Source organism: Burkholderia anthina (assembly GCF_902498995.1).
Lineage (GTDB): Bacteria > Pseudomonadota > Gammaproteobacteria > Burkholderiales > Burkholderiaceae > Burkholderia > Burkholderia anthina.
The window spans coordinates 1-57,671 of record NZ_CABVLY010000025.1 but is presented as its reverse complement, the minus strand read 5'-3'; the positions used below and the strand labels follow the sequence as shown (position 1 = coordinate 57,671).

Sequence of the window (57,671 nt, the reverse complement as noted above, 5' to 3'; positions counted from 1 at the left end):
CAGCACCGGCCAGTCGGGCATGCGCAGCCACAGCACGCCTGCCGGCCAGTCGGCGAGATGCCCGAGCAGCGCCATCAGCGGTTCGAGCGCCGCATGCGCGAGCCGGAACGCATACGCGTCGAGCGGTGCGGGCAATCCGATACCGGCCAGCACGATCGGCGTCACGACCGAGCTGACCCACGGAATCGCAAACGCATTGCCGACGGGGCCCGAGACCGACATCTGCGCGAACCACGCGGCCGTCAGCGGCGCGAGGCCGATCGTCACCGCGTACTGCACGCGCGCTGCCTCGCCGATACGGCGCATGACGCGCGCGCGCCATGCGCGCAGCCGGCCCCGGCGACCGGTCATTGCGGCGCCATCGATCGTGCCATCATCGCCATCACCATCGCCGCCGCCGTCGAATTCGCGCACCGCCCGCCAGCCCGCCACGGCCATCAGGATCACCGCGACCGCACCGAACGACAGCCAGAACCCAGCCGACAGCACGGCCCACGGATCGGCCAGCAGCACGCCGCCAAGGGCCGCGCACAGCACCGCGGAAGTCGGCACGCTGCGTCCGGCGAGAAATGCGGCCGCACCGGCCGCGATCATCCACCACGCGCGCTGCGCCGGCACGTTGAAACCGGCGAGCGCCGCATAGCCGGCGGCAGCCGTCAGCGCCGCGACAGACGCCACATAGGGTGCCGGCATCATGAGCGCCGCGGTTCGTCCGCGCCAGCGCAAGCGACGCCAGACCATCGATACGATCCCACCCGCGATCGCGCCGACGAGCCCGACATGCAGGCCCGAAATCGCGACCAGATGGCTCGTGCCCGTATTGCGCAGCACGCGCCAGTCGTCGTCGCCGATGCCCGATTGATCGCCGACCGCGAGCGCGGTGACGATGCCGCGATGACGCGCATCGCTGCCCAGCACTTCGCCGATACGCGTACGCAGCGCGTCGCGCAACCGGTCGATCGACGCATGCCACCCCGATGCGCGCGCATCGAGCAGCGCCGAGCGCGGCGGCGCCGCGACGTAGCCGATCGCACGAATGCCGGCGGCCAGCCATGCCGCCTCGCTGTCGCGCACGCCGGGGTTGGCCTCGGCATGCGGACGCTTCAGACGCACGACCAGGCGCCAGCGCTGCGCGGCGCGCAACGCGGGAATCGCATCGCGTGCCGCCTGCGAGCCGTACGTGCCCCACGACAACCGGATCAGCGGCGGGAAACGGGCCAACCCCGCCTCGTTCGATTCGACCGCGAGCAGCAGCCGCGCGCCCGTGTCGTCGATCACCGGCAACCCGCGGATGACGCCCGTCACGACGATGTCGCGCCCTTCCCGCTCGACCGGAAGACTATCGCGCAGCCGCCACTCGGCGCGTGCGGCTGCATAGCCGAAGCCGATCGCACATGCCGCGCTCGCGCAGAGCATCCAGCGCAGCGCGCGGGTCGCGCGGGTCCGGCGGCGTCGCGCGCACCATGCGAACGACGCGCCGCCCACCACGAGCACGATCGCGCCGGCCATCCAGGCGCCCGCGCCCGGCAACGCCGCCTGCCGCTGCAGCACGACGACGCCGAGCGCGAACGCGATCCACCACACGCGCATCGCGCCTCCTCGTCCATTCGGCGCCGCCGTTGCCAATCCGGCGCCTGCCGGCAACGATTATGCGGACGAAAGCGCGAGGCGCGGCAGCGCGGCGAGCGCGTTAGCCGTTGTGGATAGGGACAGGGCGTGCGCGTCGGTCCCGCGCAGTTCGGCGAGCACTTCGCCGATGCGCGGCACCTGGTCGGGCGCGTTGCGGGACTTGTACGCCCATTCGGGCGCGATGTCGGGTGCGTCCGTCTCGACGACGATCGATTCGGCCGGCAATTGCGTCGCGAGCCGGCGAATCTGCAACGCGCGCGCGAAGGTCACGTTGCCGCCGAAGCCGAGATGCAGCCCTTGCGCGAGATACGCATCGGCCTGCTGGAAACTGCCGTTGAACGCATGCGCGATGCCGCGCCGCACGCCGAAGCGGCGCAGCCCGGCGAGCACGCGGTCCTGCGACTTGCGCACGTGGCACAGCACCGGCAAGTCGAATTCGCGCGCGAGCTTGAGCTGCCCCTGATAGAAGAATTGCTGCCGGCCTTCGTCGAGGCCCGGCACGAAGTAGTCGAGACCGATTTCGCCGATCGCGACGAAGCGCGGATCGTCGATGCTCGCCTCGATCTCCATGCGCAGCCGGTCGAGATCCGCGTCGCGCGCATGCGGCGTGAACATCGGATGGATGCCGAGCGCATAAACCGCGCCCGGCGTGCGCTGCGCCAGCTCGCGCACCGTCGTGAAATTGTCGCGCCCGACGCTCGGGATCACGATGCGCGACACGCCGGCCGCGCGCGCCGCCTGCGCGACCGCGTCGCGGTCGGCGTCGAATTCGGCGGCATCGAGATGGCAATGCGTATCGATCCACATGTCGGCTTTCCTGCGCCCGGGTTGCCGCGCCGGAACCAACCGGCAGCCCGGCGCGGACGTTCGTTTACACCGGCAGCGCCGGCTCCTCGTACAGCACGCCGTCGCGCAGGCGCATGATGCGGTCGCAGCGCGCGGCGAGCTCGGGATCGTGCGTGACGATCACGAAACTCGTTTCGAGCGTCTCGGACAATTCGAGCATCAGGTTGAACACCGTATCGGCCGTCCCGCCGTCGAGGTTCCCGGTCGGTTCGTCGGCGAGTACGCACGCCGGCTTCGTCACCAGTGCGCGCGCGATCGCGACACGCTGGCGTTCGCCGCCTGACAGTTCGCCCGGCCGGTGTTTCGCACGCGGGCCGAGACCGACACGCTCGAGCATCGCCTGTGCCTGCTCGCGCGCGTCCTCGGTGGTCATCCGGCGGATGCGCAGCGGCATCGCGACGTTGTCGAGCGCGGTGAATTCCGGCAACAGGTGATGGAACTGGTAGACGAAGCCGAGCGCGTGATTGCGCAGCTCGTTGCGCTCGCGCTCGGCGAGCTGCGTAAACGGCTTGCCGAGCAGCGACACCTCGCCCGCGCTCGGTTCGTCGAGGCCACCCAGCACGTGCAGCAGCGTGCTCTTGCCCGAGCCGGACGCGCCCACCACCGCGAGCTTCTCGCCGCGCCGCACCGTCAGCTCGGTGTTGTTGAGCACCTGCACGTTGAAGCCGCCCTGCACGAACGCCTTCGTGATCCCGCGCGCCTGAAGCACGTATTCCTGCATACCTGCCGAATCCTGTCTGATGGGTTGTCGTGAGTCCGCGAACGCGGTCGCGCGGTCATTCATAGCGGAGCGCCTCCGCCGGCTTCACCTTCGCGCCGCGCCAGCTCGGATAGAGCGTCGCGACGGCCGACAGCGCGAACGCGATGAGGCCGATCCTGATCACGTCGCTCGCGACGAGCTCGGACGGCAGCTCGCTGATGAAGTACACCGACGGCGGCAGGAACTGCACGCCGAACAGATGCTCGATCATCGGGATCAGCCACGGAATGCTCCACGCGATCAGGCAGCCGAGCGCGACGCCCGTCGCGGTGCCGACGAAGCCGATCGTCACGCCCTGCACGACGAAGATCTTCATGATCGAGCCCGGCTGCGCGCCGAGCGTGCGCAGGATCGCGATGTCGGCCTGCTTGTTGGTCACGGTCATCACGAGCGACGACACGAGGTTGAATGCGGCCACCGCGATGATCAGCGTGAGGATGATGAACATCATCCGCTTCTCGATCTGCACGGCCGAGAACCACGTCTTGTTCTGTTGGGTCCAGTCGCGGATGTACAGGCTGCCCGACAGCGTATGCGACAGTTCGACCGCGACCTGCGGCGCCTTCTGCATGTCGGTAAGCCGCAGCCGCACGCCGGTCGGCGCCGTCATCCGGAACAGCGCCTCCGCGTCGCGGATGTTGATCATCGCGAGCGTGCTGTCGTATTCGTAGTGGCCCGACTCGAACACGCCGACGACCGTGAACTGCTTGAGCCGCGGCATCATGCCGGCCGGCGTGATCGTGCCTTCGGGCGCGACGAGCGTGACCTTGTCGCCGACCGTCACGCCGAGGTTGCCGGCGAGCGCGTCGCCGAGCACGATGCCGAACTGGCCGGGTACGAGCGCGCTCAACTGGCCCGCCTTCATGTCCTTGCCGATGTCCGACACCTGCGGCTCGAGCGACGGCTCGACGCCGCGCAGCATCACGCCGCTCACCGCGTCCTGGCGCGTGAGCAGCGCCTGCGCGTCGACGTACGGCGCCGCGCCGATCACCTCGTGATTGCGGCGCGCTTCCTGCGCGGTCAGTTGCCAGTCGGGCATCGAGCCGGTCGGCGAGAACACCTCGACGTGCGCGAGCACCGACAGCATGCGGTCGCGCACCTCCTTCTGGAAGCCGTTCATCACCGACAGCACGACGATCAGCGCCGCGACGCCGAGCGCGATCCCGAGCATCGAAACGAGGGCGATGAAGGAAATGAAGCCGTTGCCGGTCGTGCGTTTGCCGGCGCGCGTGTAGCGCCAGCCGATCTGCCATTCGTACGGAAGTTTCAAGCGAATCCTTTCTGCTGGTTACGGCGGGGAAGCGGCCCGCGGCCGGACCGCCGTCCGGCGGCGCCCCGCCGGCCGGGCGCGGTCGAAAAAACGGTCGCCGGACGCAATCGGGCCGTCAGCCGGCCCGATCACGCGCGCAGTTTGCCATACAATGCGCACCATCATGCACGACCGACGCCTCCATTTTCTCGTTCCGTTCGCGCTGCCGTCGGCGGCCGATGCGGCCTCGTCCCTGCACACCCTGGACAGTCCCGCGCTCGAAAAGTTGCTCGCCCGCGCGAGCCTCGTCGAGCGCGTGACCGGCGAAGACTTCCAGCGCACGCTGCCGCACGAGCGCTGGCTGGCCCGCCAGTTCGGCGCGACCCAGGGCAACGCCGCCGACGAAGCGCCGCTCGCGCCCTACATGCTGCTGGCGGACGGCGGCGACCCGGGCACGCAGGCCTGGGCCTGCGTGGAACCCGTGCACGTCGAAATCGCGCACGATCACCTCGTGCTCGTCGATCCGTCGAGCCTCGCGCTCGACGACGGCGACGCGGCCGCGTTGCTGGCCGTCGCGCGGCCGCTGATCGAGGAGCTCGGCGTGCGGCTCGAAGCGCCGCAGCCGTCGCGCTGGTATCTGTCGAGCGAACAGCTCGCCCGCCTCGCCGGCGCCGCGCCGCTGCGCGCCAGCGGCCGCAACATCGAGATCTGGCTGCCGCACGAGGCACACACCGGCGAACGCTCGCGGATGTGGATGAAGCTGCAGAACGAGGTGCAGATGGCCTGGTTCCAGCATCCGGTCAACGAAGCCCGCGAGGCGCGCGGCCTGCCCGCCGTCAATACGATCTGGTTCCACGCGCAAGGCACGCTGAAGCCGGTCGGCAAACCGTTCGGGCGCGTGCTGTCCGCGTCGCCCGCGGCGCTCGGCCTCGCGCGCGCGGCGCAAGCCGACACGGGTGCGCCGCCGGCCGCGTTCGGCGCGCTGCCCGCCGCCGCCGGTGCGACGCTCGTCGAGTTGCCGGCGCTGACCACCCCGTTCATCGAACAGGACTGGGCGCGCTGGCACGACACGCTCGCCGCGCTCGAGCGCGACTGGTTCGCGCCGGCGCTGGCCGCGCTGCAGCACGGCGAGCTGGCGAGCGTCGATTTCACGCTGTGCGGCGACACGAGCTCCGTGACGCTGCACGCGACGCGCGGCGACCTGCGCAAGTTCTGGCGCCGCCGCGCGCTGGCGTCCCTGTTCGAATAACCAGACCTGTATGACCCGGATCGTTACCCGCCCCGTCGCCCCCGCCGACGCAGAAGCGCTCGCGCGCCACGGCCTGCACCCCGTCCTCGCACGCCTGTACGCGTCGCGCGGCGTGCAGTCGCCGGCCGACATCGAAACGGCGCTCGCGCGCCTCGTCCCGCCCACCGAACTGAAGGGCTGCGCGGACGCCGCTTCGCTGCTCGCCGACGCGATCGCCGACAAGCGGCGCCTGCTCGTCGTCGCCGACTACGACTGCGACGGCGCGACGGCCTGCGCGGTCGCGGTGCGCGGCCTGCGGATGTTCGGCGCGCAGATCGACTATCTCGTGCCGAACCGCTTCGAATACGGCTACGGGCTCACGCCCGAGATCGTCGAACTCGCGGCCGCACGCAAGCCCGACCTGCTGATTACCGTCGACAACGGGATCGCGAGCGTCACGGGCGTCGAAGCCGCGAATGCGCGCGGCATCGACGTGCTCGTGACCGACCACCACCTGCCCGGCGATGCACTGCCCGCCGCGCGCGCGATCGTCAACCCGAACCAGCCCGGCTGCGCGTTCCCGAGCAAGCACCTCGCCGGGGTCGGCGTGATGTTCTACGTGCTGCTCGCGCTGCGCGCCGAACTGCGCCGTCGCGGCGCGTTCGCGAGCAAGGAGGCCGAGCCGCGTCTGGACGGGCTGCTCGACCTCGTCGCGCTCGGCACCGTCGCCGACGTCGTGCGGCTCGACGGCAACAACCGGGTGCTCGTCGCGCAGGGGCTGCAGCGTATCCGCAACGGCCGCATGCAGCCGGGCATCGCCGCGCTGTTCCGCGCCGCCGCCCGCGAGGCGCGCACCGCATCGGGCTTCGATCTCGGCTTCGGCCTCGGCCCGCGCCTGAACGCCGCCGGACGGCTCTCCGACATGTCGCTCGGCATCGAGTGCCTGATCACCGACGACATCGGCCGTGCGTGGGACCTCGCGCAGCAGCTCGACGTGATGAACCGCGAGCGCCGCGAGATCGAGGCCGGCATGCAGCAGCAGGCGCTCGCCGATCTCGCCGACGTCGACCCGGCCGACGCGTGCACCATCACGCTGTTCAATCCCGAATGGCACCAGGGCGTGATCGGGATCGTCGCCGGCCGGCTCAAGGAGAAATTCCACCGCCCGTCGTTCACGTTCGCGCACGCGGACGAAGCCGGCACGCGGGTCAAGGGCTCGGGCCGGTCGATTCCCGGGTTCCACCTGCGCGATGCGCTCGATCTCGTGTCGAAGCGCGAGCCCGACCTGATCGTCGCATTCGGCGGCCACGCGATGGCGGCCGGCCTCACGCTCGACACCGACAACGTGCCGCGCTTCGCGGCCGCGTTCGAGGCGGTCGCGCGCGAGTGGCTGTCCGACGATGCGCTCGCGCGCGTGATCGAGACCGACGGCGAACTCGAGGAAGCGTATTTCACGCCGCAGTTCGTCGGGCTGCTCGACGAGGCCGTGTGGGGCCAGGGCTTTCCGGCCCCGCTTTTCTCCGGCGAATTCGACGTCGTGTCGCAGTCGCTCGTGAAGGAAAAGCACCTGAAGCTGCAACTGGCGCGCGGGCGCCAGCGCTTCAACGCGATCTGGTTCAACCACACCGAGCCGCTGCCGGCGAGCGCCCTGATCGCGTACCGCCTCGTGGCCGACACGTGGAACGGCGTGACGCGCGTCCAGCTGATCGTCGAGCACGCGGCCGGCTGAACGCCGGCGCGGCGGCCCAAGGCCCGCGCAAAGCGCATGCGCGCCGCGCCGGACGGGGCTGCGGCATGCATGCCGGCACAGTCCGCGTCACCGGGAAACCCCGCCGATCGGCTATAATTCCGCTTTTTTACGAAGCAAGAAAAGCGAACGATCATGGAAGCGGAACGTCTCAACGCGATCGAAAGCTCCCTGCTCGACCTGCGCAATCGCGCGGGCGAGCTTCGGGGGTATCTTTGACTACGACGCCAAAGCTGCGCGTCTGACCGAAGTCAACAAGGAACTCGAAGACCCGAACGTCTGGAACGATTCGAAGAACGCCCAGGCGCTCGGCCGCGAGAAGAAGCTGCTCGAAGGCGTCGTCTCGACGCTGACGGTGCTCGATAGCGACCTGCGCGATGCGCTCGACCTGTTCGAGCTGGCACGCGAGGAAGGCGACGAAGACACCCTCGTCGCGTCCGAAGACGACGCGAAGAAGCTCGAAGCGCGCGTCGGCGACATCGAATTCCGCCGGATGTTCTCGAACCCGGCCGATCCGAACAACTGCTTCATCGACATCCAGGCCGGCGCCGGCGGCACCGAGGCGTGCGACTGGGCGTCGATGCTGCTGCGCCAGTACCTGCGCTACTGCGAACGCAAGGGCTTCAAGGCCGAAGTGCTCGAAGAGTCCGACGGCGACGTCGCCGGCATCAAGAACGCGACGGTCAAGGTCACGGGCGAATACGCTTACGGCTTCCTGCGCACCGAAACGGGCATCCACCGCCTCGTGCGCAAGTCGCCGTTCGACTCGTCGGGCGGCCGCCACACGTCGTTCTCGTCGGTGTTCGTGTATCCGGAAATCGACGACTCGATCGAGGTCGAGGTCAACCCGGCCGACCTGCGCATCGACACGTACCGCGCATCGGGCGCGGGCGGCCAGCACATCAACAAGACCGACTCGGCCGTGCGGATCACGCACATGCCGACCGGCATCGTCGTGCAGTGCCAGAACGACCGCTCGCAGCACCGCAACCGCGCCGAAGCGATGGCGATGCTGAAATCGCGCCTGTACGAAGCCGAAATGCGCAAGCGCCAGGCCGAGCAGGACAAGCTCGAATCGAGCAAGACCGATGTGGGCTGGGGCCATCAGATCCGCTCGTACGTGCTCGACCAGAGCCGCGTGAAGGACCTGCGCACGAACGTCGAAATGAGCAATACACGAGCCGTGCTCGACGGCGATCTCGACGACTTCATCAGCGCGAGCCTCAAACAGGGCGTGTAAGCGCCGCAGTGCGGCCCGTCCAGGCCGCGCCGTCCTTGCCCTTCCCGTTGGCGTTGCCGCACCCACTCCGAATTCCGACCATCATGACCGAACCGACTCAAACGCAGCCCGCCGTCGCGGCGGACGAAAACCAGATCATCGCCGAGCGCCGCGAGAAGCTGCGCGCGTTGCGCGAGCAAGGCGTCGCCTATCCGAACGATTTCCGGCCGACGCATCACGCCGCCGATCTCCAGGTGAAATTCGCCGACTCGGACAAGGCCGCGCTCGAAGCCGAGCAGGTCGAGGTATCGGTCGCCGGCCGCATGATGCTCAAGCGCGTGATGGGCAAGGCGAGCTTCGCGACGGTGCAGGACGGCTCGGGCCAGATCCAGTTCTTCGTGACGCCGAACGACGTCGGCGCGGAAACCTACGACGCATTCAAGAAGTGGGATCTCGGCGACATCGTCGCCGCGCGCGGCGTGCTGTTCCGCACCAACAAGGGCGAGCTGTCGGTCCAGTGCAAGGAACTGCGTCTGCTGTCGAAGGCGCTGCGGCCGCTGCCGGACAAGTTCCACGGCCTCGCCGACCAGGAAATGCGTTATCGCCAGCGCTACGTCGACCTGATCGTCACGCCGGAAACGCGCGACACGTTCCGCGCGCGTACCCGCACGATCGCGTCGATCCGCAAATTCATGGACAACGCCGAGTTCATGGAAGTCGAAACGCCGATGCTGCACCCGATCCCGGGCGGCGCGGCGGCCAAGCCGTTCGTCACGCATCACAACGCGCTCGACATGCAGATGTTCCTGCGCATCGCGCCGGAGCTGTACCTGAAGCGCCTGATCGTCGGCGGCTTCGAACGCGTGTTCGAGATCAACCGCAACTTCCGGAACGAAGGCGTGTCGCCGCGCCACAACCCGGAATTCACGATGATGGAGTTCTATGCCGCGTACACCGATTACCGCTGGCTGATGGACTTCACCGAGCAACTGATCCGCCAGGCGGCGATCGATGCGCTCGGCACCGCGACGATCCAGTACCAGGGCCGCGAGCTCGACCTCGCGAAGCCGTTCCACCGCCTGACGATCACGCAGGCGATCCAGAAATACGCGCCGCAGTACACCGACGGCCAGCTGTCGGACGACGCGTTCCTGCGCACCGAACTGAAGCGCCTGGGCGTCGACGTGTCGCAACCGGCCTTCCTGAACGCCGGCATCGGCGCACTGCAGCTCGCGCTGTTCGAGGAAACGGCCGAAGCGCAGCTGTGGGAGCCGACCTACATCATCGACTACCCGGTCGAGGTGTCGCCGCTCGCGCGCGCATCGGACACGGTGCCGGGCATCACCGAGCGTTTCGAGCTGTTCATGACCGGCCGCGAGATCGCGAACGGCTTCTCGGAGCTGAACGATCCGGAAGACCAGGCTGCGCGCTTCAAGAAGCAGGTCGAGCAGAAGGATGCGGGCGACGAGGAAGCGATGTTCTTCGACGCCGACTACATCCGCGCGCTCGAACACGGGATGCCTCCGACGGGCGGCTGCGGGATCGGCATCGACCGTCTCGTGATGCTGCTGACCGACAGCCCGACGATCCGCGACGTGCTGCTGTTCCCGCACCTGCGCCGCGAAGACTGACGGCCTGACCCGCGTGTGCGCCGCGCCTCGTGGCGCGCACGCGTCGGCTTTGTAACCGCGCGTAAATCCCGCCTGCCGGCGCCCGCCGGCTTTCGATCCTTCCCCGTTTTATTCTCACGCCGCAACGACCTTCCCCGGGTTTTCCCGGCCGCGATCGCCTGCGCGCCACTGCAATTCGTTACACCTTGATACGGTACCCTCCTCCCCGGTGGATGACACTCCCGTTGCGTCACCACGCATGACCACGGGACCAGAACGAAGCGCCGGAACGCCGAGTCTGCTCGATCCCGACGCGTGGGATCCGCCCCGACGCCAACGTGCAGGGGCCGGGTCGACACCGGAGAAAAAAATGGACAACCAGAATCAAGCCACACCGCAAAAGCAACGCCTCCACCCGCTCGTCGCCACCGCCGCCGGTGCCGTCATCGTCGCCAGCCTCGCCGCGACAGCCGCGATCACGGGCATCTTTCCGAAGGCCAGCAGCAACGAACAGAACACCACCCAGACCCAGGCCGCGCTGATCGCATCGCAGCCGGCCGTCGACACGGCCGCGGCAGCCAGCACTGCCCTCGCCGCTCAGGCACAGCAGCAGGCAGCCGAGCTGGCCGCGCAGCAAAAGGCAGCCGCGCAGGCCGCACCGAAGCCCGCGCCGCGCCCGGTGGCAACGCATCATCGCCACACGCCGGCGCCGCAGCCGCCGCAATATGCGCAGCAACCGTACGCGCCCGCGCAGCCGACGTATTGCCAGTCTTGCGGCACGATCGTCGCGATCACGGAGAGCCGTACGCCGGGCCAGAGCTCGGGGATCGGCGCGGTCGGCGGCGCAGCGGCCGGCGGCCTGCTCGGCAACCAGTTCGGTCACGGCAACGGCCGCACCGCGATGACGATCATCGGCGCACTGGGCGGCGGTCTGGCCGGCAACCAGGTCGAAAAGCAGGTGCGCGCGGAAACCGACTATCAGGTGCAGGTACAGATGGAGAGCGGCGCGACGCGCACGTTCACGTACCACAACGCACCGCCGTTCGGCCAGGGCCAGCGCGTGCGGATCGAGAACGGTACGCTGGTCGGCGCATGACGCACCGCGCGGCAACGAAAAAGGCTCGTGAAGATCACGAGCCTTTTCTTTTTGCGGGAGCCGCACGAGCGCCGATGCCGGCGCGAATCTCAGTCTTCGTCGTCGAAGTCGGATTCGTCGATCCAGTGGGCCTGGATCGCCTCGAGAATCTTCTCGCCCGAGTGGGAAGGATCGTCGTCGAAGCCGTCGAGTTCGATCACCCATTGGCGCAGGTCGACGAAATTGATCCGCTGCGGATCGATGTCCGGATGCTTGTCTGCAAGCGCGATGGCGACCTCGCGCGAATCGGTCCATTTCATGGCCTGCTCTCCCGTGTAGGTGGCGGGTCCGCCGGGCGCGGCAACCATGCCGTGCGCCGCCCGGCCCGCCGATCCGTCAGTGATTTTCCTTCGCGTGGTTGATCGAGTACTTCGGAATCTCGACCACCAGGTCCGACTCTTCCGTCACGATCGCCTGGCACGACAGGCGCGACGTCGGCTCGAGGCCCCACGCCTTGTCGAGCAGGTCGTCTTCGTCCTCGTCGGACGGCTCGAGATCGTTGAAGCCCTCGCGAATCACCACGTGGCAGGTCGTGCACGCGCACGACTTTTCGCACGCATGCTCGATCTCGATCCCGTTGTCGAGCAGGTTGTCGCAAATACTCTTGCCGGGCGTCGCGTCGATCACTGCGCCGTCCGGGCACAGTTCGACGTGAGGCAGCACCACCAGTTGAGGCATGTCCGTTCCGTCAGTCAGGGTGCGGCGGCGGGCGCCGCACGGTTCAATATCGCGCGGGCCGTCGCCGGCCCGCATGCAGGTCGTTCGTTCAGATCTCGTCGAGCCGTCGGCCCGACAGTGCGCGCTTGATGCTCTTGTCCATCCGGCGCGCCGCGAATTCGTCGGTGCCGTCGGCCAGCGCCTTGGTCGCGGTTTCGATCGCGCCTGCATCGTCGCCCTGCGCGATCGCGCTCAGCGCCGCGACGAGCGCATCGACCTGCGTCCGTTCGGCCGCGTCGAGCAGTTCGCCGTCGGCCGCGAGCGCTGCCTGCGTCGCCTCGATCATCCGCTGGGCTTCGACCTGCGCTTCGCGCAGCGCGCGGGCGCGCATGTCGATCTCGGCGGTCTTGAAGCTGTCCTCGAGCATCTTCGCGATGTCGTCGTCGGCCAGGCCGTACGACGGCTTCACGACGACCGATGCCTCGACGCCCGAATGCTGCTCGCGTGCGAACACCGACAGCAGCCCGTCCGCATCGACCTGATAGGTCACGCGGATACGCGCCGCACCGGCCGTCATCGGCGGGATGCCGCGCAGCTCGAAGCGCGCGAGCGACCGGCAGTCGGCGACGAGCTCGCGCTCGCCCTGCACGACGTGGATCGCCATCGCGGTCTGGCCGTCCTTGAAGGTCGTGAATTCCTGCGCGCGCGCGATCGGAATCGTCGAGTTGCGCGGAATGATCTTCTCGACGAGGCCGCCCATCGTCTCGACGCCGAGCGACAGCGGGATCACGTCGAGCAGCAGCCAGTCGTCGCCGCTGCCGCGATTGCCGGCAAGCAGGTCAGCCTGGATCGCCGCGCCGAGCGCGACGACCTGGTCCGGATCGAGATTGACGAGCGGCGGCTGGCCGAAATGTTTCGCGACCGCATCGCGGATCACCGGCATGCGCGTCGCGCCGCCGACGAGCACGACACCCTTGATGTCGGCCGGGCTCACCTGCGCGTCGCGCAGGGCCTTGCGGGTCGGCGTCAGCGTACGCTGGACGAGCGGCTCGACGAGCGCGGCAAACGTGTCGTGCGAGATCGTCTGCACGAGATGCGCACCGCTCGACAGCGTCACGTCGAGCGACGCCTGCGGCGCGGACGACAGCGCTTCCTTCAGCACGCGCACGCGGTCGAGCAGCAGGCGTACGTCCTCCGGCGCGAGCGTCTGTGCGTCGATGCCAGCCTGCGCGAGCACGTGGCCGAACAGCGCATGGTCGAAATCGTCGCCGCCGAGCGCGGAATCGCCGCCCGCGGCCAGCACTTCGAACACGCCCTTCGTCAGCTTCAGGATCGACAGGTCGAACGTGCCGCCGCCGAGGTCGTATACCGCGTACAGGCCTTCGGCCGCGTTATCCAGGCCGTAGGCGATCGCCGCCGCGGTCGGTTCGTTCAGCAGGCGCAGCACGTTCAGGCCTGCGAGACGCGCGGCGTCCTTGGTCGCCTGGCGCTGCGCGTCGTCGAAGTACGCCGGCACCGTGATGACCGCGCCGACCAGCTCGTCGCCGAGCGTATCTTCCGCGCGGTAGCGCAGCGTCGCGAGAATCTCGGCCGACACTTCGACCGGGCTCTTCACGCCGTCGATCGTGCGGATCTGCACCATGCCCGGCGCATCGACAAATTCGTACGGCGCGTTCGCCGCGCCTTCGACCTCGGCCTTGCCACGGCCCATGAAGCGCTTGACCGACACGATCGTGTTGCGCGGATCGGTCGCGGCCTGTTCCTTCGCTTCGTGGCCGATGCGGCGGCCGCCCTTCTCCAGATAACGGACCACCGACGGCAGCAGCGCGCGGCCCGCTTCGTCCGGCAGGACTTCGGGCACGCTGCTGCGCACCGCGGCGACGAGCGAGTTCGTCGTGCCGAGATCGATCCCGACAGCGAGTCGCCGCTGATGCGGCGCCGGCGCCATGCCCGGTTCGGAAATTTGCAGTAAAGCCATCTTGGTTCGTTCGGGCGCTCGGCCCGTTTGCTGCGCGTGCCGCAAGGCACGCGGTTAAGTTTCGAGACGCTCGATCTGCGCGCCCACTTCCGACGCGACCCGCTCGATGAACATCAACTGGCGCACGGCCTCCGCGGCGGCCTGATCGGCACCGCTGTCGAGCAGCGTGCCGAGGCGTTCGAGACGCACGCGCTTTTCGCCGCGCAGTTCGGCGAGCAGCGCATCGAGCGCGTCGACGTTGCGAGCAGCCGCGGCATCCTCGATGCCTTCGCGCCACTCCATCTGCTGCATCAGGAACGCGGGCTCCATCGCGGTGTTGTTCTCGGCACCGATGTCGACGCCGCGCAGCGACAGCAGATAGGTCGCGCGCTTCAGCGGATCGCGCAGCGTGCGGTACGCCTCGTTCGCACGGGTCGCCCATTGCATCGCGATACGCTTTTGCGCGTCGCCGGCCGCCGCGAAGCGGTCCGGGTGCACCTGCGTCTGCACCGTGCGATATGCGCTGTCGAGCGCCGCCTCGTCGAGCGCGAATTGCGCCGGCAGGTGAAACAGATCGAAGTGGCTGTCTTTCAGCGAAACCATCGTCGCGTTCAATTCCGGTTCGTCGCGCGGCAAACGCCGCACATTAAAAAGGCGGCCCGTGCCGCCTCTTGCCCGCATCGCGCGGAAACCCGCGTCACACGCGGAACGATTCGCCGCAGCCGCACTCGTCCTTCACGTTCGGGTTGTTGAACTTGAACCCTTCGTTCAGGCCTTCGCGCGCGAAGTCCAGCTCGGTGCCGTCGATATACGCGAGGCTTTTCGGGTCGACGACGACCTTCACGCCATGGCTCTCGAACACCTGATCCTCGGGAGCCAGCTCGTCGACATACTCGAGCTTGTACGCGAGCCCCGAGCACCCGGTCGTGCGAACGCCAAGCCGCAGGCCCACACCCTTGCCGCGACGGACGAGGTATTTCTGGACGTGCTGTGCTGCTTTTTCGGTCAGTGTAATTGCCATGATGTCCTTGCCGCGGCGCGCCCCAAAGGGCTGCCGCGTTCCGTCTAAGCGCCCCAAACCTGTCGCTGCGCGCCAGGCCCCCCGAGGGGGTCATCCCCCAAGGGGACTTCCTGCGGGGCGAAAAACTTGGGGCGGCCCGGCGTTTTCCTGCGAAGCCGCTCGATGCCGCTCAGGCTGCTGCCTGATCGCCTTCCGTGGTGTCGTGACGCTTCTTGTAGTCGGCCACGGCTGCCTTGATCGCGTCTTCCGCGAGAATCGAGCAGTGAATCTTCACCGGCGGCAGGGCCAGCTCTTCGGCGATCTGCGTGTTCTTGATCGACAGCGCTTCGTCGAGCGTCTTGCCCTTCACCCACTCGGTCACGAGCGAGCTCGACGCGATGGCCGAACCGCAGCCGTACGTCTTGAACTTCGCGTCTTCGATCACGCCGTCCGCGCCGACGCGGATCTGCAGCTTCATCACGTCGCCGCAGGCCGGCGCGCCGACCATGCCCGTGCCGACCGCGTCGTCGTCTTTCGCGAACGAACCGACGTTACGCGGGTTTTCGTAGTGATCCAGAACCTTGTTGCTGTAAGACATGACTCAGACTCCTTGACTCGTTACGTCTGCGCGCGCGAATCCGCCCGCGAATGTATTGGATGCGGCGTTCAGTGTGCGGCCCATTCGATCGTCGACAGATCGATGCCTTCCTGGTGCATTTCCCAGAGCGGCGACAGCTCGCGCAGCTTCGCGATCTTGCTGTTCAGCAGATCGATCACGAAGTCGACTTCCTGCTCCGTCGTGAAGCGGCCGACCGTGAAGCGGATCGAGCTGTGCGCCAGTTCGTCGTTGCGGCCGAGCGCACGCAGCACGTACGACGGCTCCAGCGACGCCGACGTGCACGCCGAACCCGACGACACCGCGACGTCCTTGATCGCCATGATCAGCGACTCGCCTTCGACGAAGTTGAAACTGATGTTGAGGTTGTGCGGGATACGGTGCTCGAGGTCGCCGTTCACGTACGTTTCCTCGATTTGCGACAGGCCGCGCAGCAGCTTGTCGCGCAGCATGCGGATGCGCTCGTTCTCGGTCGCCATTTCTTCGCGCGCGATGCGGAACGCTTCGCCCATGCCGACGATCTGGTGCGTCGGCAGCGTGCCCGAACGCATCCCGCGCTCGTGACCGCCGCCGTGCATCTGCGCTTCGATGCGCACGCGCGGCTTGCGACGCACGTACAGCGCGCCGATGCCCTTCGGGCCATACGTCTTGTGCGCCGAGAACGACATCAGGTCGACCTTCAGCTTCGCGAGGTCGATCTCGACCTTGCCGGTCGCCTGTGCGGCGTCGACGTGGAACACGATGCCCTTCTCGCGGCAGAGTTCACCGATCGTCTCGATGTCCTGGATCACGCCGATCTCGTTGTTCACGTGCATCACCGACACGAGGATCGTGTCCGGGCGCAGCGCGGCCTTGAGCACGTCGAGGTCGAGGAGGCCGTTGTCCTTCACGTCGAGATAGGTGACTTCGAAGCCGTCGCGCTCGAGCTCGCGGCAGGTGTCGAGCACGGCCTTGTGCTCGGTCTTCACCGTGATGATGTGCTTGCCCTTGCCCTTGTAGAAGTTCGCGGCACCCTTGATCGCCAGGTTGTCCGATTCGGTTGCGCCGGACGTCCAGATGATCTCGCGCGGATCCGCGTTCACGAGCGCAGCCACCTGCTCGCGCGCTTCCTCGACCGCGCGTTCCGCATCCCAGCCGTACGCATGGCTGCGCGACGCCGGGTTGCCGAACTGCTCGCGCAGGTACGGCACCATCTTGTCGACCACGCGCGGGTCGACCGGCGTCGTCGCGCTGTAATCCATGTAGATGGGCAGGTGGAGAGTCTCTTGGGTCATCTGTCGCTCCGGATATTCTGTGCAGGGACTGTGTGCGTTATGGGGTGTGCGGCGGGGTGTGCGGCGCGTTCGCGCTCACGAACTCGCGATGTTGAACACCGAATTGGGGCCGAGGGGCATCGTGCGCACCGGTTCGGCCGGTGCCGCGGCGGGCTCCGACGCGCGCCGGTCGCGCAACACCGTGGGGGCGCCTTCTCGCGCGCGCTGCTGATCAACGAGATCCTGCAGCGACACCGAATCGAGGTATTCGACCATCTTCTGATTCAGGGTCGACCACAGCTCGTGCGTCATGCAATGGCCGTCGGGCTGCTTCGAGCCGTCGCACGTGCCTTTGCCGCCGCACTGCGTGGCGTCGAGCGGTTCATCGACCGCGATGATGATGTCGGCGACGGTGACGTCCTGCGCGCGGCGCGCGAGGTTGTAGCCGCCGCCCGGGCCGCGCACGGATTCGACGATTTCATGCCTGCGCAGCTTGCCGAACAGCTGTTCGAGATACGAGAGCGAAATCCGCTGGCGCTGGCTGATGCCTGCAAGCGTCACCGGGCCCTGCTCCTGGCGCAGTGCCAAGTCAATCATCGCCGTGACGGCGAAACGGCCTTTGGTGGTGAGTCTCATGGTGTCTAGGGGACTGCAATCTTGACGATTTTGGTCAAGTATAAATATTTGACGTTTTTAGTCAAGTATCCATGTCTTTGACAGGGTATTCGCAGACCGCTGAATTTCCTGCCGCAATCAGCGCGCGGTGCGCGCCTGGAGGGTGTCCAGCAGGCCCGCGCATGCGCGCTCGACCTGATCGAGCACCTGCTCGAAACCCTGCGCGCCGCCGAAATAGGGATCGGCGACTTCGGTCTCGGCCGCGCCCGGTGCGAATTCCATCAGCAGGCGCACCTTGTCGCGATGCTGCGGCGGGCAGCGCCGATGCAGTTCCGCGAGATTGGCCTCGTCCATCGCGAGCAGCAGGTCGAAACGCTCGAAATCCGCCGCACTCACCTGCCGCGCCCGCAGCGCCGACAGGTCGTAGCCGCGCGTGTGCGCGGCAGCCTGCGCGCGCGTATCGGGCGGCTCGCCGACGTGCCAGTCGCCGGTGCCGGCCGAATCGATCGCGATCCGGGCGGTCAGCCCGGCCGCGTCCACCTGGTGGCGCATCACGCCTTCTGCCGTAGGCGAACGGCAGATATTGCCGAGACAGACGAAACAGATCGCAACGCGGTTCATCGCACTATCGGAAAGCCGCGGCGAACCGCGTGGGAGAAGAGCACGCCATTATACAAAGGCGCCCGGAATCGCGCCGTCGCGCAAAGCGACGGCGGCATGCGTCACAGCGCCTTCGGTGCGGCGAGCACGACGTCGCCGGATGCGGGCGGCAGCGACTTCGTCGCGTCGTCGACCAGACCGAACGACACCGCGCGCGCCAGCTCGGCCGATGCCTGATGAACGGCGAGCGGGCCACGCGACGGCGCGCCGGCCATCGCGTGCAGATAAGCGGCCGCCGCGAGCGGAACGACGATTGCCAGCGGCCAGTACATCGATATTGTCTTTTTCATGATGCGGCTCCTTGACCTCATTCCCCGAAACCCAATTTCGGGGACTACAGGCAAGATTCTATAGACCGCATCTATCGAGATAAATACTCGAATAGCGAACGCACTGTTGCTGCCCGATGAACAGTCGTCAGCCGAGATGACTCTTCGATGCCGCATACAACTCGCGGAACGTGCGCCCGGTCGGCGTCGGCATGTCGCGCGTGTCCATCCAGCCGCCCATCATCGGCAGGCGCCGCAGCGTGCCGCCGCTGCTGCCCAGCCGCTCGAGGATGCGCACCGCGAGCTTGGTCGTCAGCGCGTAGAGCACCGGCCGGCGCGCGAAAAAGCCCCACGCGGCGAGCCCGGCGCGCTCGCGCCACGGCCGCAGGTGCCGCTCGACCTGCTTCTCGCGCAGCGCGCGCAGCAGATGCGACAGCGGAATCCCGGCCGGGCACACGCTGTCGCACTCGCCGCACAGCGTCGCGGCCTGCGGCAGGTCCAGCGCCTGCTCGACGCCGACGTAGCTCGGCGTCAGCACCGAGCCCATCGGCCCCGGATAGACCCAGCCGTACGCGTGGCCGCCGACCTTCTGGTAGACCGGGCAATGGTTCATGCACGCGCCGCAGCGGATGCAGCGCAGCATCTCCTGGAACTCGCCGCCGATCAGGCCGGTGCGGCCGCCATCGACGAGCACCACGTAATTGTGTTCCGGGCCGTCCTCGTCGCCGGGGCCGCGCGGGCCGGTGAGCAGCGAGAAGTAGTTCGACGTCTTCTGCCCGGTCGCCGAGCGCGGCAGCAGGCGCATCGCGGTCGCGAGATCCTCGAGCGTGGGCAGCACCTTCTCGATGCCCGTCACCGCGACGTGCACGCGCGGCATCACCGTGCACATCCCTTCATTGCCTTCGTTCGTGACGACCGCAACCGAACCCGTCTCGGCGATCACGAAGTTGCCGCCCGTCACGCCCATGTCGGCCGACATGAAATGCGGGCGCAGCACTTCGCGCGCCTCGCGCGTCATGTCGGGAATCTCGGTCAGCCGCTCTCGATGGTGCGTGCGGGCGAACAGGTCGGCGATCTCGTCCTTGTCCTTGTGCACGACGGGCGCAATGATGTGGCTCGGCGGCTCGTTGTCGTTGATCTGCAGGATGTATTCGCCGAGGTCCGTCTCGATCGACTGCACGCCCATCTCCGCGAGCACCGCGTTCAGGCGCATTTCCTCGGACACCATCGACTTCGTCTTGATGACCTTCTTCACGTCGTGGCGGCGCGCGATGTCGGCGACGAGCCGCGCGGCGTCGGCGGTCGTTTCCGCGAACAGCACGGTCGTGCCGCGCCGCGTCGCCTCGCGCTCGAACGCCTCGAGCCAGACGTCGAGGTTTTCCAGCGCACGGTTGCGGCGCGCCTTCAGCGCGGCGCGGGTCGCCTGGAAGTCGATCGCGGTCATCGCGTCGGCACGCGCGGACACGAACTTCGTCGACAGCTTCTTCAGGTTCTGCTGCAGGCGCTGATCGGCCAGCTTCTGGCCGGCGCGCACCTTGAAATGCATCGATTGGACTTGCATCGCGGTATCGGGGAAAAGTGAGCGGAACCGGGCGTCAGACGTCGCCCGCCAGCACCTGCGCGACATGCAGCACGCGGGTGTCGCGGTCGCCCGTGCGGCGCAACCGCCCTTCGATGTTCAGCATGCAGCCGAGATCGCCGAGCACGACGGCGCCCGTGCCGGAGGCCCGGACGTTCGCGCATTTCTCGTCCGCGATGGCCGCCGAGATATCGCCGTACTTCACCGCGAACGTGCCGCCGAAGCCGCAGCAGTGCTCGCAATCCTTCATTTCGGTCACGGCGACGCCGCGCTGCGCGAGCAGCGCGCGCGGCTGCGCCTTCACGCCGAGTTCGCGCAGCCCCGAGCACGAGTCGTGATAGGTGACGGGCCCCGTGAATTCGCCTGGAGCGAGCGTGACCTTCGCGACGTTCACAAGGAAATCGGTCAGTTCGTAGACTTTCTGCTGGAACCGCCCATAGCGCCCCATCAGTTCGGGGTCGTCGCGAAACAGGTCGCCGTAGTGCGCGCGGATCATCCCGCCGCACGAGCCCGACGGCGCGACGACGTAATCGAACTGCTCGAATTCGCGCAATGTCTTTTCCGCGAGATCGCGCGCGAGCGCGCGGTCGCCCGAGTTGTAGGCCGGCTGGCCGCAGCACGTCTGCGCGGGCGGCACGAACACCTCGTAGCCGGCGTCGCGAATCAGCTTCAGCGCCGAAAAACCGATTTCCGGACGCATCAGATCGACCAGGCAGGTCACGAACAAACCGACTCGCATACGCGCTCCTTCGAGAAAACGGCTCTCATTATCCGCCGTTTGACCGGCAAGACCAACGCCGGCGCACACGCAAGCGCACACCGCCAGATGCGAGGACTTCCTCGAACGGCGTTCGCTTTTTTCACGATACGAGATACAATCGACGCAACACCGCTTGACGCGTCAACCGATTCTCCCCCGACATGAGCCAACCCACCCCGGATTCCAAAACGTCGATCCAGGTGATCGAACGCATGATGCGGCTGCTGGACGCGCTTGCTGCGCACAGCGACCCCGTCAGCCTGAAGGAGCTTGCGCAGCGCACGGATCTGCATCCGTCGACCGCACACCGCATCCTCAACGACATGGTGACCTGCCGCCTCGTCGACCGCTCCGATCCCGGTACGTACCGGCTCGGCATGCGGCTGCTCGAGCTCGGCAATCTCGTGAAGGCGCGCCTGTCGGTACGCGACGCGGCGCTGATGCCGATGCGCGAGCTGCACCGCCTCACCGGCCAGACCGTCAACCTGTCGGTACGTCAGGGCGACGAGATCGTCTATATCGAGCGCGCGTATTCGGAGCGCTCGGGGATGCAGGTCGTCCGCGCGATCGGCGGCCGCGCGCCGCTGCACCTCACGTCGGTCGGCAAGCTGTTTCTCGCGGTCGACGAAACCTCGCGCGTGCGCGCCTACGCAACGCGCACGGGGTTGTCCGGCCACACGCAGAACAGCATCACCGACATCGCGAAGCTCGAGCGCGAGCTGACGCTCGTTCGCCAGCAATCGTGCGCACGCGACAACGAGGAGCTGGAGCTCGGCGTGCGCTGTATCGCGGCCGGCATCTACGACGATTCGGGCAAGCTCGTCGCCGGGCTGTCGCTGTCGGCCCCGGCCGACCGCCTGCAGGACGCCTGGCTCGGCCAGTTGAGCCGCACCGCGCTCACCATCTCGGAATCGCTCGGCTACCGGCCCGCGCCCGCGAAGGACACGGACGGGCTGCAGCGGCACGCATAAGCGCTGCCACCCGCTGCGCCGCAGCCGAACGAAAAAAAGCCCCGCGATTGCGGGGCTTTTTTTCGTTACGGCGATCGCGGGGATCCCGGCATACGGCGGCGAACCGCCGAAGCCCGATCAGGTACCGCCGTTCGCCGTATTGGCCGCCGTCAGGCGCTCGCCGCCGCCGGCATCGAGCCAGTTGCGCAGGCGCGCCGCATCGGCAAAGCGCGAATACTTGCCGAACGAATCGAGCAGCACCATCACCATCGGCCGGCCATGGATCGTCGCCTGCATCACGAGACATTCGCCTGCTTCATTGATGAAGCCCGTCTTCTGCAGACCGATGTCCCACGAGCCATTGCCGCGGATCAGCGCGTTCGTGCTGTTGTAGACCAGGTTGCGCTTGCCCGTGTACACGTCGTACGTACGATCGGTCGAGAACTGACGGATCATCGGGTACTGGTACGCGGCGTTGACCATCTTCACGAGGTCGCGCGCGCTCGACACGTTCGAGCTCGACAGACCGGTCGAATTCTCGAAGTGCGTGTCGGTCATCCCGAGCGCCTTGGCCTTCGCGTTCATCGCGGCGATGAACGCCGGACGGCCGCCCGGGTAGTAACGCGACAGCGCAGCCGCGGCGCGGTTTTCCGAAGCCATCAGCGCGATGTGCAGCATGTCTTCACGCGACAGGACCGAGCCGACCGACAGGCGCGAGCCCGTGTTCTTCTCGTAGTCGCGATCTTCGTCGGTGACTTCGATCTGTTCGTTCATCGGCGCCTTCGAGTCGAGAACGACCATCGACGTCATCAGCTTCGAGATCGACGCGATCGGCACGACGGCGTGCGAATTCTTGTCGAACAGCGGCTCGCCGGTGTTCTGGTCGACGACGTACGCGACGCTCGAGCGCAGCGCGAGCGCGTCCGGCGTGTCGTGCAGGCCGAACGCCTGACCCACGGTGGGCCGGCGCGGCTGGAACGCGACCTTGCGGACCGCGCCACGATGGCCGTGCACGTTCGACGCGAGCGTCACGCGCTTGCGCGACGCCTTCGCACGCGGCGCATCGGCCGATGCGACCTTGGCGGATTTTTCGGACGCGGCCTTGACCGACTTCTTCTTCGTGGACGAAGCGGAGGCAGTCTTTTTGGCGGCGTGGTGGGTGTTCGCAGTGGCAGCAAAGGCGTCAGCGGGCGCGGCGGTCGCCAGCAAGGCGACGGCGACCGACACAGCCGTGGCGAGCGTCATGCTCTGCAACAATCTGCGGGGTGAAAACGATTCGGCTTTCATTGGGGTCTGGACAAAGCGGGCGGGAGGTTTCCGCAAGTGTAGTTAAAGCTGAAAAAAAGAGCAATATTAGGCACTTACCGATCGTCGTTAAACCGGAATGTAAGGGTCGCTCGATCGTGATCGATCGCCCCTTCCGCTCCCATTGAAAAAATCGATGAGATGCGCTGCCCGACAGCACCCGTTTCCCGATTACCACACGGTTAATTGAGATAACGTCACTTCGGCGACGAATTAAAGCGGGGAAAGTACGTATCCGGCGCTCGGTGTGCCATCGGCACCGGTCTTGGCTGCGGCGGCGGCACGTCGCCACGGCACGCGCATTGAAACGACGCGCTTTTCGACAGGAACAGAAGCATAACGTTCCACACGCCTGTCAGGTTTACCTGTGCAAGATCATGGTGCGGCGCGCCTGCCCCGCCGCGGTGCGCACCATGTGGGATCGCGCCTGAAACCGATTCCGGACGACCACGATAACTTGTTGTTTTATCGATAATTTGTCGCGATTGTGCAACGCACAAAAAATACTTGACAAGACTTTTCTCTGCCCTAAAATACGACTCATTGCTGCGTTGCACAAAGCACGCGGCACCGAGATTCCCCAGCGTAGTGCCCTTTCCCCCTGCGATCGACGCGATCGCTTTTCAGGAGCTTGACATGTCCTTGCTGACCCCCGAGCAAATCGCCGCCGCCCAGAAAGCCAACCTCGAAAGCCTGTTCGGTCTGACGACCAAGGCATTCGAAGGCGTCGAAAAGCTGATCGAACTGAACCTGCAAGTCGTGAAGTCGACGCTGACGGAGAGCCAGGAAAACGCCCAGCGCCTGCTGTCGGTGAAGGACGCGCAAGAGCTGATCGCGCTGCAAGCGAGCCTGTCGCAACCGGTCGCGGAAAAGGTTCTGTCGTACAGCCGTCACCTGTATGAAATCGCGTCGTCGACGCAAGCCGAATTCGCGAAGGTTGCAGAAGCGCAATTTGAAGAGCAGAACAAGAAGGTCCAGGCCCTCGTCGACAACGTCGCGAAGAACGCCCCGGCCGGTTCGGAAACGGCTGTTGCCGCACTGAAGTCGGCACTGAACGCCGCGAACACGACGTACGAAACGGTTCAGAAGGCTGCCAAGCAAGCCGTCGAGATCGCTGAAACGAACTTCAACGCGGCTGCCGCTGTCGCGACGAAGGCTGCGAGCGCTGCTGCATCGCGCCGCACGAGCAAGCCGGCCGCGTAAGCGTCCCCTGCTCCTGAAAGAGCCGCGCACTGCGCGGCTTTTTCGTTTCCGGCGCCGGAACGCACACGCCTTGCGGGCCATCGCCGGCCGGCACGGAACGTGCCGAGCAGCCGCTGACCGCGAACAAAACAAAACGCCGCCGTCCGGATTTCCCGGGCGGCGGCGTTTTTCCTGGCCGGCGTGACGCCGGCCATGCCGGTCGCGTTACTTCTTGCGTTGCGGCGGCAGGTCCGTACAGACGCCTTCGTACAGTTCGGCGGCCATGCCGACCGATTCGCCGAGCGTCGGGTGCGGATGGATCGTCTTGCCGATGTCTTCCGCGTCCGCGCCCATTTCAACGGCGAGGCACACTTCGCTGATGAGGTCGCCCGCGTTCAGGCCGACGATGCCGCCGCCGATCACGCGATGGGTTTCCTCGTCGAAGATCAGCTTCGTGAAGCCTTCGTCGCGGCCGTTAGCGATCGCGCGGCCCGACGCGGCCCACGGGAACACGGCCTTGCCGTACTTGATGCCTTCGGCCTTGCACTGGTCTTCCGTCTTGCCGGCCCATGCCACTTCCGGATCGGTGTACGCCACCGACGGAATCTGCAGCGCGTCGAAGTATGCCTTCTCGCCGTGTGCCGCTTCCGCTGCGACGTGGCCTTCGTGCACGGCCTTGTGCGCGAGCATCGGCTGACCGACGACGTCGCCGATCGCGAAGATGTGCGGGACGTTCGTGCGCATCTGCTTGTCGACGTCGATAAAGCCGCGGTCGGTGACGGCCACGCCTGCCTTGTCCGCGCCGATCTTCTTGCCGTTCGGGCTGCGGCCCACCGCGACGAGCACGAGGTCGTAGCGCTGCGCTTCCGCCGGGGCCTTTTCGCCCTCGAACTTCACGTAGATGCCGTCTTCCTTCGCTTCCGCGCCGACCGTCTTGGTCTTCAGCATCACGTTGCCGAAGCGCTTCGCGTTGTACTTTTCCCAGACCTTCACGAGATCGCGGTCCGCGCCCATCATCAGGCCGTCCATCATTTCGACCACGTCGATCTCGGCGCCGAGCGTCGAGTACACCGTTGCCATTTCGAGGCCGATGATGCCGCCGCCGATCACCAGCATGCGCTTGGGCAGCTGGCGCAGTTCGAGTGCGCCCGTCGAATCGACGACGCGCGGGTCTTCCGGCATGAACGGCAGCTTCACCGCTTGCGAGCCGGCGGCGATGATCGCCTGCTTGAACCTGACGACCTTCTTGCCGTTCTCGCCCTGCACTTCCATGTGGAACGGATCGACGAACGCGCCGACGCCGGTCACGACTTCGACCTTGCGCGCCTTCGCCATGCCGGCGAGGCCCGTCGTCAGTTTCTTGACGACGCCGCCCTTGAAGTCGCGCAGCTTGTCGAGGTCGACCTGCGGCGCGCCGAACGTGATGCCGTGCGACGCGAGTGCCGCGGCTTCTTCGACGACGAGCGACGTGTGCAGCAGTGCCTTCGACGGGATGCAGCCGACGTTCAGGCACACGCCGCCGAGCGTCGAGTAGCGTTCGACGAGCACCGTCTTCATGCCGAGGTCGGCTGCGCGGAAGGCAGCCGAGTAGCCGCCGGGGCCGGCGCCGAGCACGAGCATGTCGCACTCGATGTCGGCTGCGCCGGCGTAGCTGCCGGCTTGCGGCGCCGGTGCCGGGGCGGCTGCCGGTGCCGCGGCCGGAGCGGCTGCGGGCTTTGCCGGCTCCGGTGCTTTCGCGGGAGCGGCTGCGCCTGCCGATGCTTCGACGAGGGCGATGACCGTGCCTTGCGAGACTTTCTCGCCGGCCTTGACCTTGACTTCCTTGACCGTGCCGGCGACGTCGCTGGGCACTTCCATGGAGGCTTTGTCCGATTCGAGCGTGATGAGCGTTTGCTCTTTTTCGATCACGTCGCCCGGCTTCACGTTGACTTCGATGACATCGACGCCGCTGAAATCGCCGATATCCGGAACCTTGACTTCGATGAGACTCATATACGTCCCCTTCTTGTTTAGCTACTGACAGAGGGAGAGGGCTCAACCGCTGAACGACGGCCAGACAAGAGAACGCGACGCTGGGCAGGACCACCTTTGCCGTCCGCCCAAGGACGCGCCTTTCTTTTGGTTACTTTTCTTTGGAAGACAAAGAAAAGTAACCGCCGCCCCGCGCAGGGGCGACGCTAGCAGACCGTTAGCAAAACAGGTTCAACGACGGGGCACGGCGAACCGACAAAAAACCACGCCCCGCGAGAGCCCTCAGCTCATCAAAGAATGATGCGACGGAAATCCCCGAGCAACGCCCCGAGATACGCATTGAACCGCGCGGCTTCCGCGCCATCGATGACGCGATGGTCATACGACAGCGACAGCGGCAGCGTCAGGCGCGGCACGAACTGCTTGCCGTCCCACACCGGCTTCATCTGGCCGCGCGACAACCCGAGGATTGCCACTTCCGGCGCGTTGATGATCGGCGTGAAGTTGGTGCCGCCGATCCCGCCGAGCGACGAGATCGAGAAGCAGCCGCCCTGCATCTGGTCCGGCTTCAGCTTGCCGTCGCGCGCCGCCTTCGACAGTTCGGCCATTTCCTTCGCGATATCGACGAGGCCCTTCTTGTCCGCATCGCGGATCACCGGCACGACGAGACCGTTCGGCGTGTCCGCGGCGAAACCGACGTGGTAGTACTGCTTGAACACCAGGTTGTCGCCGTCGAGGCTCGCGTTGAAGGTCGGGAACTTCTTCAGCGCCGCGACGACCGCCTTGATCACGAATGCGAGCATCGTGAACTTCACGCCCGCCTTCTCGTGTTCCTTGTTCAGTTGCACGCGCAGTGCTTCGAGCTCGGTGATGTCCGCTTCGTCATTGTTCGTGACGTGCGGGATCATCACCCAGTTGCGATGCAGGTTCGCGCCCGAGATCTTCTTGATGCGCGACAGCGGCTTCGCCTCGAACGGGCCGAACTTCGAGAAGTCGACCTTCGGCCACGGCAGCAGGTTCAGCTCGCCGCCGCCCGCCGGCGCAGCTGCTGCGCCCGGCGCTGCGCGCTGGCCCGTCATCACGCCCTTCACGAAGCCCGTGATGTCGTCCTTCGTGATACGGCCCTTCGGACCGCTACCCTGCACGCGTGCGACTTCGACGCCGAGTTCGCGCGCGAACTTGCGCACCGACGGCGACGCGTGGCTTGCGCGGTATTCGCCCGACGCAGCGGCGGCCGGCGCGGCAGCAGCCGGCGCCGGTGCAGCCTTTGCGGGTGCCGGTGCGGCAGCGGGCGCCGGCGCAGCAGCGGCCGGCGCCGGCGCGCTTGCCTGCAGCGCGGCGGCAGCCGGTGCGCCTGCGGCTTCGAGCAGCACGATCAGCGTGCCTTCCGATACCGAGTCGCCCACCTTGACCTTGATTTCCTTCACGACGCCGGCGGCCGGGCTCGGCACGTCCATCGTCGCCTTGTCCGACTCGAGCGTGACGAGCGACTGCTCCTTCTCGACCGTGTCGCCGACCTTCACGCCGATCTCGATCACCGGAACATCCTTGTAGTCGCCGATGTCGGGCACCTTCACTTCGAGCGTGCCGCCCGATGCGGCCGGTGCCGCAGCCGGAGCGGCGGCGGCCGGTGCGGGCGCTGCCGCCGGAGCCGCTGCCGGTGCGGCCGCGCCGTTCACCTGCGCCGCGGCGCCGCCTTCGAGCAGGATGATCAGCGAGCCTTCCGACACGGAATCGCCCACCTTGATCTTCACTTCCTTGACCGTGCCGGCCGCCGGACTCGGGACATCCATCGTCGCCTTGTCCGACTCGAGCGTGACGAGCGACTGCTCGGGCTCGACCGTGTCGCCCACCTTGACGAGCACCTCGATGACGGGCACGTCCTTGTAATCGCCGATATCCGGCACCTTCACTTCGATCGCTTGACTCATCTTTTTGTGTCTCCATGGCCGCGCGCGCCCCTCCCGGAAGCGGCGCGCGGCGTCACACGGCGCGTGTGCGTTAAACGGTCATCGGGTTGGGCTTCGACGGATCGAGGTTGTACTTGGCGATCGCTTCCGCGACCACCTTGCGCTCGATCGTGCCTTCGTCGGCCAGCGCGTTGAGCGCGGCGACGGTAACCCAGTGACGGTCGACTTCGAAGAAGTGACGCAGTTTCTCGCGGGTGTCCGAACGACCGAAGCCGTCCGTGCCCAGCACGACGAAGCGGCGGTCGATCTGGCCACGGATCTGGTCGACCAGCGCGCGCACGTAGTCGGTCGACGCGATGACCGGACCTTGCGTGTCCTTCAGGCACTTCTGGACGTGCGACAGACGACGCTCTTCGGTCGGATGGAGCAGGTTCCAGCGCTCGATTTCGTGACCTTCACGCGCGAGTTCGGTGAAGCTCGGCACGCTCCACAGATCGGCGGCAACGCCCCAGTCGTTCTTCAGCAGGTCGGCGGCGGCGATCACTTCGTTGAAGATCGTGCCCGCGCCGAGCAGTTGCACGCGCGGCGCCTTCTTGTCGGCGTCGGCCTTCTTGAACGCGTACATGCCCTTGATGATGTCGGCAGCCACGTGCTCGCCCTGCGGAATCGCCGGGTGCTCGTAGTTCTCGTTCATCACCGTGATGTAGTAGTACACGTCTTCCTGGTCCTGCACCATGCGGCGCAGACCGTCCTGGATGATCACGGCGAGTTCGTAGCCGAACGTCGGGTCGTAGCTCACGCAGTTCGGCACCGATGCCGCCCACAGGAGCGAGTGACCGTCTTCGTGCTGCAGGCCTTCGCCGTTCAGCGTCGTACGGCCTGCGGTGCCGCCGAGCAGGAAGCCGCGCGAGCGCATGTCGCCCGCGGCCCATGCCAGGTCGCCGATCCGCTGGAAGCCGAACATCGAGTAGAAGATGTAGAACGGCACCATGATCTCGCCGTGCGTCGAATACGACGTCGCCGCCGCGATCCAGTCGCACATGCCGCCCGCTTCGTTGATGCCTTCCTGCAGGATCTGGCCGGTTTCCGATTCCTTGTAGAACATCAGCTGGTCGGAATCTTCCGGCACGTACTTCTGGCCTTCCTGGTTCCAGATACCGATCTGGCGGAACAGGCCTTCCATGCCGAACGTACGCGATTCGTCCGGGACGATCGGCACGACGCGCTTGCCGAGCGTCTTGTCCTTCAGCAGGATGTTCAGGACGCGCACGAACGCCATCGTCGTCGAGATCTCGCGGCCTTCGCCCGTGCCCTTCAGCAGCGGCTCGAACGCGTCGAGCGCCGGCACCGGCAGCGACGTCGCCTTCTCGCGGCGATGCGGCAGGTAGCCGCCGAGGTCCATGCGCTTCTGGCGCATGTATTCGAGTTCCTTCGAGCCTTCCTCGAACTTCAGGTACGGCACGTCGGCGATCTGCTCGTCGGTGATCGGCAGGCGGAACTGGTCACGGAACTTCTTCAGTTGCTCGACCGGCAGCTTCTTCTGCTGGTGCGTGATGTTCATCGCCTGGCCCGACTCGCCCATCCCGTAGCCCTTGATGGTCTTCGCGAGGATGACGGTCGGCGCGCCCTTCGTGTGCGTGGCTTCGTGGAACGCCGCGTAGATCTTGTGCGGATCGTGGCCGCCGCGGTTCAGCGCCCAGATGTCGTCGTCGGACCAGTCGGCGACCAGCGCCTTCAGTTCAGGCGTGTTGAAGAAGTGTTCGCGCACGAACGCGCCCGACTCCGACTTGTACGTCTGGTATTCGCCGTCGACGGCTTCCATCATGCGGCGCATCAGCGCGCCCGACTTGTCGCGTGCGAACAGCGCATCCCAGCGGCTGCCCCAGATGACCTTGATCACGTTCCAGCCGGCGCCGCGGAATTCCGATTCGAGTTCCTGGATGATCTTGCCGTTGCCGCGCACCGGGCCGTCGAGACGCTGCAGGTTGCAGTTGATCACGAACACGAGGTTGTCGAGCTTCTCGCGGCTCGCCATCCCGATCGCGCCGAGCGATTCCGGTTCGTCCGTCTCGCCGTCGCCGAGGAACGCCCACACCTTGCGGCCTTCCGTCTTCGCGATGCCGCGCGCCTGCAGGTACTTCATGAAGCGGGCCTGGTAGATCGCCATGATCGGGCCGAGACCCATCGACACGGTCGGGAACTGCCAGAAGTCCGGCATCAGCCACGGGTGCGGGTACGACGAAATGCCGTTGCCGTCGACTTCCTGACGGAAGTTGTCGAGCTGCTCTTCCTTCAGGCGGCCGAGCAGGAACGCGCGGGAATACACGCCCGGCGACGAGTGGCCCTGCACGAACACGAGATCGCCGCCGTGCTGGTCGGACGCCGCGTGCCAGAAGTGGTTGTAGCCGACGTCGTAGAGCGTCGCGGCCGACGCGAACGACGCGATGTGGCCGCCGACGTTCGTGTCCTTGCCGGCGCGCAGCACCATCGCCAGCGCGTTCCAGCGCGTGTACGAACGGATGCGGTGCTCGACGTCCTGGTCGCCCGGGATCTTCGCCTGGGCTGCGACCGGAATCGTGTTGATGTACGGGGTATTGGCGGAAAACGGCAGGTGTTCGCCGTGCATGCGAGCGAATTCGATCTGCTTTTCGATCAGGTAGTGCGCGCGGCCGGTGCCCACGGAGGAGATCACGCCGTCGAGCGACTCGAGCCATTCAACGGTTTCTTGCGGGTCGTCGTCACGTTCGGCGGCGACATACTTCATCACTTCGTTCGGTACAGCGGACATTCTCGTCTCCTGGGTCCTGGAATGTGAGGATCGCTCTGATGCAGACGTCGCGACGCGGCCGGCTGCGGGCAAGCTCCGACGGATTGTAATGAGCGTGTACGGCCCGGGCAACAAAATTTTCGAATTATGAGATCTTTTCTCATAATGCGGAATATTGCTGCGCCGCACCCTTGTTTCGGGCGTCTCCGGCACGCGCCATCCGGACAAATCCGTTTCCGTTCAACATATCCGGTATAGGTTTTCCATGTATTGCGCTGCGCTACAATCCTGCCATGTTGACCGATCGGCTTTTCGCACGCTCGGCGCGACCGTCGGGCCCGCCGGCGGAGTCGCAGCCGTCTCGCTGGCACCACGGACCGTGGTGGTCCAATTCCTATTTGCTGACCCCGCTGCTGTCGATCCTCGTGTTCCTTGTGGTAATGAGCCTCATTCTATGGAGCCTCAATCGCCGCGAACAGCAACAGCAGGAAGACACCCTGTTCCGTAACGTCGCGTGGGCGCAGCAGCAGATCCGCCTGTCGATGACGGGCGCGCAGGAACAATTGCAGGCGCTGTCGCGCGATCTCGCGTCCGGCCGCCTCGACCAGAACGCGTTCCAGATGGCCGTCGCGGACGTGATGCAGACGCATCCGGAAATCCTCTATCTGAACTGGTATACGTCGCCCGGCGTGCAGCGCTGGCCGACCGTGCACCCGCCGCTGCTCGGCCAGCGGCTCGCGAAGCCCGGCGACGCGCAGATGCAGGACGCCGTGCGCGGCGCATACGACGAAGCGCGCAGCACGCGCCGCCAGGCCTATTCGCCGCTGATCTACGACGACTTCGGCAACGGCTACATCACGCTGCAGACGCCCGTGATGCGCGGCGACCGCGAATATCTCGGCTCGATCGCCGCGGTGTTCTCGGTCGAAGGGATCCTGAAGCACGACATCCCGCAGGAGCTGTCGTCGAAGTACAAGATCTCGATCACCGACGCGAACAACCGCGAGCTGTCGTCGACGTCGACGCGCCCGCGCCTGCCGCGCGACTCCCACTACGACCTGCCGCTCGACCCGCCGGGCCAGGGGCTGACCGTGCGCGTGTACGCGTTTCCGCAGCTCACGAACCTGACCAACAACACGCTCGTGTGGCTCGTTGCCGGCCTGTCGTGCTTCGTGCTGTGGAGCCTCTGGAGCCTGTGGAAGCACACGCGCCAGCGCTTCGAGGCGCAGCAGGCGCTGTACGCCGAAGCCTTCTTCCGTCGCGCGATGGAAAACTCGGTGCTGATCGGCATGCGCGTGCTCGACATGCACGGCCGCATCACGCACGTGAACCCGGCGTTCTGCCGGATGACGGGCTGGGACGAAACCGACCTCGTCGGCAAGGTCGCGCCGTTCCCGTACTGGCCGCGCGACGCGTACCCGGAAATGCAGCGCCAGCTCGACATGACGCTGCGCGGCAAGGCGCCGAGCTCGGGCTTCGAGCTGCGCGTGCGGCGCAAGAACGGCACGCTGTTCCATGCACGTCTCTACGTGTCGCCGCTGATCGACAGCTCGGGCCGCCAGACGGGCTGGATGTCGTCGATGACCGACATCACCGAGCCGAAGCGCGCGCGCGAGGAACTCGCGGCCGCGCACGAGCGCTTCACGACGGTGCTCGAAAGCCTCGACGCCGCCGTGTCGGTGCTCGCCGCCGACGAAGCCGAGCTGCTGTTCGCGAACCGCTACTACCGCCACCTGTTCGGCATCCGCCCGGACGGTCACCTCGAGCTGTCGGGCGGCGGTTTCGATCGTGCGCAGGCGTCGTCGGACTCGATCGACATGGTCGACGCGTTCGCGGGCCTGCCGGCGGCCGCGCTGACGAGCAGCACGGCGGACGCGCAGGAGGTGTACGTCGAGAGCATCCAGAAGTGGTTCGAGGTGCGCCGCCAGTACATCCAGTGGGTGGACGGCCACCTCGCGCAGATGCAGATCGCGACCGACATCACCACCCGCAAGAAGGCGCAGGAACTCGCGCACCAGCAGGAAGAGAAGCTGCAGTTCACGAGCCGATTGATGACGATGGGCGAAATGGCGTCGTCGATCGCGCACGAACTGAATCAGCCGCTCGCCGCGATCAACAACTACTGCTCGGGCACGCTCGCGCTCGTGAAGAGCGGCCGCGGCACGCCCGAAACCTTGCAGCCCGCGCTGGAGAAGACCGCGCAGCAGGCGCTGCGCGCGGGGATGATCGTCAAGCGCATCCGCGAATTCGTGAAGCGCAGCGAGCCCAAGCGCCAGCCGGCGCGCGTCGCGGACATCGTCGCCGACGCGGTCGGGCTCGCCGAGATCGAGGCCAGAAAGCGCAGGATCCGGATCGTCACGGAAATCCTCGCAAGAATGCCTATTATTTATGTCGACCCCGTGCTGATCGAGCAGGTGCTCATGAACCTGATGAAGAACGCGGCCGAAGCGATGGCCGACGTGAAGCCGGCGTCGGCGGACGGCATGATCCGCGTCGTCGCCGACATCGATGCGGGATTCGTCGACATCCGCGTGATCGACCAGGGCCCGGGCGTCGACGAAGCGACCGCCGAGCGCCTGTTCGAACCGTTTTACAGCACCAAGTCCGATGGCATGGGCATGGGGCTGAACATCTGCCGTTCGATCATCGAATCGCATCGGGGGCGTCTGTGGGTGGTCAACAATGTCGAACCGGACGGCCGCATTTCCGGCGCGACATTCCACTGCAGCCTGCCCATTGGGGAACCCGCTGATCTCGGCCAAGGGGGGCGCGAGGCATCGGCATCACATACCGTTACGGGAGAACTATGAATAGCCCTGTCACCACCACTCAGGAAACTGTCTTCGTCGTCGACGACGACGAGGCCGTACGGGACTCGCTGCGCTGGCTGCTGGAGGCGAACGGCTATCGCGTGCAATGCTTCTCGAGCGCCGAGCAGTTCCTCGATGCCTATCAGCCGGCGCAGCAGGCCGGCCAGATCGCATGCCTGATCCTCGACGTACGGATGTCGGGCATGAGCGGCCTCGAACTGCAGGAGCGCCTGATCGCCGACAACGCCGCGCTGCCGATCATCTTCGTCACGGGCCACGGCGACGTGCCGATGGCGGTGTCCACGATGAAAAAGGGTGCGATGGACTTTATCGAGAAACCGTTCGACGAGGCCGAGCTGCGCAAGCTCGTCGAGCGGATGCTCGACAAGGCCCGAAGCGAAAGCAAGAGCGTCCAGGAGCAGCGCGCCGCCAGCGAACGCCTGTCGAAGCTGACCGCGCGCGAACAGCAGGTGCTCGAGCGCATCATCGCGGGCCGCCTGAACAAGCAGATCGCCGACGATCTCGGGATCAGCATCAAGACGGTCGAAGCGCACCGCGCGAACATCATGGAAAAGCTCAACGTCAACACCGTGGCCGATCTGCTGCGCCTCGCGCTGTCCAAGAAGCAGGCCTGAGCGTTGCTCGCGGCCGCGGGGCGCCTGCCCGGCCGGCCGCGCCACCGCGCCGCGCGATGCGGCCCACTCGCGCGGTGCTTTCCCGCTTTCGTCGCGGGACGTCTCGCACCGCCGCCATGACGCTTCCCGTGTATTCGCTGTCGGACGACGACAAGCGAACGGTATAATTGCGTGCTTTGCTGCGGCGTTTCGCGCGCCGCACGCCCGCATTCCAACTTCCCGGCAGGACCACCACCATGACAGCCCTCCTCATCGACGGCAACGCCCTATCGAAGACCTTGCGCGCGCAGGCCGCCGAACGCGCCGCCGCCCTGACCGCACGCGGCCACCAGCCCGGCCTCGCGGTGATCCTCGTCGGCGCCAACCCGGCGAGCGAAGTCTACGTGCGCAACAAGATCAAGGCGTGCGAGGACAACGGCTTCTTCTCGCAAAAGGACGCGTACCCGGAAACGCTGTCGGAAGCCGATCTGCTCGCGCGCATCGACGCGCTGAACCGCGATCCGAAGATCCACGGCATCCTGGTCCAGCTGCCGCTGCCCGCGCACATCGACAGCCACAAGGTGATCGAGGCGATCGCACCGGAGAAGGACGTCGACGGTTTCCACGTCGCGAATGCCGGCGCGCTGATGACCGGCAAGCCGCTGTTCCGCCCGTGCACGCCGTACGGCGTGATGAAGATGTTCGAAGCGCACGGCATCCCGCTGCAGGGCGCGAACGCCGTCGTGATCGGCCGCTCGAACATCGTCGGCAAGCCGATGGCGATGCTGCTGCTCGAAGCCGGCGCGACCGTGACGATCTGCCACAGCAAGACGCGCGACCTCGCCGCACACACGCGCCAGGCCGACATCGTGGTTGCCGCGGTCGGCAAGCGCAACATCCTGACGGCCGACATGGTGAAGCCGGGCGCGACGGTGATCGACGTCGGCATGAACCGCGACGACGCGGGCAAGCTGTGCGGCGACGTCGACTTCGCCGGCGTGAAGGAAGTCGCCGGCCACATCACGCCGGTGCCGGGCGGCGTCGGGCCGATGACCATCACGATGCTGCTGATCAACACGATCGAAGCCGCCGAGCGCGCCGCCGCGGCCGCCTGATCGTCCTGCCCCGCCCAGCCGGCGCGCATTCGTGCGCCGGCATCTTGCCGGCCGCCGTCGCGGCCGCGTCATGACGCCGCGTTCGCGGCCCGTATCCGACCCTCCCCTTCCCGCCATCGGCCGTATCCCAATCGCGTCGTTAGAAACTAACGATTGGAAAGCGCGCGATGCGCCCCAATAATGTCGGTATCGGGCGCCGCCGTATCGCGCCTCACCCTTTTCACCCCGGTTCATCCGGCAACAGACAGGGAGTCTTAATGTCCGCCAGCGCCAACACCAATCCGCTCCTCGATTTCTCCGGCCTGCCCCGCTTCGGCGAGATTCGCCCGGAACACGTGACGCCCGCGCTCGACACGCTGCTCGACGCCGCCAACCGCGCGGTCGACACCGCGAGCGCGCCCGCGACGCCGGCGACCTGGGCCGATATCGTCGAGACGGTCGAGCAGGCGACGGAGCCGCTCGGACGTGCATGGGGCGTCATCGGCCACCTGAACGCAGTCGCCGATACGCCGGAGCTGCGCGCCGCCTACGGCGAGAACCTGCCGCGCGTGACCGAATTCTGGTCGAGCGTCGGCCAGAATCTCGCGCTGTACGAGAAGTACAAGGCGATCGCCGCGAGCGCCGAATATGCGACGCTGTCCGTCGAGCGCAAGAAGATCCTCGACAACGCACTGCGCGATTTCCGCCTGTCGGGCGCCGAGCTGCCCGAAGACCAGAAGCCGCGCTTCGCCGAACTGCAGGAACAGCAGGCCGCGCTGTCGAAGGCGTTCTCCGATCACGTGCTCGACGCGACCAACGCGTACGCGTATTTCGCGCAGGACGAGGCCGATCTGGCCGGTCTGCCGGGCGACGCGATCGAAGCCGCGCGTGAAGCCGCGCAGAAGGAGGGCAAGGAAGGCTGGAAATTCACGCTGCACTTCCCGTCCTACTTCCCGGTGCTGCAGTACGCCGAGAACCGCGCGATGCGCGAGACGCTGTACCGCGCCTATGCGACCCGCGCGTCGGAACTCGGGCCGCAGTACGGCGGCGGCAAGGCCGAGTGGGACAACACGGCGATCGTCGCCGATGAACTGAAGCTGCGCCGCGAAGAAGCGCAGATGCTCGGCTACCGCAACTTCGCCGAAGTGTCGCTCGCGCCGAAAATGGCCGAATCGCCGCAGCAGGTGATTTCGTTCCTCGAGGATCTGGCAACGCGCGCGCGCCCGCATGCGGACAAGGACTGGGACGAACTGCGCGCGTTCGCGGCGAAGGAACTCGGCCTGACCGAACTCGCGCCGTGGGACGTCGCGTTCGCGGCCGAACGGCTGCGCCAGCAGCGCTACGCGTTCTCGGAAAACGAGGTCAAGCAGTACTTCCCGGAACCGGCCGTGCTGAAGGGCCTGTTCAACGTCACCGAAACGCTGTTCGGCGTGCGGATCAAGCCGGACGACGCGCCGGTATGGCACAAGGACGTACGCTTTTTCCGCGTCGAGAACCGCGACGGCTCGCTCGTCGCGCAGTTCTATCTCGACCTGTACGCACGCGAAGGCAAGCGCGGCGGTGCGTGGATGGACGACGCACGCGCGCGCGCGAAACGCGGCAGCGCCGTGCAAACGCCGGTCGCGTACCTGACCTGCAACTTCTCGGCGCCGGTCGGCGGCAAGCCCGCGTGCTTCACGCACGACGAAGTCATCACGCTGTTCCATGAATTCGGCCACGGGCTGCATCACATGCTCACGCGCGTCGACGAGCTCGGCGTGTCGGGCATCAACGGCGTCGAATGGGACGCGGTCGAGCTGCCGTCGCAGTTCATGGAAAACTTCTGCTGGGAATGGGACGTGCTGTCGTCGATGTCGTCGCACGTCGACACGGGCGCCTCGCTGCCGCGCGCGCTGTTCGACAAGATGATCGCCGCGAAGAACTTCCAGAGCGGGCTCGGCACGCTGCGCCAGATCGTGTTCTCGATGTTCGACATGCTGCTGCACGTCGACTTCGATCCGGCGGGCGCGACCGGCGTGAACGCGTTCGCGCGCGAGATCAACGAGCGCTACCACGTGATCCCGCAGGCGGCGTTCTCGCGCTGGCCGAACACGTTCAGCCACATCTTCGCGGGCGGCTATGCGGCCGGCTACTACAGCTACAAGTGGGCCGAAGTGCTGTCGGCGGACGCGTACGCGGCGTTCGAGGAAGCGGCCGCCGCAAGCGGCAGCGTGCTCGACGCGGAAACCGGCACGCGCTATCGCCGCGAAATCCTGGAAGTCGGCGGCAGCCGCCCGGCGATGGATTCGTTCAAGGCCTTCCGCGGCCGCGAGCCGGAAATCGACGCGCTGCTGCGTCACAACGGGATGGCCGCGCCCGCGCACTGAGCGCGCTTGCCTGCCCGGTTCGCCGGCGGATCGAAACAAGGCACCGCTTCGGCGGTGCCTTTTTCATGGTGCCGGCGTGTCGTCGCCGGCTTCGCTCGCCGCGTCGGCTTCGTCCGCCTCGTCGGCTTCGTCATCGAACAGCGAGAACTGCCCGTGACGCTCGGCCGTATCTTCGTCGATACGCACGCCGACGCCCAGCAGCCGCACGGCCTGCGCACGTCGCTGCAATCCCTTCGCGAGCAGCGTGACGGCCGTTTGCGCACTCGTCGCGTCGGCCACGCATTCGACCGTCGTGCGCTGGAAATCGGCGAAGCGGATCTTCACGTACAGCTTGCGGATCGAGCGTGCCGCACCTGCGCGCGCGATCCGCGCATCGAGCTGCACGACGAGACGGCGAATCTCGTCCGCGCATTGCTCGAGCGTCGTCAGGTCGGTCACGTAGGTCGTCTCGACGCTGACCGACTTGCGCTCCTGGTCGGCCTGCACCGGCCGCTCGTCGATCCCCCGCGCCAGCTGGTACAAACGCCGGCCGAACGCACCGAACTCGCGGTGCAGATCGATCAGCGACCAGTCGCGCAACTGCGCGCAGGTCTGGATGCCGAGCCGGTCGAGCCGCGTGGCCGTCACCTTGCCCACGCCGTGCAGCTTGCGCACCGGCAGCGCCGCGACGAACGCATCGACTTCATGCGGGCGCACGACGAACAGGCCGTCGGGCTTGTTCCAGTCGGACGCGATCTTCGCAATGAACTTGTTCGGCGCGACACCGGCCGACACCGTCACGCCGACCGTGTCGTACACGCGCTGGCGAATCTCGCGCGCAATCAGCGTCGCGCTGCCCTGGCACAGTTCGGAACCGCTGACGTCGAGGTATGCCTCGTCGAGCGACAACGGCTCGACGTCATACGTGTAGTCGCGATAGATCGCCATGATCTGCCGCGACGCCGCGCGGTACTTGTCCATCGCGGACGGCAGGATCAGCAGGTCCGGACACTTGCGCATCGCGAGCGCCGACGACATCGCCGAATGCACGCCGTAACGCCGCGCCTCGTAGTTGCAGGTCGCGATCACGCCGCGCTGATCGGGCCGGCCGCCGACCGCGAGCGGCCGGTTGCGCAGCGACGGGTCGTCGCGCATCTCCACCGACGCGTAAAAGCAGTCGCAATCGCAGTGGATGATCTTGCGCACGCGCGGCGGCGCGTCGCCGGGTGGCGACGCGCCCGGATCGGCAGGCGGGAGGATGGTCGGGTTCACGGTGCCGATACTGTACAAAAACACAGTGGCCGTTTCAACTGCCACGTGCTGCCTCGATCGGCCGTCGCCCTTTCCGGTCCGTTCGGGCCATCCACGTGCGGCGACCCTGGCCGGGCGCACCGTACCGGTCCGCTTCGCGCGGATCGTACCGCCGCGCGGACGGGCCGCCCCCTATACTCGTCTGTCACGACATACGAAACGCACAGGTGACGGATGAAGACGATCGGACTGATCGGCGGAATGAGCTGGGAATCGTCGGCCGAGTATTACCGGATGATCAATCGCCACTCGAAGGCGCTGCACGGCGGCCATCACAACGCGAAGAGCGTGCTGGTCACGGTCGATTTCGCGGAGATCGAAGCGCTGCAGCGCACGCAGGACTGGGCCGCGCTCGGCGACCGGATGGCCGATGCCGCGCGTCAGCTCGAAGCGGCGGGCGCCGGTCTCGTCGTGCTGACGACCAATACGATGCACCGCGTGCACGAAGCGATCGAAGCGGCGGTGACGCTGCCGTTCCTGCACATCGCCGATCCGACCGGCGCCGCGCTGCGCGCCGCGGGCGTCGAGCGCGTCGCGCTGCTCGGCACGCGCTACACGATGGAGCTGCCGTTCTATGCGGAACGGCTGCGCGACAAGTTCGGCCTCGACGTGCTGGTACCGGACGAAGCCGCGCGCGGCGACGTGCACCGGATCATCTACGACGAGCTGTGTCATGGCGTGATAGAAGCCGGATCGCGCGCGACCTACGTGGCGATCATCGACGCACTGGCGAAACGCGGCGCGCAGGCCGTGATTCTCGGTTGCACGGAAATCACGCTGCTGATCGGCGCGGACGACTCGCCGCTACCGGTGTTCGATACGACCGCACTGCATGCGAAGGCGGCGGTCGAGTGGGCGGCGGGCTGAACGACGCGCATTATCGTGCGCCGCGTAACGGTCGCGCACCGGATGCACGCGCCGGCAACCGCCGCGCGATGCAGCGGCCGCATTATTCCGCGGAACGCAAATAGCTATCCCGAGCTGCCCCCTCCCGCTGTTCCCGCTTCCCCGCTCTCGCCTGCCGCACGGGGCCGCGGCGGACAGCACCCCGCGCATCGCGCGCGCATCATCCGGCCCGCCGACACCACGGGTTATTCACTGGTCATAAAGTGACCGCACATTGGCATGCGAGCAGCGTCGCTGCGATCGACGCCGCTCGCCGCGGTCTCTTTTCCACCAACAGGGAAACAGGAACATGAAAAAACTCAACGCCGCGATCGGTGCGTTGCTCGCCGTGTCGACCATGCTCAACGCGCACGCCGATCCCAACATCACCGCGTCGGCCACGACGACACCGAAAGGCGGCTTCGACCGGATGGCATGGGACATCACGCCCGAAGTCGTTCCGGGCAACGTCAACGCCAGTTACTACTGGGCCAACGAGTTGTCGTCCGAGCATGGCGGCCACGCGATCTACACCGGCATCCAGCCCCGCACCCAGGGCAGCAACCTCGTGATCTTCAGCGCATTCGGCACCGGCACGGCGCCGCTGTCCGCGAATTGCCGCGGCGGCGCCGACGGCGGCGCGGGAACGTCGTGCTCGATTGCGTACGCGTGGAAACCGGGTCGCGCATACCGGCTGCAGATCACGCACACGCAGGCCGATCGCAGCGACGGGCGCTCGACCGTCGAAGGCTTCATCACGGACGTCGCCACCGGCATCACGACGCCGACCGGCAGCATCGCGGTGCCGGCGGACTGGGGCGGCCTGTCGAGTTCGGCTTACCTGTTCGACGAGTACTTCCCGTTCAACGGCGCGTCGAAGGATCCGCTGCAGCGACCGTGCGTGCCGTATGCACGCTACACGACGTCGCTGCCGCATTTCTATCTGAAGGGGGTGGACTATCCGACGACCGAACGGTCGATCCGGGTGAATACCGGCATGGACAAGTGCGCGGTGCTGGCCGGTGCGCCGAACGCGCGGGCCACGCTCGTCAACACGACGACGTATCTGCTCGAGAACGGCTTCCTGCCCGGAAGCCCGGGCGCGCCGAAATGACATTCGGGCGCTGAAAACAAAAAACCCGGCACGGGGCCGGGTTCCTGTCGACGAAGCGCGCATCGGTCACTTGCGCAGCACATCGTCTGGTGTGCTTGGTTGCGGGGGTAGGATTTGAACCTACGACCTTCGGGTTATGAGCCCGACGAGCTGCCAGACTGCTCCACCCCGCGTCAGAGAAATAAATTATAGGGTGAGGAAGTACTCACGTCAATACTTTTGTCACAATTTCTTTACAAGCCATCGACGTCGCGATGCGCGCCCGCTCTCCGCATCGCGTGCCGCGCACGTTCGCGCCCCGCGCTCGCGGTAAGATGGCGGCCTTCGCATTCACCCCGCACGCACTCCCCCGTTCATGAAAATCGCCACCTGGAACGTCAACTCGCTCAACGTCCGCAAGCAGCACGTGCTCGACTGGCTCGCGCAAAGCGGGACCGACGTGCTGTGCCTGCAGGAACTGAAGCTGCCGGACGAGAAATACCCGCGCGCCGATCTGGAAGCAGCCGGCTACCGCAGCTGGTTCACGGGTCAGAAGACCTACAACGGCGTCGCGATCCTCGTGCGCGACACGCTCGCCGTCGACGAATCGGACGTCGTGCGCAACATCCCCGGTTTCGAGGACCCGCAGCAGCGTGTCGTTGCGGTGACGGTCGACGGCGTGCGCATCGTGTCCGCATATTTCCCGAACGGCCAGGCGCCCGACTCCGACAAGTTCGTCTACAAGATGCAGTGGCTCGATGCGCTGCAGGCGTGGCTGGGCACCGAGATGCAGCGCCATCCGAAACTCGCGCTGCTCGGCGACTTCAACATCGCGCCCGAAGATCGCGACGTGCACGACCCGGCGAAATGGGAAGGCCAGAACCTCGTGTCGCCGCAGGAGCGCGCGCACTTCGCGAAGCTGATCGAGCTCGGCTTCGTCGATGCGTTCCGTCGCTTCGAGCAACCCGAGAAGACCTTCACGTGGTGGGACTACCGGATGTTCGCGTTCCGCCGCAACGCGGGGCTGCGCATCGACCACATCCTGCTGTCGCCGGCGCTCGCCGAAACCTGCGCGTCGTGCGAGGTCGACCGCGTGCCGCGCACGTGGGAACAGCCGTCCGATCACACGCCCGTCGTCGCGATCGTCGGCTAAGCGCCCCACCCGCTCACGCCCGCGCTCAACTGCGCTCAACCGCGCGCGGGCGCGGGCCCGAGATGGGCCCACAGGAAGCCGAATTCCGCCGCATCGGCTTCGGCACGCTCCAGATCGTCGGCGCTGCCGTGGCCGCCGTCGGTGTTCTCCCAGTACCACACCCGTTCGTGACCCAGCGCATGCATGCGCGCGGCCATCTTGCGCGCATGCGCGGGATGCACGCGATCGTCGCGCGTGGACGTCGTGAGCAGCAGCGGCGGATATACGACGCCTTCGCTCACACGGTGATACGGCGAATACGCGGCGAGCGCCGCGCCTTCGCGCGGATCGTCCGGATCGCCGTACTCGTCGAGCCACGCGGCACCCGCGTGCAGCTTCGGGTAGCGCCGCATGTCGAGCAGCGGCACGCGGCACAGCACCGCGCCGAACAGCTCCGGCCGCTGCACCATGCATGCGCCGACCAGCAGCCCGCCGTTGCTGCCGCCTTCGATCCCGAGCTGCGCGGCCGTCGTCACGCCGGTGCGGATCAGATCCTCGGCTACCGCGATGAAATCGTCGAACGAACGCTGCCGATGCTCGCGCTGCGCGTCGATGTGCCAGCCCGGCCCGAATTCGCCGCCGCCGCGAATGTGCGCGAACGCCGCGACGCCGCCGCGTTCGAGCCATGCGATGCCGAGTGCATCGCTATAGCCCGGCAGGTTCGGAATCGCGAAGCCGCCATAGCCGGACAGCAGGCATGGCCGCGCGACGCGAGGCGTACCCCGCGCATCGCGTTCATCCAGCGCGTCGCGCGGCCCGATCAGCGTGTACGGGACGATCGTGCCGTCGCGCGAGCGCGCGTTCGCGCGGCGCACGACGAGTCCGGCCGCATCGAAACGCACCGGCGGACGGTCGAGCAGCACGCGGCGCGACGGTGCATCGGCCGCCCGGTCGGCCAAATCGGCGAGCCAGCATTCGGGCGGATCGACGTAGGTGTCGACGTCCACATACACGTCGTCGTTCAGCGTCGACTCGACCGGCTCGACATCGATCTGCGCGTCGCCCGGCCAGTCGAACGGCCGCGCGTCCCACGTCCACGCACCGTCGTCGCGCTGCGTCGGCTGCCACAGCATCGTGCGGTTGTGCACGTCGTCGAGCCAGCTCGCGATCAGCGTGGTGCGCGTGTGCGTCCACGTGCACGCGGACGTCGACGGCCGCGGCTCGAACAGCGTCGTGAATTCGCGCGACCCGGCGAGGAACGCCTGCTCGCGGATCGCGAGCAGCGAGCCGCCCGCGTGATGCGTGCCGCCGCAGTCCCAGTCGAGCCGCGGCTCCAGCATCAGCCAGCCTTCCCAGAAACCGACCTCGACATGGGTCGGCACATCGTAGCGCGCCCATTCGCCGGCGTCGGTCAGCCAGTACGAATGCGCGTCGAAGAAGTCCACGCTGCGCCACGCGACATGGCGGCCGTCGATCGAATCGAACCACGCGCCCGCGCTGATGTCGTCGGGTTCGCCGCGAAACACGACGGGCGCATCCGCGAGCGGCGTGCCGCGCACCCAGCGTCGCGCGTCGTACGGATAGCCGGCCGCGGTCGCATGCGCTTCGCCGCGATCCCAGCTCACGTAGACGGTATCGCGGTCGATCCAGCCGACCGTGTGATGTCCCGGCGCGTCGATCGTGAAACCGCCGTCGACGAAACGGCGCTGCACGAGATCGAACTCGCGCACGACGACCGCGTCGGCGCCGCCCGGCGACAGCGACAGCAGCGCCCGGTCGCCGTCCGGATACAGGATCGTGTCCTGCTCGAACACCCACGACTCGCCCTCCTGCGCGCCGAGCGCATCGACGTCGAGCAGCGTTTCCCAGTCGGGCCGGCCGGCGCGCCAGTCGTCCCAGCGCGCGCGGCGCCACAGTCCTTTGGGATGGAGATCGTCCTGCCACAGGTCGTACGCCCAGTCGCGCCAGCGAGTCGGGATCACCGGGCGTTCGCGCGGCAGATACGCCTGGGCGAGCCGCGCGGTGAGCGCGCGATATGCATCGTCGTCGCGCAGCGCGACACGCGTGCGCGCATTCTGCTCGTCGACCCACGCGCGGGCGCGCTTGCTGTCGAGCGCTTCGAGAAAACGGAACGGATCGGCCCCGGCGGGCCAGCGGAAGGAATCGGACATGACGGAGACGCACGTGACGGCAAACCGCGATTATGTCCGATCGCGGCATGCGCGACGTCCGCGCATGCCGCGTGCGGTGCTTACGGCTCCAGGTGGAGCTCCTGGATCTTGCGCGTGATCGTGTTGCGACCGATGCCGAGCCGCTCCGCCGCCTCGACCTTGCGGCCGCGCGTGAAATCGAGCGCCTCGCGGATCACGGCCGCCTCGAAGCGGCGCGCGAGTTCGTCCATCACGTCGCCCGAATTCTCGCGCAACAGCCGCGCGACTTCGGTACGCAGGCCGCTCTCCCACATCGGATAGCCGGCCGGTGTGCCGTTCGGTGCGGCCGCGACGGGCGCAGCCGTCAGCTGTACTGCGCCGGGTACCGGCTGTGCGCGCGCCACGTCGCCGGCAGCGCTGCCGCCGTACGCATCCGCGCCGTCGGCCGTTGCGGCCACCGGCGCGCCGGCCGGCACGAGATCGGGCGGCAAGTCCTTGATCTCGACCGTCTGCGCGGGCGCCATCACGGTCAGCCAGTTCGCGAGGTTCTCGAGTTGCCGCACGTTGCCGGGAAACGCCAGCGATGTCAGGTACGCGAGCGCCTCGTCGGACACGCGCTTCGGCTCGACACCGAGATCGCGCGCACTCTTTTGCAGGAAGTGGCGCGTGAGCAGCGCGATGTCCTCGCTGCGCTCGCGCAGCGGCGGCAGCCGCAGCCGGATCACGTTGAGCCGATGATAAAGGTCTTCGCGGAACAGCCCCTGACGCACGCGCGCCTCGAGATTCTGGTGCGTCGCGGCGATCACGCGCACGTTCGCGCGCAGCGGGTTGTGACCGCCGACGCGATAGAACTGGCCGTCCGACAGCACGCGCAACAGGCGCGTCTGCAGATCGAACGGCATGTCGCCGATTTCGTCGAGGAACAACGTGCCGTTTTCGGCCTGCTCGAAGCGGCCCTGGCGCGTGGTTTGCGCGCCGGTGAACGCGCCGCGCTCATGGCCGAACAATTCGGATTCGAGCAAATCCTTCGGAATCGCCGCGGTGTTCAGCGCGATGAACGGGCCGTTCGCACGCGGGCTGTGACGGTGCAGCGCACGCGCGACGAGCTCCTTGCCGGTGCCCGATTCGCCCGTGATCAGCACGGTCGCGGCCGAATGCGACAGGCGGCCGATCGCGCGGAACATGTCCTGCATCGCGGGCGCCTGCCCGAGCATCTCGGGCGCTTCGGCCACGCGCTCGTCCTGCGGCGCGCCGCCGCGCAGGCTTTCCTCGACCGCGCGCCGAATCAGCTCGACGGCCTTGTCGACGTCGAACGGCTTCGCGAGATATTCGAACGCGCCGCCCTGGAACGCCGCGACGGCGCTGTCGAGGTCGGAAAACGCCGTCATGATGATGACGGGCAGGCCCGGCAGACGCTCGTGCATCGCCTGCAGCAACTCGAGGCCGGATCCGCCCGGCATCCGGATGTCGGACACGAGCACCTGCGGTGTCTCGTGATCGAGTGCGGCCAGCGCATCGCGCACGTTCGCGAAACTCTTCGTCGCGAAGCTGTCCCGGGCGAGCGCCTTTTCAAGCACCCAGCGGATCGATTGGTCGTCGTCTACTATCCAGATCGGCTTCATAGGTCGGTCAGATATTGGTGAATCCGGTGAATCGCACTGCCGCTCAATGGTCGAGCGGCAGCAGAATCTGAAACTCGGTACGTCCGGGCCGGCTCTCGACCTCGATCATCCCGTCGTGCTGCTGCACGAAGGTCTGCGCGAGCGTGAGGCCGAGGCCGCTGCCGTCGTCGCGGCCGGACACGAGCGGATAGAAGATCCGGTCGCGGATCTCTTCCGGAATGCCAGGCCCGTTGTCGACCACGTGCAAGTCCAGTGCCAGCTTGTACAGGCGCTTCGCGATCGTCACCTTGCGCGCGACGCGCGTGCGCAGCTCGATCTTCGCGTCGCCCTGCGCGATCCGCTCGCGCAGCGCCTGCGCGGCGTTGCGCACGATGTTCAGCAGCGCCTGGATCAGTTGCTCCTTGTCGCCGCGCAGGTCCGGCACGCTCACGTCGTAGTCGCGCTCGATCGTGAGCCCGCGCGGAAATTCCGCGAGCATCACCGCGCGCACGCGTTCGCACACTTCATGAATGTTCACGTCGCCGACGATGTGCGGATGCCGATGCGGCTCCAGCAACCGGTCGACGAGCGTCTGCAGGCGGTCGGACTCCTTGATGATCACCTGCGTGTATTCGCGCAACTCGCCGCGCTCGCGCTCGCTCAGTTCGAATTCGAGCAGCTGGGCTGCGCCGCGAATGCCGCCGAGCGGGTTCTTGATCTCGTGCGCGAGGTTGCGAATCAGTTGCTTGTTGACCGCGGTCAGGTCGTGAATGCGCTCCTCGCGATCGGTGCGCGACTGCCGTTCGTTCTCGAACAGCTCGACGAGCACGAAATCGGGCGCGGTCTCGAGGAAGCCGACGATCGCATGCACGTGCAGCGCCTCGTGGCCGGGCCGGTCGAGCACCGTGTCGAGATGCGTCGCGTGAAAGCGCTCCTCGCCGATCGCGGTGATCGTCGACGCGAGCGCGTTCGCGTTCGGGAAAATCTCGCCCCACGGCCGCTGCGCGAGTTGCCGGCGCGAGAGGTCGAGCATCGCCTCCGCGGACGGATTCGCGAACACGACCCGCAGCGTCTTGCGGTCGAGCACGATCACGACCGTCGGCAGCGCTTCCAGCCCCGCCAGCAGGCCCGAGTGCATGAGCCGCTCGTCTTCCGTCAGTCGCTCGGGCTGCCCCGTCTTCGCCTTGATCAGATTCTTCAGAGCCATCGTGCGTATCGTCGCGCCTCACCGGGTCGGAAAATGGAAATGCTCGGAACAAAAAAGGGACGGCTGGACGCCGTCCCCTTTCAGACTCCGCGGTTCCCGCCGCAGGCCGCGCGACGGGAACGAACCGGCATGACGGCGCTGAATCGAAGCGCCATCGCCGATTACAGCGAGTAGTACATCTCGAACTCGATCGGGTGCGTCGTCATGCGGAACTTCGCCAGCTCCTGCTCCTTCAGCCCCAGGTACGCGTCGAGCATGCCGTCGGTGAACACGCCACCGCGCGTCAGGAACTCGCGATCCTTGTCGAGCGCTTCCAGCGCCTGGTCGAGGCCTGCGCAGACGGTCGGGATCTTTGCATCCTCTTCCGGCGGCAGGTCGTACAGGTTCTTGTCCGCTGCTTCGCCCGGATGGATCTTGTTCTGGATCCCGTCCAGACCCGCCATCATCAGTGCCGAGAACAGCAGGTACGGGTTCGCCATCGGATCCGGGAAGCGCGTTTCGATACGGCGGCCCTTCGGGTTCGACACGTGCGGAATGCGGATCGATGCCGAACGGTTGCGCGCCGAGTAAGCGAGCTTGACCGGTGCTTCGAAGTGCGGAACCAGACGCTTGTACGAGTTCGTCGTCGGGTTCGTGATCGCGTTCAGCGCGCGAGCGTGCTTGATGATGCCGCCGATGTAGAACAGCGCCATTTCCGACAGGCCGGCATAGCCGTTGCCCGCGAACAGGTTCTGGCCGTCCTTCCAGATCGACTGGTGAACGTGCATGCCCGAACCGTTGTCGCCGACGACCGGCTTCGGCATGAACGTCGCCGTCTTGCCGTACGAGTGCGCGACGTTATGGATGATGTACTTCGACCATTGCGTCCAGTCGGCGCGCTCGACCAGCGTCGAGAACTTCGTGCCGATTTCGTTCTGGCCCTGGCCCGCCACTTCGTGGTGGTGCACTTCGACCGGGATGCCGAGCTGTTCGAGCAGCAGGCACATTTCCGAACGCATGTCCTGGAACGTGTCGACCGGCGCGACCGGGAAGTAGCCGCCCTTCGTGCCCGGACGGTGGCCCGTGTTGCCGCCTTCGAATTCCTTGCCCGACGACCACGGCGCTTCTTCCGAGTTGATCTTCACGAAGCAGCCCGACATGTCCGTGTTCCACTGGACCGAGTCGAAAATGAAGAATTCCGGTTCCGGACCGAAGTAGGCGGTGTCGCCGATGCCCGTGCTCTTCAGGTACGCTTCGGCGCGCTTCGCGAGCGAGCGCGGGTCGCGCTCGTAGCCCTTGCCGTCGGCCGGCTCGACCACGTCGCAGGTCAGCACCAGGGTCGACTCTTCATAGAACGGGTCGATGAAGGCAGCGTTCGGGTCCGGCATGAGCAGCATGTCCGACGCCTCGATACCCTTCCAGCCCGCGATCGACGAACCGTCGAATGCATGACCGCTCTCGAACTTGTCTTCGTCAAACGCCGAAACCGGCACCGACACGTGCTGTTCCTTGCCGCGCGTATCCGTGAAGCGGAAATCGACAAACTTGACGTCCTCGTCCTTCACGAGCTGCATGACGTCGGCGACGGTTTTACTCATAACCTCTTCTCCTGATTGAACAATTCCGGCGGACTGGGAACCGCCTCGTTTATCGAGCTGCCCGGAGTCTGGCTTTGGCGCAGCGCGCTCCGGGTCGACCGAATTCTATATAGCAGCTTCCATGCCAACCCTACGCCGAATCGGCGAGAATCGCGCCCGCCCGCGCCGTGGCGGGGCCCGGCTGCGCAATTCCGGGGCCACGCACCGCGGCGCCCGCCGGCCGATCGCACCGCGATGGTGCAATCGGCGCGGCACATCGGCGGGATGGAATCATTCTGGTGCATGCGCGCCATTCTGCACTCTTTTGGTGAGTGCGTGGGCGGTGCATGCACCGCACGGCGCCCGGACATCCCTGCGGCGGCAGCGCGCTAGAATGCGCGTTTGACCGATACGGAGACCTCCTGCCATGAGTACGCTCGACCAGCTTTACGCCAAGGCCGAAGAACGCCGCACCCAGGGCTCGCTCGACTATGCCGGCGCGCTGCTGCCGGTCGAGGCATTCGAACTGCTGCAGCTCGACCCGTCGGCCCGCCTCGTCGACGTGCGCACCCGCGCCGAGCTCGACTGGATCGGCCGCCCGCTCGTCGGCGACGGCCAGTACCTGCACATCGAATGGACGCGCTACCCGGGCGGCGTGCCGAACGCCGAATTCGTCAACGAACTAAAGGCAGCCATCGCACCCGACACGCCCGTGCTGTTCCTGTGCCGCAGCGCCGCGCGCTCGAAGCTCGCCGCGGTCGCCTCCGCGCAGGCCGGCTTCACGAAGGCGCTCGACCTGCTCGAAGGCTTCGAAGGCGCGAAGGACGCCGAAGGCCATCGCAAGACGGTCGACGGCTGGTGCTTCCGAAAACTGCCGTGGATCGGCGCCTGAGCGCGCCTGCCGTCCGCCGCGCCCGACTGCGACATCGTCGAGCCGGGCGATGACACCCCGATGACGGGCCGCGTTGCGCGGCCCGTGCCTTTTGTGCGGCCGTTTCGTGCTTGTGCGCGACCGGATTGCCGGCCGCTCAGGCGCGCGGCGCGTCCGGTTCGACGATGTCGCCGCCGAGCAGGTGCACGCCTTCGCGCAGCTTCACGAACGCGGCCGCGACCGCCTCCGGCTCGCCCTTCACGCCGAGATCGATATGCCGGCGCGCGTAGATCCCGCCGCGCTCGGCGTCGCCCACGCTCGGCAGGCTGAACACGCGCACGCCGGGGAAGTCGCGCTCGATCCTTTCCATCAGCGGCGCGAGCGTCGATTCCGGCAGTTCGAACACGTACAGCGAGCGCTCCGCGTGCGGGCTCGCGTGATGCAGGTGCCGGTACTTCGTGTCGAGCACCCATTCGATCATCGGCCACGCCATGACCGGGAAGCCCGGCACGAAGTGCAGATCGCCGACCGAGAAGCCGGGAATCCGGTTGTACCCGTTCGGGATGATCGCGGCACCCGCCGGGAACACGCCCATGTTGAAGCGGTGCTGGTTTTCCGGCGAATCGAAGTTGACCGGCGTGGCCGGATCGGTGTGCATCTCGCGGATGCGCTCCGAGATCAGCACCTTCGCTTCCGGATGCAGCTCGAGCGGCACGCCGAGCGCGGCGGCCGCGCACTGGCGCGTGTGGTCGTCCGGCGTCGCGCCGATCCCGCCCGTCGAGAACACGATGTCGCCGGATGCGATCGCGCGCGCGAGCGTCGCGGTGATGCGCGCCGGATCGTCGCCGATGTATTCGGCCCAGTCGAGCGCGAGGCCGCGCGCGCCGAGCAGCTCGATGACCTTCGCCAGATGCTTGTCCTGCCGGCGGCCCGAAAGGATTTCGTCGCCGATGATGATGATGCCGATGCTCATGCCTGCCCCATGTCGATTGCGGTGGCGCGCGAGCTCGCGCGCAGGTCTTCCAGCGCGCGCAGGCAGTAGTGCCCGAACCACAGCGCCGAGAAGACGAGGATGAAAGCGTATACCCAGATCATGGCCGCCGCGACGAACGGGAACAGCACCATCATCCAGACCGACGAGACCCACACGAAGGTCGGAACGGTGCCGAGCAGCCCGGTCGCGACGCCGATGCCGATCAGCGGCCAGCGATGCTGCCGCACGAGTGCCCGGCGCTCGTCGCGGCTCGCGTGCTGCGCGAGCGCGTCGTAGGTCATCACGCGGTACGTGAGCCAGCCCCAGATCACGGGCGGCAGCAGCGCGAAGAACGGCGGAATCAGCCACAGCGGGATCGTGACGACGAGCAGCACGACGCCGACGAGCGCCGCGCCGAGCGAATTGAACACGCTGCCGAAGAACGTGCCGCCGCGCTTCGTCTCGAGCGCAGCGAACTGCCGGTTCGACAGGTGCCTGATCACGACCGGCATCGAAATCGCCGCGATCAGCAGCAGCACGGTAAGCACGATCAGCGGAATCGCCAGCGACACGACGACGAACGGCGCGATGACCGCATGCAGCTGCGACATCCCGATCGCGTCGAATGCGCGGTACAGCGCGGCCGTCAGCATGAAGCCGTCGAGCGCGCCGCGCGCGGCGTCGATCAGTGTCTGCCACGAGAACCACAGCACGACGCCCCACAGCAGCGCCGACACGACGAACGGCATCAGGGTGAGCCACAGCATGCGCGGGTGCAGCGCGCTGACGAGCGCCCGGACGAAGGAGCGCAGCAAGTCGTTCATGCGAGCCTTTGGTGCCTGTATTGATGGAGAAAAACGGGGAAAGGATAAACCACACGGCCCGCATGCGCCAAAGCACATGCGGGCCGTGTGGGAACGCCGTTCAACGGGAAAATGACCGGATCAGGCCGATGCCGCGCCGCGCTTCGCGGGAACGATGCGCCGGAAGATGCGCACGAACGCGAGGCCGTGCTGCGCCCAGAAGCCTTCGCCGTAGGACACGCCTTCGACCTGCTCGCGGATGCCGGTCGGCTCGACCGTGCGGTTCCACGACGCGGTGCCGAACATCATGTCCCACCACGGGAACAGCACGCCGAAGTTGCAGCCGTACTTGGTGCCTTCGTGGCCGTAGCCGACGGCGTGGTGGCGCCGGTGGAAGGTCGGGCTCACGAGCAGGCGCTCGCCGAGCCGGCCGAACGACAGCCGCGCATTCGTATGCTGGATGCTCTGCAGGAAGTTGGTGACCGCGGTCAGCACGACGAACTGCGATGGCGTCACGCCGATCACGAGCGCGATCGCCGCGAAGAAGCACGATTGCAGCACGTCGTCGAGCAGGTGGTTGCGATCGTCGCACCACAGCGACATCTGCCGCTGGCTGTGATGGACCGCGTGCAGCTCCCACCAGATGCCGAACTTGTGCTGCCAGCGGTGATACCAGTAGCCGGCGAAGTCGAGCACGACGAGGTAGATCGCAAACGCGACGATCGGCTGCGAGGTCACGCCCGGCCACAGATAGTCGAGGTTGAAATTCGCGACGCCATGCAGGCGCATCCACGCCTGGAAGTTGTCGAACACCGGCTGCAGCGCGAAGAAGAAGAACAGCGTGTAGATGCCGAGCTTCGAGATCGCCGTGTAGATCACGTCGACCCGCACCGCGCGGCGGTTCTTCCAGCGCTCGACGGGCGCGAGCGCCTCGAGCGGGCGCAGCAGCGCGAACATCAGCACCATCTGCAGCGCGCCGATGATGACCCAGTAGAGTGCGTCGTAGGTGTCCTCGTCATAGTCCATCAGGTTGAACTTGAAGAGGAGCGGCTGCACGACGTCGACATACAGCCAGGTCTGGATGTCCGACACGAACGCATCGATCAGGTGCAGCATCGTTCGCCTCCGTCCGTCACGCGCCGTTCGCAGCCTTCCACGGCGCGCGGTCGTAGAAGTAGATCCCGTGCGGCGAGCGGCCGACGGAGATCGTCTGCACCAGCTTGCGCGACGGCAAATCGATGATACCGACCTTCTTCGCGAAGCGGAACGTCACCCACAGCGTCTTCTTGTCGGCGGACAGCTCCATGTCGTCCGGCCCCGGCAGCAGGCCGGTGATGTCGCCGACATTGGTGAGCGTGTTCTCGTCGATGATGCTGATCGTATTCGCGACCCGGTTCGTGACCGCGACGTGCGTGCCGTCGGCGAGCGAACGGAAGTTGTGCGCGCCCTTGCCCGTCACGATCTGCTTGACGACCTTCTGGTTGCGCCAGTCGACCACCGCGACGTAATCCGAGCCGGTCATCCCGACCAGCAGGTACTTGTCGTCCGGCGTGAGCCACAGGCCCGCCGGCACCTTGCCGACCTTCATCTTCCACTTGACCGTCTGCGTCGGCAGATCGATCGCCGCGATCTCGCCGGACACCTGCAGCGACACGAGCAGCGTCTTGCTGTCCTTCGTGAACGCGAGGTGGCTCGGCATGACTCCGAGCGGCACGCGCTTCACGAGGCGCAGGTCGCGACCGTCGTAGCCGTAGATGTCGACGCGGTCGAGGCGCAGCCCGGCGGCCGCGAACCATTTGCGGTCGGGCGAGAAGCCGAGCTGGTACGGATCGTCGATCCCTTCGACGGTGCGCTGCAGCTTGCCCGTCTTCGGATCGAGGAACATCAGGCTGTTCGAGACCGAATTTGCGACGATCAGCGACGCATTGTCGGGCGTAATCATCAGGTGGTGCGGCTCCTTGCCGGTTGGCATCGTGGAGACGACCTGGCGGGTCTGCTGATCGATCAGGGAAAGCGTCGCTTCGGCCGAGTTGAGGACGATCACGTTATTCGCGTGTGCGGCGGGCGCCAGTACGGCGGCGGCCAGCGCGAGCGTGCGGCCGAAAGAAAGGAAAGTGCGCATGAAGACTCACGTCGTGGAACAACAGTCATTGTAAAACGTTCGACCGGCCCCGCCGGTTGACGGGAGCCGGCGTTGCGCCACTTCGACGCACGCCGCGACGGCCATACGGCCGGCTGCGGCAGGCGCTGCGCCGCCGACCGGGGCCGGCGGCCGGTGCGGGCCCGGAAAACCGCCGTTGCACTAGCGCTGCATCGACTCCCAGACCTTGTGCAGACGCTTGACAGAGACAGGCATCGGCGTGCGCAGTTCCTGCGCAAATAATGAAATTCGCAGTTCCTCGAGCAGCCAGCGGAATTCCGCGAGCCGCGAGTCCGCCACGCCGCCGCGCTGCGACACCGCGCGCTGGTACTGCTGAACGAGCGGCAGCAGCTCGGCGGACTGCTTGGCGTCGCGCGCCGGATCGGCCTTCAGCTTGTCGATCCGCAGCGCGATGCCCTTCAGGTAGCGCGGAAAGTGCGCAAGCTGCACGTAAGGGGTGTCAATCACGAAGCGCTTGCCGGCCAGCGCCGCGAGCTGCTGCTGGATATCGGCGTGGGCCTGCGCGAACGGTTTCGCCTGTGCGAGCTTCTTCGCGAGACCCGCGTATTCGGCGAGGATCTGCCCGACGAGCCGCGCGATCTCCTGCGCAAGCAGGTTCAGGCGGCTGCGGCCCTCGTCGCGACGCGCGTGGAAGCTCGCGTCGTCGTCGGGCAGCGGATCCTGCAGGCACGCGCGGTCGAGCGCCGTGTCGATCAGCTGGTCGCGCAGCTCGTCCTGCGTGCCGAGCGACATGTACTGCATCGCCATCTCGCGCAGCCCCGGCAGGTTCTTCTCGAGGAACTTGATCGGCTCCTTCAGTTGCAGCGCGAACAGGCGCCGCAGGCCGGCCCGGTGGATCCGCGCGGCCTCCTCGGGCGAGTCGAACACCTCGACGTCGCAGTGCGTGCCGCGATCGACGAGCGCCGGGTAGCCGTACAGCGTCTGGCCGCGCCGGCGGATCTCCAGCAGCTCGGGGAGCTTGCCGAAGTTCCACGTCGTCAGGTTCTCATACAGCGCCGTCGCGCCCGCTTCCGCCGGCGCGGCCGTCTGCGGCGCGGCGCCCTTGCCCGCCTTGCCGCCCTTCGCTGCGGGCGCCGGTGCCAGTGCCTGCCCGGCTGCGGACGCCGGTGCGTCGCCCGTGTCCGTTTCGCCGCCCGGGGAGATCGTCGACGCCGCCGCGATCTTCTGGAACTGCTGCTGCGCCTGTGCGCCGAGCTCCTGGCGCAGCTGCGCGAGGTTGCGCCCCATCGCGAGCTGGCGGCCGTGCTCGTCGATCACCTTGAAGTTCATGAACAGGTGCGCGGGCAGCGTCTCGAGCTTGAAGTCGGCCGTCTTCATCATGACCTGCGTCTGCGCACGCACGTCGGCGATCAGCGCCTCGACGAGACCGCCCGCGCCGAAGCGCTCGCGGCCCGTCCGCTCGACGAAACCGGCCGCGTACTCGGGCAGCGGCACGCAGTGCCGGCGCAGCTTCTGCGGCAGCGACTTGAGCAGCAGTTGCACCTTCTCCTTCAGCATCCCCGGCACGAGCCATTCGCAGCGGCGCGCGTCGACCTGGTTCAGCGCGTAGAGCGGCACCGCGAGCGTCACGCCGTCGCGCGGCGTGCCCGGCTCGAAATGGTACGTGAGCGCCATCTCGACGCCGGCCATCGTCGCCCGCTTCGGGAACAGCTCGGTCGTCACGCCGGCCGCCTCGTGGCGCATCAGGTCGTCGCGCGACAGGTACAGCAGGCGCTGCCTGTCGTCCGGCTGGCCGCCCTGCTTCACCTCGTCGCGATACCAGCGCTCGAACGCGGCGCCCGTGTGGATGCCCGCCGGAATCGCCTGGTCGTAGTACGCGTAGATCAGCTCGTCGTCGACCAGCACGTCCTGCCGGCGCGACTTGTGCTCGAGCTGCTCGATGTCGGCGAGCAGCTTGCGGTTGTGCGCGAAGAACGGCAGCTTCGTGTCGAATTCGCCTTCGACGAGCGCGCCGCGGATGAACAGCTCGCGCGCGCGCGCCGGATCCTGCTTGCCGAACGCGACGCGCCGGCGGTGGTAGATCGGCAGCCCGTACAGCGTCGCGCGCTCGAACGCGCTGACCTGCGCGGGACGCTTCTCCCAGTGCGGCTCGGACAGCGACTTCTTCAGCAGGTGCGCGCCGATCTTCTCGACCCACTCCGGCTCGATCTTCGCGAGGCAGCGCGCGTACAGCCGGCTCGTCTCGACGAGTTCGGCCGCCATCACCCAGCGGCCGGCCTTCTTCGCGAGCGCGGAGCCCGGCCATAGATAAAACTTGATCCCGCGCGCGCCGAGATAATGCGGATCGTCGTCGGCCTTCATGCCGAGGTTGCCGAGCAGGCCGGTCAACAGGGCCAGATGCACCTGCTCATAGGTCGCCTCGGCCTCGTTGAGCCGCCAGCCGTGCTCGCGCACGACCGTCAGCAGCTGCGAATGGACGTCGCGCCATTCGCGCAGCCGCAGGTGCGACAGAAAATTCTGCCGGCACGCGTCGACGAGCTGGCGATTCGATTTCTTGTGCGCGACGGCCTCTTCGAACCACGCCCAGATCTTCAGCCATTGCAGGAATTCGGAGCGCTCGTCGGCGAACCGGCGATGCGCCTGGTCGGCCTGCTCTTGCGCCTCGATCGGGCGATCGCGCGGATCCTGCACGGACAGCGCGCTCGCGATGATCAGCACCTCGCGCAGCGACTGCTGGTCGCGCGCGGCGAGAATCATCCGGCCGACGCGCGGGTCGAGCGGCAGCCGCGCGAGCTCGCGGCCAAGCGGCGTCAGCGCGTTGTCGTCGTCGACCGCGCCGAGCTCGTTGAGCAGCTGGTAGCCGTCCGCGATCGCGCGCCCGGGCGGCGGCTCGAGGAACGGAAACGATTCGATCGCCGTCAGGTGCAGCGACTTCATCCGCAGGATCACCGACGCGAGCGACGCGCGCAGGATTTCCGGATCGGTGAAGCGGGCGCGCGCCTGGTAGTCGCTTTCTTCATACAGGCGGATGCACACGCCGTCGGCTACCCGGCCGCAGCGGCCCGCGCGCTGGTTCGCGGCGGCCTGCGAGATCGACTCGACCTGCAGCTGCTCGACCTTGTTGCGGTACGAATAGCGCTTCACGCGCGCGAGGCCCGTGTCGACGACGTAGCGGATGCCCGGCACCGTCAGCGACGTTTCGGCCACGTTGGTCGCGAGCACGATCCGGCGCGCGTTCGACGCCTTGAACACCTTGTCCTGGTCGGCCGCCGACAGCCGCGCGAAGAGCGGCAGGATCTCGGTATGCGGCGGGTGGTGCTTGCGCAGCGCCTCGGCCGCTTCGCGGATCTCGCGCTCGCCGGGCAGGAACACCAGCACGTCGCCGGGGCCTTCGCGGCATAGCTCGTCGACCGCGTCGACGATCGCGTCCATCAGGTCGCGTTCGGCCTCGCGCGCGGTCTTCACGCGATCGCGGCCGCCGGTGCCTTCGGCGTTCTTCACGGCTGGGCGATCCTCGGCCACCGGCCGGTAACGCATCTCGACCGGATACAGCCGCCCGCTCACCTCGATCACGGGCGCCGGGCGCTCGTCGGTGCCGAAATGGCGCGCGAAGCGGTCGGCGTCGATCGTCGCGGACGTGACGATCAGCTTCAGGTCCGGCCGCCTCGGGAGGATCTCCTTCAGATAGCCGAGCAGGAAGTCGATGTTCAGGCTGCGCTCGTGCGCCTCGTCGATGATGAGCGTGTCGTACGCCTTCAGCAGCGGATCGGTCTGCGTCTCGGCGAGCAGGATCCCGTCCGTCATCAGCTTGACGGACGCGCCCGGCGCGAGATTGTCGGTGAAGCGCACCTTGTAGCCGACCACTTCGCCGAACGGCGTGCCGAGCTCCTCGGCGATGCGTCGGCCGGTCGACGACGCGGCCAGGCGCCGCGGCTGCGTGTGGCCGATCAGCCCCGTGCCGCCGGCACCGAGGCCGCGGCCGAGATCGAGACAGATCTTCGGCAACTGGGTGGTCTTGCCCGAACCCGTTTCGCCGCAGACGATGACAACCTGATGACCGGCGATCGCACGCGCGATTTCGTCGCGTTTGCCCGACACGGGCAGGCTTTCGGGATACGTGATCGGCGGAACGGGGTTCGGTGCGACGGCGGCGCGCGGCGCACGCTCGCGGCGCGGTGCGCGCTCGCCGGTCGCCTGGGGCGCGCCCTTGACGGCTGGCTGGGCCGGCTGGCCCGGCTCGCCGCGCCGTTC

Annotated in this window: 45 protein-coding genes, 1 tRNA gene and 1 pseudogene (1 of these 47 running past the window's edge); 15 read left to right on the top strand and 32 right to left on the bottom strand. The window is 66.9% G+C overall.

The window, feature by feature from the left end; translation table 11 throughout:
- The 4 genes from BME24068_RS27250 to BME24068_RS27235 all read right to left on the bottom strand — a co-directional run.
- Positions 1-1,590, bottom strand: the 5' portion of a protein-coding gene (locus BME24068_RS27250; protein WP_174927933.1) for a DNA internalization-related competence protein ComEC/Rec2. It extends 918 nt beyond the left edge of the window; only the first 1,590 of its 2,508 coding nucleotides appear in the window; the start codon lies at positions 1,588-1,590; its stop codon lies off the left edge, out of view.
- Positions 1,591-1,647: 57 nt separating this feature from the next.
- Positions 1,648-2,436 (bottom strand): TatD family hydrolase, encoded by a 789-nt coding sequence (locus tag BME24068_RS27245; RefSeq protein ID WP_174927932.1) that lies wholly within the window; start codon positions 2,434-2,436, stop codon positions 1,648-1,650.
- A 64-nt stretch (positions 2,437-2,500) separates the two neighbouring features.
- Entirely contained in the window at positions 2,501-3,259 is a 759-nt protein-coding gene (lolD, locus tag BME24068_RS27240) for a lipoprotein-releasing ABC transporter ATP-binding protein LolD (RefSeq protein ID WP_404822716.1), read from the bottom strand.
- Positions 3,252-4,505, bottom strand: coding sequence for a lipoprotein-releasing ABC transporter permease subunit (locus BME24068_RS27235; RefSeq protein ID WP_096507248.1), 1,254 nt, complete (start codon positions 4,503-4,505; stop codon positions 3,252-3,254). The genes lolD and BME24068_RS27235 overlap by 8 nt, the downstream gene beginning before the upstream one ends.
- A 151-nt stretch (positions 4,506-4,656) precedes the next feature.
- Here BME24068_RS27235 and BME24068_RS27230 point away from each other — a divergent pair, with 151 nt between their 5' ends.
- The 5 genes from BME24068_RS27230 to BME24068_RS27210 all read left to right on the top strand — a co-directional run bounded on the left by BME24068_RS27230 (position 4,657) and on the right by BME24068_RS27210 (position 11,384).
- Positions 4,657-5,733: a regulator gene (locus BME24068_RS27230; RefSeq protein WP_174927931.1), complete on the top strand. Its 1,077-nt coding sequence runs from the start codon at positions 4,657-4,659 to the stop codon at positions 5,731-5,733.
- A 10-nt stretch (positions 5,734-5,743) separates the two neighbouring features.
- Positions 5,744-7,441, top strand: a complete 1,698-nt coding sequence (gene recJ, locus BME24068_RS27225; protein WP_174927930.1) for a single-stranded-DNA-specific exonuclease RecJ — start codon at positions 5,744-5,746, stop codon at positions 7,439-7,441.
- Positions 7,442-7,594: 153 nt separating this feature from the next.
- A protein-coding gene (prfB, locus tag BME24068_RS27220; RefSeq protein ID WP_096507246.1) for a peptide chain release factor 2 occupies positions 7,595-8,699 on the top strand; the annotation gives its coding sequence in 2 pieces (ribosomal slippage) (positions 7,595-7,675 and positions 7,677-8,699; 1,104 coding nt in all).
- Positions 8,700-8,782: 83 nt separating this feature from the next.
- Positions 8,783-10,309 carry a lysine--tRNA ligase gene (gene lysS, locus BME24068_RS27215; RefSeq protein WP_096507245.1) on the top strand — a complete coding sequence of 509 codons (1,527 nt, stop codon included), beginning with the start codon at positions 8,783-8,785 and terminating at the stop codon, positions 10,307-10,309.
- A gap of 349 nt (positions 10,310-10,658) precedes the next feature.
- On the top strand, positions 10,659-11,384 hold the full coding sequence (locus BME24068_RS27210) for a glycine zipper 2TM domain-containing protein (protein WP_096507244.1): 726 nt from the start codon (positions 10,659-10,661) through the stop codon (positions 11,382-11,384).
- An 89-nt stretch (positions 11,385-11,473) separates the two neighbouring features.
- Here the strand turns inward: BME24068_RS27210 and iscX are convergent, their stop codons facing one another.
- From iscX to BME24068_RS27150, 12 genes are all read right to left on the bottom strand, one after another.
- Entirely contained in the window at positions 11,474-11,683 is a 210-nt protein-coding gene (iscX, locus tag BME24068_RS27205) for a Fe-S cluster assembly protein IscX (RefSeq protein ID WP_096507243.1), read from the bottom strand.
- Positions 11,684-11,759: 76 nt separating this feature from the next.
- A complete protein-coding gene (fdx, locus tag BME24068_RS27200) occupies positions 11,760-12,101 on the bottom strand; it encodes an ISC system 2Fe-2S type ferredoxin (protein WP_096507242.1) in 342 nt (113 codons plus the stop codon).
- Between the two features lie 88 nt (positions 12,102-12,189).
- Positions 12,190-14,058, bottom strand: a complete 1,869-nt coding sequence (gene hscA, locus BME24068_RS27195; protein ID WP_174927929.1) for a Fe-S protein assembly chaperone HscA — start codon at positions 14,056-14,058, stop codon at positions 12,190-12,192.
- A 54-nt stretch (positions 14,059-14,112) separates the two neighbouring features.
- Positions 14,113-14,640: a Fe-S protein assembly co-chaperone HscB gene (gene hscB, locus BME24068_RS27190; RefSeq protein ID WP_096507333.1), complete on the bottom strand. Its 528-nt coding sequence runs from the start codon at positions 14,638-14,640 to the stop codon at positions 14,113-14,115.
- Positions 14,641-14,734: 94 nt separating this feature from the next.
- Positions 14,735-15,058, bottom strand: coding sequence for an iron-sulfur cluster assembly protein IscA (gene iscA / locus BME24068_RS27185; protein WP_011885413.1), 324 nt, complete (start codon positions 15,056-15,058; stop codon positions 14,735-14,737).
- 169 nt (positions 15,059-15,227) lie between these two features.
- Positions 15,228-15,635, bottom strand: coding sequence for a Fe-S cluster assembly scaffold IscU (gene iscU / locus BME24068_RS27180; RefSeq protein ID WP_006754131.1), 408 nt, complete (start codon positions 15,633-15,635; stop codon positions 15,228-15,230).
- 68 nt (positions 15,636-15,703) lie between these two features.
- Positions 15,704-16,927 carry an IscS subfamily cysteine desulfurase gene (locus BME24068_RS27175; protein WP_096507240.1) on the bottom strand — a complete coding sequence of 408 codons (1,224 nt, stop codon included), beginning with the start codon at positions 16,925-16,927 and terminating at the stop codon, positions 15,704-15,706.
- Positions 16,928-17,002: 75 nt separating this feature from the next.
- Positions 17,003-17,542 carry a Fe-S cluster assembly transcriptional regulator IscR gene (gene iscR, locus BME24068_RS27170; protein ID WP_096507239.1) on the bottom strand — a complete coding sequence of 180 codons (540 nt, stop codon included), beginning with the start codon at positions 17,540-17,542 and terminating at the stop codon, positions 17,003-17,005.
- A 117-nt stretch (positions 17,543-17,659) separates the two neighbouring features.
- On the bottom strand, positions 17,660-18,142 hold the full coding sequence (locus tag BME24068_RS27165; protein WP_174927928.1) for a low molecular weight protein-tyrosine-phosphatase: 483 nt from the start codon (positions 18,140-18,142) through the stop codon (positions 17,660-17,662).
- Between the two features lie 101 nt (positions 18,143-18,243).
- Positions 18,244-18,471, bottom strand: a complete 228-nt coding sequence (locus BME24068_RS27160; protein WP_096507237.1) for a hypothetical protein — start codon at positions 18,469-18,471, stop codon at positions 18,244-18,246.
- A 127-nt stretch (positions 18,472-18,598) separates the two neighbouring features.
- Positions 18,599-20,011 carry a lactate utilization protein B gene (locus BME24068_RS27155; RefSeq protein ID WP_174927927.1) on the bottom strand — a complete coding sequence of 471 codons (1,413 nt, stop codon included), beginning with the start codon at positions 20,009-20,011 and terminating at the stop codon, positions 18,599-18,601.
- 34 nt (positions 20,012-20,045) lie between these two features.
- On the bottom strand, positions 20,046-20,768 hold the full coding sequence (locus BME24068_RS27150; protein WP_096507235.1) for a (Fe-S)-binding protein: 723 nt from the start codon (positions 20,766-20,768) through the stop codon (positions 20,046-20,048).
- 182 nt (positions 20,769-20,950) lie between these two features.
- Between BME24068_RS27150 and BME24068_RS27145 the strand changes: the two genes are divergently transcribed.
- Complete coding sequence (locus BME24068_RS27145) at positions 20,951-21,760, top strand: IclR family transcriptional regulator (protein WP_096507234.1); 810 nt, start codon at positions 20,951-20,953, stop codon at positions 21,758-21,760.
- 117 nt (positions 21,761-21,877) lie between these two features.
- Here BME24068_RS27145 and pbpG read toward each other — a convergent pair whose 3' ends face one another.
- The gene (gene pbpG / locus BME24068_RS27140) at positions 21,878-23,026 is read right to left on the bottom strand and encodes a D-alanyl-D-alanine endopeptidase (protein ID WP_174927926.1); all 1,149 of its coding nucleotides are present in this window, start codon (positions 23,024-23,026) and stop codon (positions 21,878-21,880) included.
- A gap of 654 nt (positions 23,027-23,680) precedes the next feature.
- Here pbpG and BME24068_RS27135 point away from each other — a divergent pair.
- Positions 23,681-24,247, top strand: a complete 567-nt coding sequence (locus BME24068_RS27135) for a phasin family protein (protein ID WP_096507232.1) — start codon at positions 23,681-23,683, stop codon at positions 24,245-24,247.
- 204 nt (positions 24,248-24,451) lie between these two features.
- Here BME24068_RS27135 and lpdA read toward each other — a convergent pair whose 3' ends face one another.
- From lpdA to BME24068_RS35430, 4 genes and pseudogenes are all read right to left on the bottom strand, one after another.
- Positions 24,452-26,218, bottom strand: a complete 1,767-nt coding sequence (gene lpdA, locus BME24068_RS27130) for a dihydrolipoyl dehydrogenase (protein ID WP_174927925.1) — start codon at positions 26,216-26,218, stop codon at positions 24,452-24,454.
- Positions 26,219-26,487: 269 nt separating this feature from the next.
- Positions 26,488-28,128 (bottom strand): dihydrolipoyllysine-residue acetyltransferase, encoded by a 1,641-nt coding sequence (gene aceF / locus BME24068_RS27125; RefSeq protein ID WP_174927924.1) that lies wholly within the window; start codon positions 28,126-28,128, stop codon positions 26,488-26,490.
- 70 nt (positions 28,129-28,198) lie between these two features.
- Positions 28,199-30,895, bottom strand: coding sequence for a pyruvate dehydrogenase (acetyl-transferring), homodimeric type (gene aceE, locus BME24068_RS27120; protein ID WP_096507331.1), 2,697 nt, complete (start codon positions 30,893-30,895; stop codon positions 28,199-28,201).
- A gap of 135 nt (positions 30,896-31,030) precedes the next feature.
- A pseudogene (locus BME24068_RS35430) lies at positions 31,031-31,248 on the bottom strand (hypothetical protein); the annotation flags it as partial.
- Between BME24068_RS35430 and fixL the strand changes: the two are divergent.
- The 4 genes from fixL to BME24068_RS27100 all read left to right on the top strand — a co-directional run bounded on the left by fixL (position 31,168) and on the right by BME24068_RS27100 (position 37,758).
- Positions 31,168-33,684 (top strand): oxygen sensor histidine kinase FixL, encoded by a 2,517-nt coding sequence (gene fixL / locus BME24068_RS27115; RefSeq protein ID WP_174927923.1) that lies wholly within the window; start codon positions 31,168-31,170, stop codon positions 33,682-33,684. The pseudogene BME24068_RS35430 and the gene fixL sit on opposite strands and share 81 nt — an antisense overlap.
- Positions 33,681-34,319: an oxygen response regulator transcription factor FixJ gene (gene fixJ / locus BME24068_RS27110; RefSeq protein ID WP_006493245.1), complete on the top strand. Its 639-nt coding sequence runs from the start codon at positions 33,681-33,683 to the stop codon at positions 34,317-34,319. Before fixL ends, fixJ begins: the two co-directional genes overlap by 4 nt.
- 236 nt (positions 34,320-34,555) lie before the next feature.
- The gene (gene folD / locus BME24068_RS27105; protein ID WP_174927922.1) at positions 34,556-35,413 is read left to right on the top strand and encodes a bifunctional methylenetetrahydrofolate dehydrogenase/methenyltetrahydrofolate cyclohydrolase FolD; all 858 of its coding nucleotides are present in this window, start codon (positions 34,556-34,558) and stop codon (positions 35,411-35,413) included.
- Between the two features lie 257 nt (positions 35,414-35,670).
- Positions 35,671-37,758 (top strand): M3 family metallopeptidase, encoded by a 2,088-nt coding sequence (locus BME24068_RS27100; protein ID WP_174927921.1) that lies wholly within the window; start codon positions 35,671-35,673, stop codon positions 37,756-37,758.
- Positions 37,759-37,821: 63 nt separating this feature from the next.
- Here the strand turns inward: BME24068_RS27100 and dinB are convergent, their stop codons facing one another.
- Entirely contained in the window at positions 37,822-39,033 is a 1,212-nt protein-coding gene (gene dinB / locus BME24068_RS27095; protein WP_174927920.1) for a DNA polymerase IV, read from the bottom strand.
- A gap of 189 nt (positions 39,034-39,222) precedes the next feature.
- Here dinB and BME24068_RS27090 point away from each other — a divergent pair, with 189 nt between their 5' ends.
- The gene (locus BME24068_RS27090) at positions 39,223-39,915 is read left to right on the top strand and encodes an aspartate/glutamate racemase family protein (RefSeq protein WP_174927919.1); all 693 of its coding nucleotides are present in this window, start codon (positions 39,223-39,225) and stop codon (positions 39,913-39,915) included.
- A gap of 328 nt (positions 39,916-40,243) precedes the next feature.
- A complete protein-coding gene (locus BME24068_RS27085) occupies positions 40,244-41,047 on the top strand; it encodes a DUF3472 domain-containing protein (RefSeq protein WP_174927918.1) in 804 nt (267 codons plus the stop codon).
- 96 nt (positions 41,048-41,143) lie between these two features.
- On the opposite strand, the gene BME24068_RS27080 is transcribed toward BME24068_RS27085, so the two are convergent.
- Positions 41,144-41,220 (bottom strand) — tRNA-Met (locus BME24068_RS27080).
- A gap of 182 nt (positions 41,221-41,402) precedes the next feature.
- Here BME24068_RS27080 and xth point away from each other — a divergent pair.
- Positions 41,403-42,179 (top strand): exodeoxyribonuclease III, encoded by a 777-nt coding sequence (gene xth, locus BME24068_RS27075; protein ID WP_096508993.1) that lies wholly within the window; start codon positions 41,403-41,405, stop codon positions 42,177-42,179.
- A gap of 35 nt (positions 42,180-42,214) precedes the next feature.
- Here the strand turns inward: xth and BME24068_RS27070 are convergent, their stop codons facing one another.
- The 4 genes from BME24068_RS27070 to glnA form a co-directional block, all read right to left on the bottom strand.
- A complete protein-coding gene (locus BME24068_RS27070; RefSeq protein WP_174927917.1) occupies positions 42,215-44,329 on the bottom strand; it encodes a prolyl oligopeptidase family serine peptidase in 2,115 nt (704 codons plus the stop codon).
- Between the two features lie 80 nt (positions 44,330-44,409).
- Positions 44,410-45,930 carry a nitrogen regulation protein NR(I) gene (gene ntrC, locus BME24068_RS27065; RefSeq protein ID WP_096508995.1) on the bottom strand — a complete coding sequence of 507 codons (1,521 nt, stop codon included), beginning with the start codon at positions 45,928-45,930 and terminating at the stop codon, positions 44,410-44,412.
- A 43-nt stretch (positions 45,931-45,973) separates the two neighbouring features.
- Complete coding sequence (gene glnL / locus BME24068_RS27060; RefSeq protein WP_162826245.1) at positions 45,974-47,116, bottom strand: nitrogen regulation protein NR(II); 1,143 nt, start codon at positions 47,114-47,116, stop codon at positions 45,974-45,976.
- Positions 47,117-47,277: 161 nt separating this feature from the next.
- The gene (gene glnA, locus BME24068_RS27055; RefSeq protein ID WP_096508996.1) at positions 47,278-48,693 is read right to left on the bottom strand and encodes a type I glutamate--ammonia ligase; all 1,416 of its coding nucleotides are present in this window, start codon (positions 48,691-48,693) and stop codon (positions 47,278-47,280) included.
- Between the two features lie 406 nt (positions 48,694-49,099).
- Between glnA and BME24068_RS27050 the strand changes: the two genes are divergently transcribed.
- Positions 49,100-49,564 carry a rhodanese-like domain-containing protein gene (locus BME24068_RS27050; RefSeq protein WP_096508997.1) on the top strand — a complete coding sequence of 155 codons (465 nt, stop codon included), beginning with the start codon at positions 49,100-49,102 and terminating at the stop codon, positions 49,562-49,564.
- Positions 49,565-49,700: 136 nt separating this feature from the next.
- On the opposite strand, the gene BME24068_RS27045 is transcribed toward BME24068_RS27050, so the two are convergent.
- The 5 genes from BME24068_RS27045 to hrpA form a co-directional block, all read right to left on the bottom strand.
- Positions 49,701-50,516 carry a competence/damage-inducible protein A gene (locus BME24068_RS27045; protein ID WP_096508998.1) on the bottom strand — a complete coding sequence of 272 codons (816 nt, stop codon included), beginning with the start codon at positions 50,514-50,516 and terminating at the stop codon, positions 49,701-49,703.
- Positions 50,513-51,340 (bottom strand): EI24 domain-containing protein, encoded by an 828-nt coding sequence (locus tag BME24068_RS27040; protein ID WP_096508999.1) that lies wholly within the window; start codon positions 51,338-51,340, stop codon positions 50,513-50,515. The genes BME24068_RS27045 and BME24068_RS27040 overlap by 4 nt, the downstream gene beginning before the upstream one ends.
- A 120-nt stretch (positions 51,341-51,460) precedes the next feature.
- Entirely contained in the window at positions 51,461-52,435 is a 975-nt protein-coding gene (locus BME24068_RS27035; RefSeq protein WP_096509000.1) for a sterol desaturase family protein, read from the bottom strand.
- 16 nt (positions 52,436-52,451) lie between these two features.
- Positions 52,452-53,441, bottom strand: a complete 990-nt coding sequence (locus BME24068_RS27030; protein WP_096509001.1) for a YVTN family beta-propeller repeat protein — start codon at positions 53,439-53,441, stop codon at positions 52,452-52,454.
- 180 nt (positions 53,442-53,621) lie between these two features.
- Positions 53,622-57,671 (bottom strand): ATP-dependent RNA helicase HrpA (gene hrpA / locus BME24068_RS27025; RefSeq protein ID WP_425322068.1); only part of this gene is annotated, 4,050 nt, incomplete at its 5' end.

What these genes read in the sequence shown, in the direction of transcription:
- iscA (WP_011885413.1), bottom strand. Translation starts at nt 15,058, where the DNA reads ATGGCAATTACACTGACCGAAAAAGCAGCACAGCACGTCCAGAAATAC.
- BME24068_RS27165 (WP_174927928.1), bottom strand. Translation starts at nt 18,142, where the DNA reads ATGAACCGCGTTGCGATCTGTTTCGTCTGTCTCGGCAATATCTGCCGT.
- BME24068_RS27035 (WP_096509000.1), bottom strand. Translation starts at nt 52,435, where the DNA reads ATGCTGCACCTGATCGATGCGTTCGTGTCGGACATCCAGACCTGGCTG.
- glnL (WP_162826245.1), bottom strand. Translation starts at nt 47,116, where the DNA reads ATGGCTCTGAAGAATCTGATCAAGGCGAAGACGGGGCAGCCCGAGCGA.
- BME24068_RS27175 (WP_096507240.1), bottom strand. Translation starts at nt 16,927, where the DNA reads ATGACCCAAGAGACTCTCCACCTGCCCATCTACATGGATTACAGCGCG.
- BME24068_RS27210 (WP_096507244.1), top strand. Translation starts at nt 10,659, where the DNA reads ATGGACAACCAGAATCAAGCCACACCGCAAAAGCAACGCCTCCACCCG.
- aceE (WP_096507331.1), bottom strand. Translation starts at nt 30,895, where the DNA reads ATGTCCGCTGTACCGAACGAAGTGATGAAGTATGTCGCCGCCGAACGT.
- fdx (WP_096507242.1), bottom strand. Translation starts at nt 12,101, where the DNA reads ATGCCTCAACTGGTGGTGCTGCCTCACGTCGAACTGTGCCCGGACGGC.
- BME24068_RS27160 (WP_096507237.1), bottom strand. Translation starts at nt 18,471, where the DNA reads ATGAAAAAGACAATATCGATGTACTGGCCGCTGGCAATCGTCGTTCCG.
- pbpG (WP_174927926.1), bottom strand. Translation starts at nt 23,026, where the DNA reads ATGAAAGCCGAATCGTTTTCACCCCGCAGATTGTTGCAGAGCATGACG.
- BME24068_RS27245 (WP_174927932.1), bottom strand. Translation starts at nt 2,436, where the DNA reads ATGTGGATCGATACGCATTGCCATCTCGATGCCGCCGAATTCGACGCC.
- BME24068_RS27155 (WP_174927927.1), bottom strand. Translation starts at nt 20,011, where the DNA reads ATGCAAGTCCAATCGATGCATTTCAAGGTGCGCGCCGGCCAGAAGCTG.
- lysS (WP_096507245.1), top strand. Translation starts at nt 8,783, where the DNA reads ATGACCGAACCGACTCAAACGCAGCCCGCCGTCGCGGCGGACGAAAAC.
- BME24068_RS27230 (WP_174927931.1), top strand. Translation starts at nt 4,657, where the DNA reads ATGCGCACCATCATGCACGACCGACGCCTCCATTTTCTCGTTCCGTTC.
- aceF (WP_174927924.1), bottom strand. Translation starts at nt 28,128, where the DNA reads ATGAGTCAAGCGATCGAAGTGAAGGTGCCGGATATCGGCGATTACAAG.
- lolD (WP_404822716.1), bottom strand. Translation starts at nt 3,259, where the DNA reads ATGAATGACCGCGCGACCGCGTTCGCGGACTCACGACAACCCATCAGA.
- folD (WP_174927922.1), top strand. Translation starts at nt 34,556, where the DNA reads ATGACAGCCCTCCTCATCGACGGCAACGCCCTATCGAAGACCTTGCGC.
- glnA (WP_096508996.1), bottom strand. Translation starts at nt 48,693, where the DNA reads ATGAGTAAAACCGTCGCCGACGTCATGCAGCTCGTGAAGGACGAGGAC.
- iscX (WP_096507243.1), bottom strand. Translation starts at nt 11,683, where the DNA reads ATGAAATGGACCGATTCGCGCGAGGTCGCCATCGCGCTTGCAGACAAG.
- ntrC (WP_096508995.1), bottom strand. Translation starts at nt 45,930, where the DNA reads ATGAAGCCGATCTGGATAGTAGACGACGACCAATCGATCCGCTGGGTG.
- BME24068_RS27150 (WP_096507235.1), bottom strand. Translation starts at nt 20,768, where the DNA reads ATGCGAGTCGGTTTGTTCGTGACCTGCCTGGTCGATCTGATGCGTCCG.
- BME24068_RS27145 (WP_096507234.1), top strand. Translation starts at nt 20,951, where the DNA reads ATGAGCCAACCCACCCCGGATTCCAAAACGTCGATCCAGGTGATCGAA.
- recJ (WP_174927930.1), top strand. Translation starts at nt 5,744, where the DNA reads ATGACCCGGATCGTTACCCGCCCCGTCGCCCCCGCCGACGCAGAAGCG.
- hscA (WP_174927929.1), bottom strand. Translation starts at nt 14,058, where the DNA reads ATGGCTTTACTGCAAATTTCCGAACCGGGCATGGCGCCGGCGCCGCAT.
- BME24068_RS27030 (WP_096509001.1), bottom strand. Translation starts at nt 53,441, where the DNA reads ATGCGCACTTTCCTTTCTTTCGGCCGCACGCTCGCGCTGGCCGCCGCC.
- BME24068_RS27070 (WP_174927917.1), bottom strand. Translation starts at nt 44,329, where the DNA reads ATGTCCGATTCCTTCCGCTGGCCCGCCGGGGCCGATCCGTTCCGTTTT.
- BME24068_RS27085 (WP_174927918.1), top strand. Translation starts at nt 40,244, where the DNA reads ATGAAAAAACTCAACGCCGCGATCGGTGCGTTGCTCGCCGTGTCGACC.
- iscR (WP_096507239.1), bottom strand. Translation starts at nt 17,542, where the DNA reads ATGAGACTCACCACCAAAGGCCGTTTCGCCGTCACGGCGATGATTGAC.
- BME24068_RS27135 (WP_096507232.1), top strand. Translation starts at nt 23,681, where the DNA reads ATGTCCTTGCTGACCCCCGAGCAAATCGCCGCCGCCCAGAAAGCCAAC.
- BME24068_RS27045 (WP_096508998.1), bottom strand. Translation starts at nt 50,516, where the DNA reads ATGAGCATCGGCATCATCATCATCGGCGACGAAATCCTTTCGGGCCGC.
- fixL (WP_174927923.1), top strand. Translation starts at nt 31,168, where the DNA reads ATGTTGACCGATCGGCTTTTCGCACGCTCGGCGCGACCGTCGGGCCCG.
- iscU (WP_006754131.1), bottom strand. Translation starts at nt 15,635, where the DNA reads ATGTCTTACAGCAACAAGGTTCTGGATCACTACGAAAACCCGCGTAAC.
- BME24068_RS27100 (WP_174927921.1), top strand. Translation starts at nt 35,671, where the DNA reads ATGTCCGCCAGCGCCAACACCAATCCGCTCCTCGATTTCTCCGGCCTG.
- lpdA (WP_174927925.1), bottom strand. Translation starts at nt 26,218, where the DNA reads ATGAGTCTCATCGAAGTCAAGGTTCCGGATATCGGCGATTTCAGCGGC.
- xth (WP_096508993.1), top strand. Translation starts at nt 41,403, where the DNA reads ATGAAAATCGCCACCTGGAACGTCAACTCGCTCAACGTCCGCAAGCAG.
- BME24068_RS27090 (WP_174927919.1), top strand. Translation starts at nt 39,223, where the DNA reads ATGAAGACGATCGGACTGATCGGCGGAATGAGCTGGGAATCGTCGGCC.
- fixJ (WP_006493245.1), top strand. Translation starts at nt 33,681, where the DNA reads ATGAATAGCCCTGTCACCACCACTCAGGAAACTGTCTTCGTCGTCGAC.
- BME24068_RS27050 (WP_096508997.1), top strand. Translation starts at nt 49,100, where the DNA reads ATGAGTACGCTCGACCAGCTTTACGCCAAGGCCGAAGAACGCCGCACC.
- hscB (WP_096507333.1), bottom strand. Translation starts at nt 14,640, where the DNA reads ATGGTTTCGCTGAAAGACAGCCACTTCGATCTGTTTCACCTGCCGGCG.
- BME24068_RS27040 (WP_096508999.1), bottom strand. Translation starts at nt 51,340, where the DNA reads ATGAACGACTTGCTGCGCTCCTTCGTCCGGGCGCTCGTCAGCGCGCTG.